Raw genomic sequence first — 56,727 nt, forward strand, 5'->3', positions numbered from 1 at the left:
CCACTTCGCTTGCGCGCAGTCCGGCACCGTAGGCGACCGACAGCGCGGTCTGGTGTTTGAGGTTGCCGGCCGCCTCGATGAGACGGCGCACTTCATCGGGGCTGAGCACGACGGGCAGTGTGCGGGGCACGCGCACCGGGTGCATCCTGACCATCAGGTCGGGCCGGTCGAGCGTAACCTCGAAGAAGAACTTCAGGCCGGTAATGGCGTGGTTCAAGGACACGGGCGAGGTGCCGTGATCGACCAGATGCAGCTGGTAGCGCCGCAGGTCCTCGACGGTGGCCGTGTCCGGTGAGCGCCCGAGAAACCGGGCAAATTCGCGCACGATGCGCAGATAGGTGTCCTGCGTCTTCGGCGAAAGCTGGCGCATGCGCATGTCGTCGGTCATGCGCTGGCGCAGTGGACTGGCGTTTGCCTGTGAGGAGGTCATGATTCGGCTCCTGCTGGAGAGCGAGGCGGATTGCCTCATTCGCCAACATACGGAACCGCGCGGCGGACCTCCCATGAACCACACACGCTGGCCGGAGCCCCCTACCGCGCGAGCGGTTTCGTTCTTCGGCCAACTGCGGACGCTCGTTAGCGAACTCTCAGGGACGTCCGAACGTCGGCTGCCCCGCCGACATCGGGCGTTCGCGAGCGCCAATGGCTGGAGGTCAGCGCGTGCGGACGTTCGTGTTGTATTCGAATCAACTTTCTGCGAATTATTGTCTTCCGCTAGTTTTGCTTTTCCATGCCGAAGTGAGCCTATTCATTTCAGCCTCATAAGTCGCGCAAAGTTTAACGATTCGCTCGAGGCAACCGCCGACGCGCAACATGCATTCGTCTCATTCGGGATGCGTGAGAACAACGTCGAAGCTTGGTGTGCGTGTCCCTCATGCTCCGTGCCGTTCCGGATCGCCCTGACCCGGATGTGCTGCCATTCCACTCCGGAATGATAGCTATTGCCTCGCGGCCTCTACTGCACATGGACGCTTGCGGCCAAGATAGCGACACCCAACACTCTTCGAGGATGACGTCATGAGCAAGCTCTTCAGTCGTACGAAAGTCGGACATTTCGATCTGCAACACCGTGTAGTTCTCGCGCCGCTTACGAGAATGCGTACCGAGCCGAGCAATGTCCCGGGTGATCTCATGGTGGAGTACTACGCACAGCGTGCGACGGACGGTGGCCTGCTCATTACCGACGCGACGGCCGTGTCCCAGCTCGGCATCGCTTACGTCGATGCGCCCGGGATCTACACCGAGGAACAAGTCAAGGGCTGGAAGCGCGTGATCGATGCCGTTCATGCCAAGGGAGCACGCATCTTTCTGCAGATGTGGCACGCGGGCCGTCAGGCGCATCCTGCCAACACTGGCGGGGTCACACCCGTCGCCCCGTCGCCGTTGCGTTCGCTCGAGCATGCTGCGATTCGCGACGAGAGCGGCCAGGTCAGCGAGGCGGAACTGATCGTGCCTCGCCCCCTCGAGACCGCGGAAATCCCCGTTATCGTCGAGCAATTCCGTCGCAGCGCTGAACTCGCAAAGCAGGCCGGCTTCGACGGCGTTGAGCTCCACGGTGCCAACGGCTACCTGTTCGAGCAGTTCCTGCTCGACGGCACGAACCATCGCAGTGACGAGTACGGCGGCTCGATCGAGAACCGCGCTCGTTTCCTATTCGATACGCTCGATGCAGTCGTTTCCGTGTGGGGTCCCGCTCGCGTGGCCGTCCGTCTTTCGCCGAGCGGCGTTTACGGCACCATGTCCGATAGCAATCCGCATGCGACGTTCGGCTATGTGGCGGGCCGGCTCAATGAGTATGACCTCGCATACGTCCACGTGATCGAACCGCGCATTCGCGGCATTGTGGAGAAGGAGACGACCGACGCGGACGTCTCTTCGAAGGACATTCGCCGAATCTACAAGGGCACGATCATTGCCGCCGGCGGTTTCACCGGTGAGAGCGCTGAGCAGATCGTTGTCGATGGCCATGCGGATCTCGTTGCCTTCGGCCGGATGTTCATTTCGAACCCCGATCTTCCGGAGCGACTGCGTACTGGCGCGCCGCTCAATCGATACGATCGCTCGACGTTCTACGGTGGCGACGCGCGGGGCTACACCGACTACAAATCGCTGCCTGAAGAAGTCGCGGCCTGAATGTGTTTGCAGGCCAAGGGCGGCGCAGTGGCCGTTGACCCCGTCGCCCTTGAGTTCGGGCGCGCTGTTCTGCGGGTAAAACGCAGTACCAACCCGATTCCGTCGATGAATCGACGCCATCCACTCGCATTTCGGCGGGTCAACCGCAAGTTGTTTCCGACCGCAATCGGCCTGGCGCATCACAAGGAAATTGGCAGCACGTTGTAGCGGGTGAGGAGTGTTTCGCTTCACGCGATGACATCGGCAACGCATCGGCATGCCGGAGCCGAGTACCGCGTTTTCATCGTCGAAGGTGGCGAGTGAGGCGCCAGCGCCGTTGAGGTGGAAGCCCGGCCCGGTAGAGCGGCATTGCCTGCTGGAATGAATCTTATGCCGCGCCCGGCACTACCTCGCTGACCTGCTCCTCGCTAGCATGTTCTGCGTCGGCTCAGGGCTGCATTCAAACGGCAGAGGCCTGGAACGGCTAGCACAATCGGAGGAACGATGAAGTTCAGGGCAATGAATATGGGCTTTGGCGCGCACGTCGATGAGGTCGATCTGACCTCGTTGACGCAAGACGATGTGGATCGGTTACATACGGCGCTTCTCGAGCACGGCTTGCTGGTCATCCGGAATCAGAAGCTTTCGCCTGCAGGGCAGGTCAGGATCTCGGAGGTCTTTGGCACGCTCGAGACGTTTCCGTCGGGCGAAGGGCAGTTGGCCGAATATCCGCAAATCTTTCGTGTGGCCAGCCACCCCGCTAAAGGCCATACGAACGTCGGTCGCTACTGGCATTCCGACGGCTCGTTCCGTGCAGAAGCCACGCCTATCTCGATCTGGTATCTGGTCGCGCAACCGGCCACTGGCGGCGAGACGCTTTTTGCCGATCTGCGGGAGGCGTACAGGGCCTTGCCCGATGAGAGGAAGCCCGCGATCGATGGTCTCATCACGCTGCATCGAAACGGGATAAGACATCCGCTCGTCATGCGGCATCCTGTGACACGCGAGCCGTCGATCTATTTCAATGTCGGCCTTACCGGCGGCGTCGTGGGCTATACGCCTGAACAGTTCATGGCATTGCGGACCGATCTGAACGATCACCTTTCCCGCGCAGGTGCCGCTTACGTCCATTACTGGCGCGAAGGCGACGTCATCATTGCCGACAACTTCCGGGTTGCCCACCGGGCTACGCCGATCTCGGTGGATCAGCATCGCATTCTCGATCGAACGACGATACGGGCTGATGGCGTGTACTGGGGCAAGGCGCAGAAGTGAAGGGCCGCAGCCCGTGGGCGTGCCGGCCCGCGCGAAATACTCCATTTGCCGACGACGCGCCGCGCGCTCTGCGCAATGCGGCGCGCCGTCGTCGTCGGGTCACACGCCCTACGCCAGGATCAGCGTGTCGTGGGAAGCAAACGCGGAGCCACGTGGAAGAGGCGCGATGCCGCGCTTCAGGATCGGCGTGCCAACGCCGTCGAGGCCGGGAGGAAACGCGGCAACGTCGTCGCTGAACCCGCAGAGCGGCGCGCCATCGCCCGAGAAGGCCAGAGACTGGCCATATCCGTTTCCGTTTGGTCCGGATGCGCTCGCCACCACTACCTTCATGTCGCCGTTCCTGTCGCCGATTGATCGCCCCGGGATCGCCTTCATCATCGCGGCAAGCGGCGGCCCACAGCATGCCGTCACGGGCATAACCGGCTTTCCTCGCTGGCATGGATTGCCGGATGCCGATCTCTTTTGCGACACGCGGCGCCTCGGGCAAAGCCTGCATCGTTGCGGCGCAGCCCGCTACGAGGACCGCTACCGGGCAGACGCGCGGCCTCGCACCTTGCGTAGCGCTCGAACGAGGTCGTTATTCATTGCGCGGGCTTTCCGGCAAACAGAAATCGGCTGAGTGCGAGCAGCGGGAACAGCATGCCGACGACCCCGACCCAAGTCCAGCCGCCGTGCCTGTACAGCGTGCTCGCGATTGCGGAGCCGGCGGCGCCGCCGACGAAGACGCTCGTCATGTAGATCGAGTTCAGACGGTTGCGGCTCTTCGGATCGAGCAGGTAAATTTCGCGCTGTCCCAGGACCAGGTTCATCTGCACCGCAAAGTCGAGCAGCACGCCGGTGCCGACGAGCCCGAACACGCCGAGGCCCGGTAGCGTCAGTGCCAGCAGCACCGTGACGAGCGTCATCACGACTGCGCCGAAGCCGAATACCGCGCGCCACCCGAACTGCGCGGCGATGAAGCTCGAGATCGGACGCGAGAGCAGAATGCCGAGCACCAGCCCGCTCATGATCGTGCCGACCACGCGGCCACGCGTCTCGGCCGCCGCGAAATCTGCGCTGCGAGCCTCGTCGGTTGCCGAGTCGATGGCTGCGAGAATCGCCTTGGCGCGCTCGTAGAAGCGTCCACCGGGTTCGGTGACAGAGAGGTGTCGCGTCGTGCGATGCAGCACGACGGTCTGCAACTGCTGCTCCAGCGCCGTGACTGCGCGCGAAACCTGCGCAGCCGTCACGTTGTTTTCTTTCACGACGGCGGTGAAGGATCCGGTTTCGACCACGCGGACGAATATCCGCATACTGCTGACGATATCTGCCATTCTGTTCCCGGACGGTGAGACCACCCATTTTTCTCCGGAGCGCTGGCTTGGAGCCAACCTTTCTCAATGTGCTACCGCGTCCTGGCGCAGTCTGACATCAGGCGTGGCGGGGGCGTTAGACGTCGTATGCCTGCCTGGAATGGATGTTATGCGTATCGAGGGTCTTCTACCAGCGTGACGCCGCGCGCATCATCTGCTCACCACGAATTTCCCGTTTGGAGAAGATCATGAGCACGTTCCCGTCATACACCATTGAGACCGCACCGGCCGCTTCGAAACCCGCCCTGGAAGACGCGAAAAAGACCTTTGGCTTTGTGCCGAATCTCCAGTCTCACATGGCCGAATCGCCTGAGCTCCTTGCCGGCTACTCCGCCCTCTGGGACCTCTTTGCCAGGAGTACGCTTACCTCGCATGAGCAGCAGGTCGTCTACCTGACCTCGAACTTCGAAAACAATTGCCATTACTGTATGGCCGGCCATTCGGCACTTGCCCGGATGATCAAGATGGATCCCGCTGTCATCGCCGCGCTGCGCGATGGAGAGCCGCTGCCTGATCCGAAGCTTGAAGCCCTGCATCGCTTCACGACGATTGTCGTACGCGAACGCGGCTTTGCTTCTGATGCGGATGTCGAGGCATTTCTCGCCGCCGGCTTCACGCGCCAGAATGTGCTTGAAGTGATACTCGGCGTTGCCACGAAGGTCATGAGCAACTATACGAACCACATCGTACATACGCAGTACGACCCGTTCATGAAGGGCAACGAGTGGACGAAGCCGGTAAAGTCCGCCGCCTGACCCGTGCGCTCGATGCGTCGATATCTTCTGGAGGTCTCGTAACATGACCAACACAACTGCAAGAAAGCCTGATGAGCGTGCTATCCCTTATCAGCTGCCTCAACCGCCTGACATGTCACCCGACATCGTGCACTTGGGCATACTCGATAAATGGCTGGAGGACGATAACCTTTGGGTGCCGATGACGCCGACTGTTTCGTTCAAGCCGCTGCTTCTCAGCGCCAGCCAGGGCTACTACGTCAATCTACTTAGAGTGCGCCAGTCCGGCGTGCTCTCGCGTCACCGTCATACCGGGCCTGTCCACGCGATCGTTCTGCGAGGCAGATGGTATTACCTCGAGCACGACTGGGTTGCGGAGCAGGGTGGCTACGCACACGAGCCGGCAGGCGAGACGCACACCCTGTACGTGCCCGAGGACGTAACTGAGATGATCACGTGGTTCCATGTTACGGGCGGGTACACCTACGTCGATCCCCAAGGCACAGCAGTGGGATACGAAGATGTGTTCACGAAAATCGAAGCGGCTCGCAGGCATTACGAAGAGATCGGCCTCGGCGCCGACTACGTAAAGCAGTTCATTCGTTAAGCGTATTCGTTATCTGCGGGCTTCGGATGCCGCGAAAGCACGAACGAAGATGTGCCCCATGCGCGGCGGAGGCCGCGCACCTCGATCGCCCGGCACAACGGGCTGCAACGGAGGATTTTCACCATGGAACGAAAAACTGTTGACGTGAATGGCGTACCGGTCAGCTACCTGAGCGCCGGTGACCCGGCAGGATCCGTCTTGTTGTTGCTGCACGGCACCTATTGGAGCCGCGTATGGCAGCCGGTACTCGGCGATCTGGCCGCTGCCGGATTACGCCCCATCGCGGTAGATTTCCCTGGTTCCGGCCGCTCGGGTGGCGAGCTGACCATTGCGGATGCCTCGATTCCCGCTTTGGCGGGTTGGCTGCCGCGCTTCCTGGATGCGCTCGGTATCGTGGGACCGGTGGGGGTCGCAGGGCACGACATTGGCGGGGGCATTGCGCAGCAGGTGCTGGTCGATGGAACGATAGAGGTCAGCAAGCTGGCGCTCGTCAATGCAGTGATGTTCGATTCGTGGCCAGTGCCCGGCGTTGCCCGGTTCCGCGATCCGGCGGTGGCCGCTGCGACGACGACGGAGGATATCCTTGCTGCCCGTCGCAAGTCAGTCCTCACGGCACTGGCCAGGCCAACAACGGAAAGCGAAGTGGCCGAGTATCTCGAACCTTGGACGGACCCGCGCGTCGCACGGTCGTGGATCGCCTTGGCCGGTGCGGCGGACAATCGTTACACGATGGAGCTGTTGCCGCGCCTTCGCGCGTCGCAGACGCCAAAGCTGCTCGTCTGGGGCGAAGACGACAGCTTCCAGCTCGTCGAGCACGCGGAGCGCTTCGCCAAAGAGATCCCGAACACGCAGCTTGTCCGGATTCCCAAGGCGGGCCACATCCCCATGGAAAATGACGCTGTCGCAGTGGCTCGCGCGTTGGCTGGGTTCTTCATCTGACGCAGAGCAGCAGGCGGGAGTGGTTGTCGCTCGCCGGTCCTTTCCCAGCTCGCGGATGGGACTCATGCAAGGTTCGGCAAGGTACTTGCCGGCCAGGCGTCCGGTCAATTGTGTGTGTGTTTCGAAAGCGAGGCGGCGAACTCTCGCGTTACTCCAGGGGGCTTGGTGAGAAGCCCTTCCACAGTATCTAGTGAAGTCGGCCCGCTGCAGACTGGCAGGGCTAATTCAGTCAGTTCGGACATAGGAGAACATCATGCAAACGAATCTGGAAAACTATTTCACTGCCTACCGCAACCTGAAGTTGATGCGGGATGAGGACGGCGTGCTGGTTGTGCAATTCCATAGCAATGGCGGCCCGCTCACTTTCACGGCAGAGGCCCACACGGAGGTTGTTGATGCGTTCTACCGGATTTCGCAGGACCGGGCGAACAAGATCGTCATCCTCACGGGTGCAGGCGGGGACTTCATGACCGGGGTTGACTGGGCATCTTTCAAGGACGTCTCCGATCCCGACGTTTGGAGCCAGATCCATGACGAAGGCGTTCAGGTCCTGGAAAACATCGCCAATATACGCGTGCCAGTCATCGCGGCCATCGAGGGGCGTGCCCATATCCACTCGGAGTATGTTCTGCTGGCCAACGTCATCGTGGCAGCAGAAGACGCATCCTTTCACGACATGGGCCACTATGCTGCGGGTGTCGTGCCTGGCGACGGTATCTTTACCACCTGGAGCTATCGCGCGGGAGCGGGACGGGCAGAAGCTTTCCTGCTCAACGCGCAGCCGATTACGGCGGCGGTCGCACGCGAGTGGGGGGTGGTTGCTGAGGTCGTGCCAGACGGCCAGGCGCTTGGCCGCGCACAGGAATTGGCGAGGCAGTATTTGAAAGCGCCGGAAGTGGCACGCCGCAACACGCGCGTACACTTTATTTGGCCCTTGAAGCAACGCATCGTGCAGGAAGTTGGCTATGGGTTGTCGCTCGAAGGCGCCTCCGCAGCCGCCCTTGTGAAAACAATGCAGGCGAAGAGCTGACCGCTACGAGCGGCACCTCTCGATTTGCGGAAATCTGGGAAGGCGAGTGCGTTGTCGGGTACCGTTGTGGCGCACTTGCTCAGGCCCGAGATCGATCCCTACCGCGGCCTCGCACCGCGATTGATCCGGAGCTCATGATCCGCATGTTGAAGAGTAGAAAAGTTTGTGCTGTTCGCCGCCCATCATGACGAATCACTCCCGTCGATCGATGTCTTCCAGGATACCGAACAATCCGTACGTCGGCAGACTTTTTCAACACAATCCGTTACTGAGCTGACGATGGGGGACTAGTCGGGGCGAACGGCAGCTTTGACTGTCGCCGAGGCCGACAGTGCGAGAGGCGCGCCTCGTTCGTATTCTACGTTCGGTAGCCGGGGTCGGCGTGGCGCACCTGGCCAATACTCGCAAGCAGTGGACGGCAGCGATCTGCCGGACTGGCAACGGACATTCGACACGAGAGCCACATGAAAGCGATTGAATTGCGTCAACTGCGCTACTTCTCGATTCTTGCGCGGGAACTCCATTTCGGCCGGGCGGCCGACCTCGCGTCGATAACGCAATCTGCGCTTAGCCAGCAGATTGCGAAACTGGAAGAACTGGTGGGCGCGCAATTACTGAACCGCGACCGGCGCGGCGTGACGCTGACCGCTTCGGGCGAGGCTCTGCGGAACAGCGCCGACGCCATCTTCGCTCAGGTTGAGCGCGCGTTGCGTGAAGCGCAAGATGCCGCAGGCAGTCGAGAATCCAGGCTCTCTATCGGTCTGGTCGAGTACGCGAATCTGCCGTTTATTCCGCCTGCGCTCATTCGTCTGCAGGCACTATATCCGGACATAACGATAGAGCGCCACGAGATGAACACGGCGCAGCAGATCACCGCGCTGACCAAGAAACATATCGACATCGGCTTCGGCGTATTGGTCGACACTGCACCAGACAACGACGACGTACTGGTTCAGCCGCTGTTCGAAGCAGACTGGGTCTTGTTGATGCGCAGCGATCACCGGCTGGCAAACGTCGACTGTCTGAACCTTTGCGATCTTGCGCAGGAGCGACTGATCGGCTCGGCACGTGCGGTCAATGCGCCGCTTTATGACTCGATGGTTGCTCAGTTCCAGCAAGCTGGCTTCACGCCAAACTTCATCTATGAAACGACGCAGGTACAAGTTGGCGTCACGCTCATCGAACAAGGGCTCGGCGCAATGATCGGCACCACATACCTATTCTCGTCGCTTCCAAAAACTTTGCGCTACCGGCAGATCAACGGCCTCGAGCCCGTAACGGTCCAGATGCTGTCGCGCACAAACGAACGCAATTCACTGATACTTGACTTTCTCGATCTGGCGGCTGAAGAAGCGCGTTGCGCGCAAACCCGCGCTACTGCGCCTCGCGCCTCCGGTCGATAGGCAGCATTTAGGTGCGCCTACTCAACCGTGATCGGCGTGGAGTAACGTTGACTCTGCCAAGCGAGCACTACGCGACAGCGTCGATGCCATCATCCGGCAGGTAGAGCAGGTGCTACGGATTATTCGGGAAGCGGCGGGCTATCAGAGTTTCAAGATCTCGGTTGACCACATTGGAGATGCCAATCTGCCGTTCATCCCGCTCGTGTTGATTCGGTTTCGGGCGCTATATCTAGCCATCACGGTTGAGCGCCACGAGATGAACACGGCGCAGCAAATCGCCGCGCTAAAAAAAGCTGCATCGATTGGGGTTATCTTTGCCAGCAGGCAGCGTGCTCAACGATGCGGAGATTCTAACGGAGCCTCTGCTCGAATCGAACTGTGCGCTGCTGATGCGCAGCCACCACCGACTCGCGAACGTCGACTGCCTCAAACTTGTCGACCTTGTGCTGAGCGTCTGATCACCTCGGCGCGCGGGCAAATGCTCCTCTCTACCAATCGACCGTAGCGCATTTCTAAAGCACCGGCCTCAGGGCAAATTTCGTCTACGAAAACTTGCAGGCGCAAGCCGGAACTACGCTGATCGAACAGAGACCTGGAGTAGTGACCGGTGCGATCAACCCGTTCACGTCATTGCCGCAGACAATCAACTATCGGCTCATCAATGACATGGAGCCGATGTCGGTTCAAATGGTTCTCGCGTTTGAAAGAGCGCGATTCGCTGATTTTCGATTTCGTTGAAGTGATTACCGAAGAAGCGTATCGCTTGCGTGCATTGAACCTCCAGCCGGGCGCACCTCGCGATAAGTACGGGGTTCGCTTCACGTGTCGGATCGATTAGCGCTAGTAATCGGCCTTGCAAGTATTTCGAATTGGCTAATACCGGTGATGTCATCCAAACTTCTCCTCAACGCACGAGCGGCTTGATGAATAGGTGGACCGCCGTCGAGATCATCCGCCGGCTTGCGTTCGTGTACCGTCTGTTCGTGCGTATCGTGAGAATTCTGAAATGGATGTGACATCACGAGAACGCATGCGAGAGATTGCAACAAACCGCGCAATCGAAGTATTTCGCGCATTCCCAATCGACTGGAGTATTGAAGATGACCCAAGCACAAGCGAAGCCCGGAAAGACTCTTTTGTCCCCTAACGATCACACACTGATAATGATCGACCATCAGTCGCAGATGGCATTCGCGACGAAGTCGATCGATGCGGTTCTTCTGCGCAACAATGTCGCATTGGTCGCGAAGGCGGCCCGCGAGTTTAGCGTGTCGACGATTCTGACTACTGTCGCAGAAAAGGTCTTCTCCGGTCCGATTTTCGAAGAAATCAGCTCGACATTTCCTGGTCAGACGGCGATCGATCGGACTAACATGAATATGTGGGAGGACCCGCGCATCACAGCTCGCGTAAATGAAATCGGAAAATCACGCATCGTGATGGCGGGTCTCTGGACCAGCGTCTGTATCGTCGGGCCGGCGCTTTCAGCGCTTGATCAGGGGTTTGAGGTGTACGTGATCACTGATGCGTGCGGCGATGTTTCGGACGAAGCGCATCAACGTGCGCTAGATCGTCTCGTCCAACAGGGCGCACGCCCGATGACGTCGCTGCAGTATTTGCTCGAGTTGCAACGCGATTGGGCTCGGACCGAAACCTACAATGAAACAGTTAAAACCTCGGTAGCGCATGGCGGCGGTTACGGACTGGGTCTGATCTATGCGAAGACAATGTTCGGCGGTTCCGAGGGACACTGAACAAGATTTGTCATACCCGCTCGGCCTTGGTCATTTATCGTCGGGGTGGAGCCGGTGGCGATAATCGAAGTGCGGGTTTGCCGGTGACAGCGATCAGCAACACGGTGATTGTTTTATAGTTAGCATAACGATATGTATCACATTATTAACGCCGCGAAATTAAATCAGTTATCCGATTTTTTCTGTGAAAAATCGTAGGTTGACGTGATCTTCAATTGGGGATGCGGCCAGTCGATCTCGCTCCTTTGCGTAATTAACTCGAGCGACGGGCGCGCTTCAATCCGATATTTCAACGTCAGGGCAGGACCAATGAAACTCTATCTGTTATCGCTGGGCGCCAGGCATCCTGGTCGGCATTATCTATAGCCTGATCAATGTACGTTCGCCAGCACCTCCGCTTATCGCACTGCTGGGTCTGCTGGGCATGCTGATCGGCGAGCAGGCGATTCCTTCCGCGAGGCAGTTGTTGGGTTATTCGACGCCACCGGCGCTATCGCATCAGGCGAGCGGAACCGATCGTCTTTCCAGCACCCGGTCGGGTCATGCCGTGTTGCAGGCAGACCGGGGGCTTGATGGCAACGAGGAGGAACACTCATGAGCATTACCATTACTCAACCGGACCTGATCCTCTACAACGGCCGGGTGACGACGCTGGATCGTTCGAACCCCACGGCAACGGCTGTTGCGATCAAGGATGGCAAGTTTGCTGCGGTGGGCAGCGACGTCGAGGTTCTGCCGCTCGCAGGGTCATCAACCCGGGTGATCGACCTGACGGGGCGCAGAGTACTGCCCGGACTGATCGACAACCACATTCACATCATTCGCGGCGGACTGAACTTCAACATGGAGCTGCGTTGGGATGGCGTGCGCTCCCTTGCCACCGCGATGGACATGCTGCGCGAGCAGGTTGCCGTCACTCCGGCGCCGCAATGGGTGCGCGTGGTGGGTGGATTCACCGAGCATCAATTCGACGAGAAACGCTTGCCCACGATCGAAGAGCTGAATGCGGTTGCGCCCGATACACCCGTGTTCATTCTGCATTTGTACGATCGCGCGCTACTGAATGCGGCGGCTCTGCGCGTGGCGGGCTACACGAAGGACACGCCGGAGCCCCCGGGAGGACAGATCGTGCGAGACAGCGCCGGCAATCCGACCGGCCTGCTGCTCGCGCAGCCGAATGCATCGATCCTGTACGCGACGCTGGCAAAGGGTCCGAAGCTGCCGTTCGACTATCAGGTGAATTCGACACGCCACTTCATGCGCGAACTTAACCGGTTGGGCGTGACCGGTGCGATCGACGCGGGCGGCGGCTCCCAGAACTATCCGGACGATTACGAGGTGATCCAGAAACTGTCCGACGAGGGCCAACTGACGATCCGTCTCGCATACAACCTGTTCACGCAGAAGCCGAAGGCGGAGAAGGAAGACTTCCTGAACTGGACGAAGACGTCGAAGTACAAGCAGGGTAACGATTACTTCCGCCACAACGGCGCAGGCGAGAATCTGGTGTTCTCGGCGGCGGACTTCGAGGACTTCCGTGTCGCACGTCCGGATATGCCCCCGCAGATGGAGGGAGAGCTGGAAGAAGTCGTGCGCGTACTGGCGGAGAACCGTTGGCCGTGGCGTATGCATGCGACCTATGACGAAACGATAAGCCGCGCGCTCGACGTGTTCGAGAAGGTCAACAGGGACGTGCCGCTTGCCGGTATCAACTGGTTCTTCGATCACGCCGAGACGATTTCCGAGAAATCGATGGACCGAGTCGCTGCGCTGGGTGGTGGCGTCGCGGTGCAGCACCGGATGGCGTACCAGGGAGAGTACTTTGTAGAGCGCTACGGTGCGAAGGCCGCCGAGGCCACGCCGCCGGTTGCGAAGATGCTGGAGAAGGGAATCCGGACTTCGTCCGGTACGGACGCAACACGGGTCGCGTCGTACAACCCTTGGGTATCGCTGTCGTGGCTGGTGACGGGCAAGACGGTGGGTGGTCTGCGGATGTATCCGCAGCGGAACTGCCTTGATCGCGAAACAGCCCTGCGCATGTGGACCGAAAATGTGACCTGGTTCTCGAACGAGGAGGGCAAGAAAGGCCGGATCGAGGCAGGTCAGTTTGCAGACCTGATCGTCCCGGACCGCGACTTCTTTGCGTGCGCTGAGGGCGAGATTGCCGATACCACGTCGCTGCTGACCGTGGTGGGTGGCAAGGTGGTATACGGCACAGGCGAATTCGCGTCGTTCGACGACAGCGCACCGCCGCCCGCGATGCCGGACTGGTCACCGGTGCGTCGCTTTGGTGGTTTCGCCGGGTGGAAGAACGCGAGCGGCAACGGCGAAGCGGCGCTGCAGCAGGTCGCAGCGGCGTCGTGTGGTTGTGCGACGGCATGCGGTGTGCACGGTCACGCGCATGCCCGCGCGTGGACGGCCAATGCGCCGACCTCGGACCTGCATGGCTTCTGGGGCGCGCTCGGCTGCTCCTGCTGGGCGGTCTGACGTGAGGACAGGCGCGCTACAGGGAAATCCGTCGTGGGTGGCCGCGTTGCTGGCACGGTCGTGGGTGCTGCCGCTGGCGCGGCTCGCCCTCGTGTCTGCGTATCTGATCGGGGGTATCGACAAGCTCGCGCATTTCCATGACGCCATTCTGGAGCAGGAGCATTTCAGCCTGCATCCAGGGGCGCTGTGGGCGACGCTGGCGATTGTCGTCGAACTGGGCGGCTCCTTCTGCGTGGTTTTCAACCGGCTTGTCTGGCTGGGCGCAGGCGGGCTGTCCGCACTGACCGCCGTTGCCATGCTGGTCGCCAACAATTTCTGGAGTCTCTCTGGCAATGCACGTTTCATCGCATTGAACGGGTTTTTTGAGCATCTCGGGCTGATTGCCGCCTTTATTGCCGTGACGTATCTGGCCAGCGGCGCACACCGGTCCCGTGGCAAGACATAGCTGAACCCAAAGAGGAACTTTCACCATCATGCATAACAGAGGAACTTTCAACATCATGCGTAAATTCCGTTCCCTCGCTGTAACCGCGCTGGTCGCGGGCACGCTCGCCGTGGCCTCGTCGCTGACACTAGCCAGCCCCCCGGTGCTAGCCAGGCCCACGGCGACGCCGTCGTTGGCCGTAGGGCCGCAGTACGACACGACACACGTCTACGTCGCGCCCGAGGACTTCGACAGGTTTACCGACAGCTTCGTCGCGACGTTTGGCGGCCATAAGTCGCAGCGGGGCGTCTTCCAGGTGACGCCGACGCCGAGCCGGACGATGTCGCAGCTCGTGTTCACGCCGGTCGGCACGTTGTCAGTATTTGGCTTCAAGACGCCGGTTCCGTACCCGTTCGGCAGTGAGCGCACCGGCTATCTCGTGACCGACATGGATGCGGCGGTGAAGTCGGCGATGGCGCATGGCGCGGATGTATATGTGGACACGTTCCCGGATCCGATCGGGCGTGATGCGCTGATCTCGTGGCCGGGTGGTGTGCACATGCAGCTGTACTGGCACAAGCAGGCGCCGTACTACGATCCGCTGGAGACGGTGCCGGAAAATCGCGTGTATGTGTCGCCGGAGCGCGCGAAAGCGCTCATCCACGATTTCGTCGTGTTCTCGCACGGCAAGGTCGTGTCCGATGACCGCAACGCACCGGGCATCGAGATTGGCCGGCCGGCCGACACGTATCGTCGGGTCCGGATCGAATCAGGCTTCGGCAAGATCACCGTCCTCGTGACAGACGGCCATCTGCCTTACCCGTTCGGGCACGAGTTGACCGGTTACGAGGTGAAGGATCTCGCCAACACGCTGAAGAAAGCGCAGGCGGCCGGCGCGACCGTACTCGTGCAGCCGTTCACCTCGGGTGGCCGCGACGCCGCGCTCGTGCAGTTCCCGGGCGGTTACATCGCCGAGATTCACGCGGTCGCGCACTGAGCCAGGTCGGATGTACCGGCGGTCCCAGCCCGGGAAGAAGGCGGGGACGGGCTGGTTTCGTTTGATTGCCGGCCACGTCGCCGCCGGGAGGTCCCCGGGTCAGATGATTCCGGTGGCTGAGGCGCCGGAAACGGATTGCAGGCGACGGGTCCGATAGCGAGGCGACCATGCCCGGATTTTCCGCACAGGGTCTGCTGAAATCCGAAGATACTGTTCAGTTGGTTGCATCGATCACCAAGGCCGACCGATGCAGGTGTCGCTGCAACGTATTTGGCCGTCGCTTTAACGCATGCCCGCGTTAACTGATATATGCACAATGGCAGCCACGATCAAGTGTCCCGCATGGACGACTTGAACGCGTACCGCCGTCGTGAGAGGGCGATACGTTCAACCTGAATCGAGGACCCCGGCATGCATGAGTCAATTCCTGCGCAGGTGGCGTTTGAAAGCCTGTCATCGACGATTCCAGACATCGACTTCACGGATTGCACCGCCACGGCGCTAGTCGTGGTCGACGTTCAGTACAGCGACGCTGCAGCCGGCCGTGGTTGGGTCAAGGCATGCGAAGCGATAGAACCCGGTTCGATGCATTACTACCTCGAAAGGCTCGAGCGCACGACCATTCCTGCAATTCGCACGTTGCTCGATGCCTTTCGTCGAATGGGAAGACCTGTCATTCACCTTGCAATTGGGTCGGCGTATCGAGATATGCGTGATTGCCCGATACGGTTTCGCGAATGGTCGGGCATGCTGGAAAGGGCCAGTGGAATCGAGAACTTATGGTGGACGGGAAATCCGGACTATGCGTTCCGCGAGGAGGTCGCCCCTCTGGATGGAGAGACTGTGATTCGCAAGACCACGCAAGGTGCGTTTAATGGTAGTGAAATTCAGAACGTCCTGGATCGTATGGGGATCAAAAATCTGGTATTCGCTGGGGTGGTGACGAGTTGCTGCGTCGAGACGACAGCACGGGATGCTGCTGACCGGGGTTTCGGCTGCGCGCTGGTTTCGGACGCGTGCGCCGATTGCGATCCGGTCATGCATGATGCTGCGCTGTCTAACTTCGGGCTTTACTTCGGCAAGATTGTGCCCACTGCGGATGACCTCGTCAGGACGTTGACCGAGAAGGGACGCATGTAGCTGATAACCGTGTCCGCAAATGCGGCGCCCAGGGCGAACAACTTGGCCACCATTTTTCTTCACCGCCGCTGTCGCAAGCAAAATTTCAGTAGACTGCGGGCATACCTGCCGGGCGGTGTTTGAAGCGCCTGTGGACCCAGTAGTACTGGTCGGGAAGGCGCAGGATTTGCCTTTCAAGAAACGCGTTCATCGTGCATGCGTCAAGCGCTTCGCTGTCCGTGGGAAAGTTTTCGAGCGAATCGAAGATCGTCAGCTTATAGCCGCGAAATGCGGGCAATACCTCGGTCACAAAGGGCACGACGCGTGCACCGCCCAACCTGGCGAGGCGTGACACGGAAGTGAGCGTGCAGGCCGGCACACCGAAGAGCGGCGCGAACACCGAACCCGTTGTTCCGTGGTCCATGTCCGCCGCCAGCATCACGGGAACGCCTGAGCGCAGCAGCCGGACAACTTGTTTCGCACTTGCGCTGCGCTCAATCATATCTGCTCCGAACCGTCCCCGTTGACGCCGTGCGAGCTCGCAGACACGCGTGTTCGACATGCGCGTGTAGAGCGCGGCGCCAAGCGCATTGCCGGCTCGTGCAACTAGCGCGTACGGCAGAACCGACAGTAGCCGCAGCAAACCGAGCAGCAGCCAATAACCGAGACTTTTCATGCTTACACCTGTTGTCAGTGGATACATTGATGACCACGCAGTTCGAGGTGCAACTGGACCAGCCACGCAAATGGGCAGTCATCGGCAATCGATGCTACAAGATCGTGCTTCCCGATCAGTTGAACCTTATGCGCGAGCCTCGCTGCGTCGAACGCTTGCCGCGCACGCCAGCGCAGCGCCAGCATGATCACGGCGCCGAGCAGAAAAATGCTGCCCTGGTAAGGCAATGTAGGCGCGCCGTCGTCGAGCAGGCCGAGCAGCGATGCGAGACTGACGCACGGGACGATCGCGATAACTGTCGAAACCGAAAAGAGCACGAGGTTGGCGCGCAGTGCGGTCGCAGTACTGGCTTTCATGGACACGCTCCCACAGTCGGATGAACTCGGCCTTCATACTGGACGCGCATGGCTTACCAGACACTTAACGGTGAGCTGCGCAGACTGTCGTCATGCGTCGGCCATGCCGCTATTGACGTGAGGGATCTGGGTAGTCCGGCAACTTGTCGGAGTCGGCGGATCTCGTCGAGAGCATGTGGCGCCTCTGCAGGTAGAGGTCGCGAGTGAACGAATAGGGATCGATCGCGGCCTGTGAAAGCAGGTCCGAGGCGCTTAGAAGATCGGCGCGTTTGCTGACAATACGAGTGCCGGTCACCGACACCTGAACGGCAACTGGTGCGGCCGCGAACGGGTTGAGCAGAACGCCTGCCGCGACGTCGCTGACATCCCGCACGCTGCTCGGGCCGAACAACGGCATCACCAGATATGGGCCAATCGGTACGCCATAGTGCGCAAGCGTCAGGCCGAAATCCTGATGGTGCTTGGGCAAGCCCGCAGGCGTCGCCCAGTCGATCAGGCCGCCAATCCCCAAGGTGGAGTTGAACGCAAAGCGCACTACATCCTCGCTCGCGTCTGTCGCTTTCAGTTGCAGCAGGTCATTGGCAAAGTTGCCGATATCGCCGAGATTGGAAAAGAAATTCCGGACTGCCGTCTGTACTGGCGTCGGCGTCACCTTCTGGTAGGCGGTTGCTACTGGTTTGACCGCGTATCTGTCGACCTTGTCGTTGAACGAGTAGATGGTTCGGTTCATCGGTTCAAGCGGGTCGCCTGCGGTGCGCCCGGGCCCCGTAGCGCATCCCGATGAAAGAAGCACCGTGGTGGCGAGCGCCAGAGTATTCAGATCGCGCCTTTTCATCGGGAGACTCCCGGTACAAAAATGACAAAAGAGGTACTAGCCATGCAGCGCTGCGGCCGTGGCGAAGGACAGTCGATGCGATGGTGCGACCGGAACACTTACCGGCCACTTACTGGCCGCCTGGCGATTACATTGCGGTCCCTTACCGCTAGCACCGCACGAATCGTTCCGATCGAAGCAGACGGCTTCCGGATCAGTGAGTCTTGAGGCCGCGCGCACGCACTGTGCACGCGACACTACTCGGTCGGTCTGTACAACAGGATTTCACATCCGGGTGTCGTGTCCTTGAAACGGATCGACATGCCGTGCATGCCCGCCACCGCCAGCACAAGGCTCAGGCCGAGCCCGCTGCCGGGCGTGTGACGGCTCGCTTCACCGCGATAAAAGCGCCGTAGCACCGCTTGCTGTTCGGCGGGCGCGATACCTGGCCCGTCGTCCGAAACGGTGATGCCTGCGCCGGTTTTGTCGCGGAACACCGTGATCCGCACATGGCCGCCGTGCGGTGCGAACTTGATGGCGTTTTCCACCAGATTCGCCAGTGCCTCGAATAGCAGGTTCGGATCGCCCTGGATCTCAAGCGGCCCCGATACCGTTCGCTGCAATTCGAAGGCGATTTGCTTGTCTTCGGCAGTCGGATCGTAGAATTCGAAGACGTCGTCGGCGACGGCAGCCAGATCGACCGTTGCGAAACCTGCACGGCGCACGCCGCTTTCGATTTCCGAAATGCGCAGCAGCGCGTTGAAGGTGCGCAGCAGCCCGCTGGTCTCGATGATGGTTTCATCGATCGCCGCGCGATACTCCGCATCGGTTTTGGCGCGCCGCTGCGCACGTTCGAGTCCGCCGAGCATCCGGGTGAGCGGTGTGCGCAGATCGTGCGCGATCGCATCGCACACACCCTTGACTTCGTTCATGAGCCGTTCGATTTCGTCGAGCATGCCGTTCACGACGCCTACCAACCGATCCACGTCGTCCCGTTTCGAAGACATCGGCAAACGCCTGCTGAGATTGCCGGCGACGATTTCTTCGATCGAGGCAGTCACCGCGTCGAGCCGCCGCATGGCCGAAATGCCGATCAGACCCGCTCCGACCAGGCCGATCACGAGTGTGATCATGGCGGTGGAAAGCAGCGCGTGCAGCAGTTCTTCGTCGAAGTGGTCGAGTTCGCGCGTGTTCTGGCATTGCAATGCGATGCGGCTATCCGGTACGCGCGCGGCAATGCATCGGCCGGGCGGGTGGCCGGGCAGCTTCGCGAGCCGCATGGAAAACGGTTGGTCGAACACGGGGATAGCCGGTTGATCGCCCGCGTAACCGCCGGCAAGATGTTTTCCTGCAGCGTCGAACAGACCGAACGGGCGCTGGTGGCGCGGATCGAACTGATTCTGATGTTCGAATCGCGCCACCAGTTCGTCCGGCTCTTCGCGTGTCAACTGTGCGTGCTCGCGCATCAGCCAGTCGTCGATGCGTTCCTGTTCGAAGCCGGTGATTTCGCGGTACAGGTAGCCGAACAACAGTATCGCGATCACGCCGAACAGCATCAGGAACAGCGTGGCGAGGCGAAAGCCGGTGGTGCGGTGCAGGTCAGTCAGGCGCATGGAGCATGTACCCCGAACCGCGCACAGTATCGATCATCGGAGCCGTCCCGTCCGGGTCGAGCTTCTTTCTCAGGCGGCTGATATGCACGTCGATCACATTGGTCCGCTCGTCGAGCCGGTAATCCCACACCGCCTCGAACAGCATGGTGCGGCTCACCACCTGGCCCTCATGCTGCATCAGGTATTCGAGCAGCCGGTATTCGCGCGGCAAGAGCGACACCGGACGGCCGGCGCAGCTCACTTCGCGCTTGAGCGGGTCGAGACGCAATGGGCCGACCTGATATTCCTGCACACCGGGTGCCGCTTCGCGCCGGCGCATCAGCGCGTCGAGCCGTGCGGTCAGCTCGATGAATTCGAACGGCTTGGTCAGATAGTCGTCGCCGCCGGCGCGCAAGCCGCGCACGCGTTCGTCGACCGCGGACAGGGCGCTCAGAATCAATACCGGCGTGACCACGCCGGCGCTGCGCAACGCCGCCAGCATGCCGAGCCCTTCGAGGCCACCCGGCAACATGCGATCGAGCACGATGGCGTCATAACTGTTGGCGACCGCGAGCATCAAACCGTCGCGGCCCGTGCTCGCGGCCTGCACCTTGCAGCCGTGATCGGTGAGCGCTTCAACGATCTCCGCGAGGGTTTGCTCGTCGTCCTCGACGACCAATACATTCGACATGCCTTTTTCCAGAAGTGAGCGCGTGTCGAGCCTGCGCGAACCGCGCCGTTTACACTACGCTCGTACCTGCGATGTCCGCAGTATGCCGCGTGAAGCCGCACAGGCGTTTCGCGCCAACATGAAAAAATTTTAATGTAAGTCCTCATTGCCGTGATTAGCGCATGCGAGTCCTTCTGATCGAAGACGATACGCGCGCCAGCCATTTTCTGGCGCGCGGGTTGAGCGAGAGCGGTCTCATTGTCGACGCGGTGGCCGACGGTGCGACCGGGCTCGCGTACGCGCGCGAGGGCATCTACGACGTGATTGTGACTGATCGGCTTTTGCCGGCGCTCGATGGCATCGCCCTCGTGCAGCAATTGCGCGCAGGCGGCGATACCACGCCGGTGCTGATGCTGTCAGCGGTCGGCGGGCTGAACGAGCGCGTGGAGGGCATCCGCGCCGGTTGCGACGACTATCTTGTGAAGCCGTATGCCTTCGTCGAAGTGCTGGCGAGAATCGAGGCGCTTGCACGGCGCGCGGATCGCAGCAGGATGAGCGAGAGGCTCGAATGCGCGGATCTGATGCTCGACACGCGGGCGCGAACCGCGACGCGCAGCGGCCGCGATCTACGCCTGCAGCACCGCGAATTCCTGTTGCTCGAATGTCTGGCGCGACGCGAAGGGCAGGTCGTCACGCGCAGCATGCTGCTCGAGGCAGCGTGGAATTACGATTTCGAACCGCGCGGCAATATCATCGATATGCACATGCATCGCTTGCGGGCGAAGGTGGATCGCGATTTTCCGGTGGCGCTGATTCATACCGTGGTGGGTGCGGGTTATGTGCTGAACCCGGCACCTTAGCAGGTGCTTTGCGGCGACATGGATACGCGCTCCGACGGCGTGTTGCGGCGCATTAAATTTTTTTCATTATTGGGCGAAAGCGCCGACAGGACACGCTGACTACTCTGGCGACATTCCCATGTTGCCGGAGTGTTCTCCAATGTCAGGGCTGTCCCGTCCGGCGCCGTTTTCGCGCGTCGTCAGTCCTCGTGCGCCTCATCGGGCCCTGCGTGCTGCCGCATGTGCCGCATGCGCACTCGGCGTCGCGGTTCTGGCCGGGTGCTCGCTCGTGCCGGCCTATCAGCGGCCGGGTGCGCCGCTCGCGCAGCGCTTCGACGGCGCGGCGAATGCTTCGCTCGCCGATACCGTTCCCGTCAGGAGCGGCTGGTGGCGCGAATATCACGACCCCGCGCTCGATGCGCTGGTCGATCGCAGTCTGCGCAACAACTTCACGCTGGCGTCCGCGATTGCGAGCGTCGAACAGGCGCGCGGCAACGCCGAGAAAGCCGGCGCGCCGCAGTATCCGTCGCTCTCGCTCGGCGCCACCTTCGACCGCGCTCACCAGGGGCGTGGCTCGACCACCAAAACCCAAAGCCTGTTCGCCGAAGCCAGTTACGAGGTCGACTTCTGGGGCTTTAACGCCGCTAACGCCAGCGCAGCGGACCTGCTCGCGCGCGCATCCGAGTTCGATCGCGATACAGTGGCGTTGACGCTGACCGCATCGGTGGCGGACACGTATTTCCAGGTGCAGAGCCTGCGCCGCCGTCTGGCGATCGCACGGTCCATTTCCGACGATGCCGCGCACATTCTGCAACTGTTGCTCGCGCAACAGGAGGCGGGCGTCGCAACCGAGCTGCAGGTCCAGCAGCAGCGCAATGCGCTCGCCACCTTCCAGGCGGCGGTCCCGGCGCTGCAACAGCAACTGGACACCAACATCCATGCGCTCGCCGTGCTGGTGGGCACCGCGCCTGAGCAGTTCACGGTCAACGACACCGCGCTCGCCGGAATCGCCATTCCCCAGCCGCGTCCGAATCTGCCGGCCAGCCTGCTGGAAACGCGCCCCGATATCCGCTCGAAGGAAGCGCAGTTGCAGTCGGCTAATGAGAGCGTCGGCGCGGCACGCGCGGCCTTTCTGCCGAACATCGTGCTGACCGCCGACGGCGGGCTCAGCAGCAAGTCCCTTTCGCATTTTCTGTCGAGTCCGTTTGCGAGCCTCGCCACGTCGCTGGCCGCGCCGCTCTTCGACGGCGGCGCGCTGCACGGTCAGTTGCACGCAAGCCAGGCCACCGAAGCCAAGGGCGTCGCCGATTACCGGCAGGCCGTGGTGACTGCGCTGCAGGACGTCGAGGATTCGCTCTCGGCGGCGCAACAGCAGCAGCTCGCGGAAACCGCCGACCAGACCGCCGCTGACGCTGCCCGCAAAGCCGCCACGCTCGCGCAAGCCCAATACAAGCTCGGCACCGTCGACTTTCTGACCGTACTCGACGCCCAACGCACGCTCTATCAAGCCGAAGACACACTGGTGCAGGCGCGGCTCGCGCGCCTCCAAGCGTCGGTGAGCCTGTTTCGCGCGTTCGGCGGTGGCTTCGGTGTCACCGATAGCGGCACCGCTTCCACTCCTACGCCTTCCCGCTCATGAACCCTGCTGATATTCCGAATCACGAGGCGCCCCGGGCGCGCCGTCGCGCGCCGCTCGTGGTGGCGTGCGTTGTCCTTGCCTTGATTCTTGTCGCGTGGTTATGGCCGAAGCATCCGGCCGTGAAGCCCGTGGCTGCGGTGCCGGTCAACGCGGGTCATCCGGTGATCAGCGATTTTCCGATTCGCGTGGCCGCAGTGGGTACGGTCCTCGCACTCAATACTGTGGACGTCAAAGTGCGTGTGGACGGCCAGTTGCAGCGCGTGGCTTTCACTGAAGGGCAGGATGTGAAGGCAGGGCAGTTGCTCGCGCAACTCGACCAGGGACCGCTCACTGCGCAATTGCATCAGGCGGAAGCGGCGCAACGCAAGGACCAGGCCTCGCTTGATAATGCGAGGCTCGATCTCGCGCGTTACTCGAAGCTCGTCGGCATTGGCGCGGCGACCACCCAGGCCGTGGACACCGCGAAGGCGCAAGTCGAAGCGCTCGCCGCCACGGTCGCAGCAGATGCAGCGCTGGTGCAGAGCGATCGCCTGCAACTGAGCTTCACCACGCTCTTCGCGCCGTTCACAGGCCGCGTCGGCGCGCGCGAAGCCGACATCGGCGCGATCGTGCATCCCACCGACACGACCGGTATCGTCACCGTCACGCAAATGGAGCCGATTACCGTGCTGTTCTCCGTGCCGCAAGACGTGCTCCCCGACCTGCTAGCGAATCAGGCGGCCGCGCCGTTGGCGGTGAACGTGACCACGCGTTCCGGCAGCACCGCGCTCGCCGACGGCACGCTCGTGTTCATCGATAGTACGGTCGACCCCACCACCGGTCAGATCAAACTCAAGGCCTCCTTCACCAACAGGGATCGCAAGCTGTGGCCGGGCGAGCTGGTGAATGCGCGCGTGCTGTTGCGTACCGATACGCAGCGGGTCGCCGTGCCGAGCCGCGCGGTGGTGAACACGCAGAACGGCACGCAGTTATACGTGATCAACGCGAATGGCACGGCGCAGATGCGTCCGGTGAAAATCGGCGTGACGGTCGACGGAATGACGGAAATTCGCAGCGGTGTCGCGCCCGCGGATCTCGTTGTATTCGATGGACAAAGCCGCTTGAACCCAGGCGTGCGTGTGGCGGCCACCACGGTGCCGACAGTAGCCCAGGCACCGGCCAACGCAAACTCCGCGGGCAGTCAGGCTAACCAGGACAATCCGTCATGAGCCTGATGGAACTGTTCATCAAACGGCGTATTGCGACCAGTTTTCTTGCCATCGCGGTGCTGCTGGCGGGTGCGGTGGCGTACTTCATGCTGCCGGTCGCGCCCTTGCCACAAGTCGATTTCCCGACCATCCAGGTCGTGGCGAAGTTGCCGGGTGCGAGCGCCGAGACCATGGCGACTTCGGTAGCGACGCCACTCGAACGACAACTCTCGCTGATCGCGGGCATCACGCAGATGACGTCGTCGAGCTCGCTGGGCACGACCAACATCGCGGTGCAATTCGACTTGTCGCGCGATATCAACGGCGCGGCGCAGGACGTGCAGACGGCGATCAACGCGGCCGGCGGCACCTTGCCGAAGAATCTGCCGAATCCGCCGACCTACGAAAAGGTCAACCCGGCCGACTTCACCTTGCTGTCACTCGCGCTGACGTCGCCTTCGCTCACGCTCACGCAACTCGACAGCTACGCCGAAGACTATCTGGCGCAGCAGATCTCGCAGTTGCCCGGCGTGGGTCTCGTCGATTTTCACGGCGAGCAGCGGCCTGCCGTGCGTATTCAGCTCGATCCCGACAAGCTCACCGCACGCGGCCTCACGCTGGAAGACGTGCGCTCGATCGTCGGCTTGCAGACCGTGAATGCGCCGAAGGGCAGCCTGAACGGCCCGGATCGCTCGGTGATTTTCAACGCCACTGACCAGATCACGACCGCCTCGGCGTATCGCGATCTGGTGGTCGCATACAAGAACGGCGCGCCGATTCGCGTATCCGATCTCGGCACCGTTCTGAACGCCGCAGAAGACAACCAACAGGCCGCGTGGCTTCAGCACGAACGCGCGATCATCCTCGATATTCACAAGCAGCCTGGCTACAACGTCGTGCAGACGATTGCCAACATCAAGGCGAAGCTGCCTGCGCTGGAAGCGACGCTGCCCGCCGCCGCGCATCTGCATGTCGTGGGCGATCGCACGCAAACCATCAATGCGTCGGTGCACGACGTGCAGTTCACGCTGATGCTGACGGTCGCGCTCGTCGTGATGGTCATCTTCTCGTTTCTGCGCAACGTGTGGGCGACGATCATTCCGAGCCTGACGATTCCTTTGTCGCTGGTCGCTACGTTCGGCGTGATGTATCTGCTCGGCTATAGCCTCGACAATCTGTCGCTGATGGGGTTGACCATCGCGGTGGGTTTCGTGGTGGACGATGCGATCGTCGTGATCGAAAACGTAATGCGGCATGTCGAGGAAGGCGTGCCGCGCATGAAAGCCGCGCTGCTCGGCGTGATGGAAGTGCGCTTCACCATTATCTCGATGACGATCTCGCTGATCGCGGTGTTCATTCCGATCCTGTTGATGGGCGGCATTGTCGGACGCCTGTTCCGCGAATTCGCGGTTACAGTGAGCGCGGCGATCCTGATGTCGGCGCTGGTCTCGCTGACCGTCACGCCGATGCTATGCGGCTGGCTGATCCGCTCGCCTGAGCCGGATGACACAGGGCGGATGCGCAAGCTTGAAGCCTGGCTCGAACGAGGCTTTGTCGCGGTGGAGCGGCGTTACGAGCGAGGTCTCGATTGGGTGTTGAATTGGCCGAAACTGATGCTTGGCGTGACGATCGCGACGATCGTCGCGACTATCGCGCTGTTCGTCGTGATCCCGAAGGGCTTCTTCCCGCAGGAAGACAGTGGTTTGATCATGGGTGTCGCGCAGGCTGCACCGGATATTTCCCCGCGCGCGATGTCTTTGAAAATGCAGCAACTGGGCAATATCATCGAAGCCGATCCAGCCGTCGATAACGTCTACTACTGGATGGGTGCGAATCCCACCGTGAGCCAGGGCCGCGTGATGATCAACCTGAAAGCGTTCGGTCAGCGCAAGGACAGCGCCGCGCAGGTGCTCAATCGCCTGAAACCGCAACTGGCGAAGGTGATGGGCATTTCCTTGTCGATGCAGGTCCGCCAGGATATTCAGGTGGGCGGCCGTATCAGCGCCGCGCAGTATCAGTACACGCTTCAGGACCCCGATATCAATGAACTTAATCATTGGGCGGGCGTACTAACCGATAAGCTGTCGAAGCTCCCGCAACTCGCCGACGTCACTTCGGATCAGCAAGCGGCAGCCACCAGCGCCACGCTCGTGATCGACCGCAGCACGGCTTCGCGTTTCGGCATTACTGCTCAAGCCATCGACGACACGCTATACGACGCGTTCGGTCAACGGCAGATCGCGACGCTGTTCACACAGTTGAACCAGTACCACGTTGTCGAAGAAGTCGATCCGGGCTTCCAGTTGACCACCGATGCGCTCGCGCACCTCTATGTTCGTTCGCCGCTGACGAACGAACTGGTGCCGCTCAACACGCTGGCGAAAATCGAAAACAACGTGTCGCCGATTTCGGTGAATCACCAGGGGCTGTTCCCGGCTGTGACGATCTCGTTCAATCTGGCGTCGGGGCAATCGCTCGGTAACGCAGTGACGGCAATTCACCAGGCCGAAGTCGCCGCAGGCAAACCCGACAGTTTGACGGGTTCGTTCCAGGGCACGGCGCAGGCGTTTCAGGCGTCGCTCGCGAGCGAACCGTATCTGATCGCCGCGGCGCTGGTGGTGGTGTATCTGATCCTCGGCATCCTGTACGAAAGCGCGATTCATCCGCTCACCATTATTTCGACGCTGCCCTCGGCGGGTGTGGGCGCGTTGCTGGCGCTGATGCTGTGCGGCCAGGATCTCTCGATCATGGGGATGATCGGCATCATTCTGCTGATCGGTATTGTGAAGAAAAACGCCATCATGATGATCGATTTCGCGCTTGTGGCCGAGCGTGAGCAAGGCTTATCGCCGCGCGAGGCGATCCGTCAGGCGTGCGTACTGCGCTTCCGGCCGATCATGATGACGACGCTCGCCGCGCTGTTTGGCGCCCTGCCGCTCGCGCTCGGCCACGGCGCGGGGGCGGAATTGCGTGTCCCGCTGGGTATCGCGATTGTCGGCGGCCTGATCGTTTCGCAGATGCTGACGCTTTTCACGACGCCGGTGGTGCATCTGTGGTTCGATCGTCTGTCCCATTGGCTGGCGAAACGGCGCGCGAAAGGCGGCATGCTCGAGCGTGAACCGGTAGGTTGAGCGCCGACTGCGCGCAACGCGGTGCATAGCGGCCGGTGCTTGACTGCCGGCGCGCTCACCCTGCTCAGCGTGTCGTCTCGGCACGCATTCCAATTCTGCGGGACCGCCGCCGATCCGGCGCGGCGGTCCTTACCCTCCGGCTGAACTTCCTGAGTGCGTTAGTGCACTTTGGCTGCGGCCTCCTTGGCGAGCAGGCGTTGCGCCTGTTGATCGCCCTTTCCTGCTTCCTGCGCGGTTTGAACCGACGTCTCGCTTGCTTCGGCCAACAAAGCACGTGCGGCGCTGCTGATGTTGACCGTATACGACGACGCTGACGAAGCGGACGACGCGGGCGTGCTGGTGCTCGACCCCGTAGCCGAAGAGGCGCTCGTGCCCGATGCCGGGGCGCTCGACGCTGAACTCGAGGTAGACGCGGCGGATGAAGCCGCTGCTTGTACGGCGCTTTGACCGATTGCCTGAATGGACATCCCAATCTCCCGATAGAGAAAATACGTGTGTACTGCGTTCTGTCTATCGGCCTCGATTCGGAGTGCTTGAGCAGTATATTTTTTCAAACTTTCCATCTTCTTAAGGATCTCTTAAGGAGAGGTAAAAATGCCAAACGGTTCTCGCCCGCATTCGGCACAGACTGGCAGCAAGAACACTAATAGCGACGAACTTTGCAGACGCCTGGAGGCATACCAGTCGGCGTAGTTTTACGCGCCGTCACCGTTCAGTCATGCGCGCATGTTTCCATATATTTCGTTTCATTACCGGGTGCCTGGCATATGCCGGTGCCTCTGCCTTTCCCGATCGCATACCTGTTTTCGGAGACGAACATGCCCAGCATTCGATCTGCTTACGCAGTAAGCCGCATTTTTAGTTGCACCGCACTAGCGTTCACCGCCTTCAGTTTCGCGGCTGGCGGCGCCAACGCGCAAACAGCGGCGAAGCCGTTAGTCACTCCCGGTTTTAGCATAACCGTGTTCGCGGCGGGTTCCGGCGGGTTGATGACCGCACCGGATTCACTGGCCGTGCTCGATGGTCACGTTTGGGTCGGCTATGCAAATAACGGCGCACCAGATGGCTCGAACGGCGCGATGAGCGTGATTGTTGAATACGCGCAAGACGACAGTGTCGTGAAGACTTATCAAGTCGCGGGACACAACGATGGCCTGAAGATCAATCCGTATACTCGCGAGATCTGGGCGATGCAGAATGAGGATGCGAATCCAAACCTCGTCATCATTAATCCCTCGACCGGCCAGGCATCCAAACCGTATTCCTTTGGCAAGACGCTGCACGGCGGCGGTTACGATGACATCGTGTTCAAGGACGGCCAGGCCTACTTCAGCGCGTCCAATCCCACCCTTAACAGTAGCGGCAAGAATATGGGGCCCGCGATTGTCCGCGTTGTGCACCTCGATGCGAGCACCTACACAATCGACGTCACTCCGGTAATGCGCGGCACATTGGACGCCAGCAACATTCCGTTTGGCACGGTGGCGAACCTGACCCTGACCGATCCGGATTCAATGACGCTGACGCCGTCGGGTGATGTACTGCTCGATGATCAGGGAGATGGTCAGCTTGTCTTGTTGCGCTCGTCGGGCGACGAACCGCGAGTGCAATATCTGCCGCTTCTCGGCAACGTGCAGGTGGACGACACGGTATTCGCCACTGCGCGACGGGGCTACCTGCTGGTGTCCGATACGAAGGCGAACGTGGTGTACAAGATTAGTGCCAATGTCTGGCAGCGCGACGCGGCGTTCTCCGCATCAACGGGCGTGGCCGCTACGAGTAGCACGCCGGCGGTGCCGGCTTATGTCGGCCAACTTGATCTGCGTAGCGGAGCACTCCTTCCTCTGGTGACCAATTTGGTAAGTCCGCACGGCATGGCCTTTGTATCGACAGACGACCAGCAGTAACGGCCGCGCGTTGATTGCAGGTTGACGTGGTCGCCGTAAGCAATTCTGCGGCGATTGCGTTGGCCGAACGCGCGATTGTCCCCTGGAGGGGACGCGGTCATGGAGGTAGCGCCATCCGCTTGCCGACCGTATCTCTTCCTCAAGCGATTCCCAGTGCCTGCAATATGGGTAGATGTATTTCAGCAAAGCGATTCGCTTTCGCAATCAGATCGTCGCGGGTGTTCAGCGGGCTAACGGAAACTCCTTCCGTGGCGTGAGCCCGCGTGGGGTTCCTGTGCAAAGCAGCTTCGGCGAATTCGGCCCACTGTGTGGGTTCCCTTAAATGACGTCGCCTTGCCAACAGGAAGAGCTGTGGCACACGGGGAATCAAAACACCCGATCCGGACACGGGACTGACCAGAAATTGTACGTCCCCATGCTGGAGCGCCTGCTCGCAAATGGCGGCGTTCAGCCTGTCCGACGACGGACGAGCCAGATTAATGTGCGCCTCGTCCTGTACATTCAGCAACACGCCGGCCCCCACTAACAATGTCACGGCCTTGACGATGAGGGGGAGTGTAATCCCACGTCCGCGGACGCTGTTTTCGATATCGGAGAGACGTGCGGGGTGATGGCTGGTAAGCGCGTCGAGAATCGGACCATATGAGCTTTCCGGTAGCGTCGCTTCTCCCAGCGCTCCGCGCACCTTCAGCAAGACCGCAGCCCTCGGCAGCGCCAGCATGACGCGATGCGCGCGCAGCGCCGTCTGCTGCACCTCCTCACCGAGCGTCCGGCTCCCTTTGACCCAGTAATCTCGCCGCATCGACCGGTTGATACAAAAGTCTCGTACGGTCTCCCGTAAAGCGGTATCTCGAATGCCCACCAACAAGGCGCGTTGAGCTGGGTTGAGATTGATCTCGTCGACGTGATCGCGATAGTCCGCAGAACAGCCATAGGTCAAACCGCTCGCGGCAAGCGATGATGTGACCTGCGAGAAAGTCATGGGCTGCCAGTCACGATTGAAATATTCATGCGCGAGGTAGTGCGTGTTCTCGTTGCACAATGCGTCGACACGTTCAGCCAGCTGCGGGTTGACCACTGCGTAGCCGGGTTGCGTCGCAACCACGGTCTTTACGAAGTCTAACGCCGCTGCAATGTGCGTCTGGACTTGCGTTTCGGCGGGCACGCCGCCGTGGGCATTCAACCTCGCGCTCGCCTGGAAATGACAGTTCATCAATTCGCGCACGGGCAACATCGTGGCCCACCCGGGCTGGGTGTTATAGCTCATATACACGACGCCGCCGTCATTGAGTTTGCGTCGTATGAAATCGGCAATGAGCGCACGGTTTTCGTCGGAAATCCAGCTCCAGATACCGTGCATGCCAATGAAATCAAATTTCGGCAATTCGTCTCGCCTACAAAATTCTGCGAAGCTTTCAGCGAACAAGCTTGCCTGCGATCCGGCGCATTGTGTCAATTGCCGTGCAAAGCTCGCATGAGACGGGTTGAAGTCAGTACCGAACCATCTTGTAGCTGACCCGGCTGCGTGGATATTCACGCTGACGCCGTGGCCGAATCCCAGTTCGCAGGCGGTACGCAGGGCCGGAGGGGCGAATCCCGACTGTAGCAACGGAAGTCTAAGGCGCAGCGGATCCAGTTCGTCGCAATAGCCGTACGTGTACGCAATACCATCAATGCTGCCTGCTTCCCACTCACTCACGTTCTAGCTCTCGTTTTCTTGAAGGATCGCCGTGCTGGAACGGCGACTTCCCAACCCACTTTCAGCGGAGGCCGGGTGATACGGTCAACGTCACCGGGCGCGGATCGCCTCGCCGTCGGGTCGACGTGATGCGAAGCCTCTCATAGCGCGGACCTCTTTGTCTATCCACAGTCCGACGCCAGACATTCCTGCGTGGTTTCCCGCTCTGATAGCAAGTCCCTCAGGTTCTCATAAGGTAACGTCCCTTACATTCATTCGCCGACGGCGATGCCGCCCAACTGCTGGTCGGCTGATCCGGGATGAGGTTCGAGTCTTTGGTCATTCGACACACCTCGTTATCCAATCGACATTCGTCCTTCGACATGAATAGCTCCGACTCCCAGCCCCAATCCGATGTGTGGTCCGATTGGCTGTTACATATCCGGCACGGAGATGATCCAGGGCACGAACGAGCCCTCCATGTCGAACTCAAACACCATGTGGACCGCGTTCTGGCCGGCGCGAGGCTTACCCCTGGCATGACGCTCGCCGACATCGGTACCGGCGATGGGCTGATCGGTTTAAGCGCGATCGACCGCATAGGCCCATCGCTGCGCGTGCTTATGACGGATATTTCGGCACCTCTGCTTCGTCACACTGAAGCACTCGCAGTTCAGCGGAACATCCAGGATCAGTGCGTCTTCATCCAATGCTCCGCCGAATCGCTCGATGGCATTGAGGCTGGCACTGTCGATGCAGTCACGACACGGGCCGTTCTCGCGTATGTCCCGGACAAGATGGCCGCCCTGCGGGAATTTCATCGGATTCTCAGGCCCGGTGGCCGGCTGTCGATCGCCGAACCGATTATGCGCGACGATGCAATCGAGGCAAGCTCGCTGCGGAAAATCGTTGAAGGTCTGCCCGAGAAAGCAGGGGACAACTTCTTCCACCTGCTGCATCGCTGGAAATCCGCTCAGTTTCCCGATACTGACGAAAAAATTTCTGCGAATCCGATTGCCAACTACGGCGAACGCGATCTGGTCCGCTTCGCTTTAGATGCGGGGTTCGCGGATATTCATATGGAGTTTCACATTGATGTACGTCCCGCCGCGGTCACCTCCTGGGACGTGCTGCTTGGCAGCTCGCCGCACCCTTGGGCTCCGCGGCTCGGCGACATTCTCGCGACGCAGTTCACAGTGGACGAACGACTATTCTTCGAACAGATCCTCCGCCCGCAAGTTGAAGGTCGCCGGTTGGTCACGGCCGAGCGCACCGCTTACCTTACCGCGCTAAAGTCTCTTCGGTGACGCACATAGCCGCTTCGATCACATGCGGTCCCCGTACCAAGTTGTATTCCGCTCGATTTCCGGAAATTCTGTAAACCCTTGAGTCGACGATGTTAAGCGGCGACGTGACCTTCGCGCGTGTCATCTCTCTGTTCCATCTCCATCACCACGATTCACAGACCATTGCTGAACTGGCCGAGGCAACTGGCCTGAGTCATGCTGCGGCCAGTCGTATGGTCGACGGACTGTATCGGGAAGGCCTGGTGGATCGTCGGGAGGCGGCCGAGGATCGCAGGCAGAAGTGTGTTGAATTGACACCTGCTGGCTTGAAAAAAATCGAGGCCATGCGCCAGGTAACAACCGAGGCCTATGCCGAGATGATGGCGCAAGTGCCAAAGGAACTACGTATCAGGCTCGACGAGATCCTGATGGAGCTCGAGCCGTACGTGATCCCTTCTGAACCAGAGCGGGGAGGCCGTCCGCGTAAACCCCGGTCGCGTCGCCAAAGCTGAGAAGGACGCGGCAACAATCGAATCGGCGGCAACGCTGGCCCGTTAGACCGCAGACACATAACGATTCACGAAGCGGCAGGGACCAGCCGCTTCAAGGCTTTTCGAATAGGCGCGCTGCCATTACCATCCAGCGTGCGGGCGAGCCACCGCGTCTCGCGCACTTTACTGCGACCGAAATTCAGGTACACAATCAGCACGGATATTGCAGTTCGCAGTCTCCAGTCCTTTTGATTATTCGTGCCCTCAAGGTGCTCACCCGGGTCACAATCCGTGCCCACTCATTTGGAATCTCTCCATGAGCGATAAATCGTCGGGCGGAGTTGGAGAATTGGTGTCAGGCGGCAGCCGCCACCACCAGATTTTTCCAACGCTGAATGAAAGACAGTTTGCACTATTGGAGAGGTACGGTGAGCGACGCAGGCTGAACACGGGCGATGTGCTGTTCTCCGAAGGCGACCGGCACATTCCCATGTTCGCCATCGTCTCAGGGACTATCGAGGCGACGAGAGGCTCAGGAGACGGTCTCCATGTGCTGGGCAGGCACGGTCCAGGCAGCTTCACAGGTGAGGTCGGAACGCTTGCCGGCCGCGCCGCGGTGGCCACGGCGCGCGCCACTAGTGATTGCGAAGTGATCGTTATCGACGAGGAATCGCTGCGCGCGCTCGTCATCGCGGAAGCTGAATTAAGCGAAACGATCATGCGCGCGTTCATCCTGCGCCGGGTCGCTTTTATTCAGGACCAGAGCGGGGGTATTCTGGTCATTGGCAGTTCGGCGTCCGCGGCCACGTTCCGTCTTCGGCATTTTCTGAGCCGCAACGGTCAGCCATCGGCCTACTTCGATATCGTCGAGCATCAGGAAGCGCAGGCGCTTCTCGAACGCAATGGCGCGACAGAAGCTGATATACCAGTGGTCATCACGCTACAAGGTCACGTTCTGAAGTGCCCGACCCACCGCGCCGTGGCCGATGCAATCGGTCTCAGTCCCGACAAGCTGAATGGCGAGCGGTTCGATGTGGTCGTGGTGGGCGCCGGACCGGCAGGTCTTGCGGCCGCGGTATACGCGGCCTCCGAAGGCTTGAAGGTCGCGGTCCTCGACACCAAGGCGCCGGGTGGCCAGGCGGGCACCAGTTCAAAGATAGAAAATTACTTCGGGTTCCCAACGGGCATCTCGGGTCAAGCGCTTGCCGGCCGCGGCCTGTCGCAATGCCGCAAGTTCGGTGCCGAGGTCGGCGTACCCATTGAAGCGCTCGGCATCGATTGCCAGGACGCACCGCCTTTTCACATTCGGCTCAATTACGACGAGCACGTATATGCCAGCGCCGTCGTCATTGCTACTGGCGCGCGTTATCGGAAACCGCCGCTGGACCGCCTGGAGAATTTCGAGGGGCGCGGCGTTTACTACAGCGCAACGTTCATGGAAGCCGCGTTTTGTGCCAACGAAGAATTGATTATCGTTGGTGGCGGAAATTCAGCCGGCCAGGCAGCGGTTTTTCTCGCGGGATTTGCGCGGCATGTTCACATCGTGATTCGCGGTGACGGACTCAATGCGAGCATGTCGAATTATCTGATCCGACGGATCGATGCGGCGTCCAACATTACCGTTCATCAGCGGACCCAAGTCGTGGAGCTGTACGGCGAGGAGCGGCTTGAATCGGTCAAATGGGACCGGCAAGGGGAGATCGAACAGAAACCGATCCGGCACGTCTTCCTGTTTCTCGGTGCGCAGCCCAGTACCGGCTGGCTCGGCGATTGTGTTGCGCTGGACAAGAACGGCTTCGTGCTCACCGGCACCGATGCACTTAAGGCGTGTCCGCCGGATCGTCCGCCTCGATTTCTGGAGACGAGCCGGCAAGGCATCTTTGCAGTTGGTGACGTTCGCAGTGGTTCGGTGAAGAGGGTCGCGGCTGCTGTCGGAGAGGGCGCCGCTGTCCTTCAGTCGCTGCATGAATATTTGGCTCTGTATGAGTGAAGTCTGACTGCGAGTGTCAACAAAATAGCGGCGTTGGGACGCATGCCGTGCTTGCCAGCGAGATCCGTGTCGTCAGGTATGACATGCTACGATTCCTCGAAGATCACGATGGAGGTAGCTATGTGGGACAAGATCGAACACAGCGGATATGAAGTCTGGGTCCTTCCGATCCTTGCATACGGTCCACCGGCCCCAACCACCTTGTGGCACTACTCGGCGTACATCTGTCGCCACGGTTCCGATGCCCACCTCGCCGGACAGAGCATTCGCTTCCAGGAACTTGTCGCCACGTTCGGCAGCGAAGAAGCGGCCCGCGAGGCTGGGTATGTAGAAGGAAAGCGGCGTGTCGACCTGATGGTCGAAGGCGGCTCGGTTGTCAGCAACGGCTGATCACTGCTCTAGTTGTTCAAAATGCAACTCTGGATTCAACCATGCGCACGATGCGCTGATCTCTACGGGCAGTCGGCTACTGCGGCTCCGCATGACGACCTGACGCCTAACGGCGTCGGCACCGTGAAGGATACGCGAGCAGAAGAGCACTACACGTGCGTGCGGTGCGGCGCCGTGTTTGCACGCATTCTCGCAGGTGCGCACACGCGACAGATCTGGCTGCTCCTGAACGCGGGGCAGCACTGATTATCTTGCGCCAGAGGATCGGCTTGCGGATAGTATCCTTCATACGAGGATTCCTCGAAGATACCGACGGAGGCCGCTATGTGGACCTGTCGAAACTGCAATGTCTCGTTCGACTTCGATCGCGTCGAGCCGGAACTGGATGAACAAGGATTCTTTTTCCTCTGTCCCGCCTGTGACTACCGCAACAAGCTGGTGGATACAGGTCCAGACGCGACCGGGCGCCCGAAGCTTGTCCAGAGCGACGACGGGGTCTCGCGTCAAGATCAGTCTGACTGAAGACAACGCTGCCGAGCACCTTCCGCGGGGAAATGCGCTCGAGGCGCGCCGCGTCGCCGTCGCAGACGATCCGGCGAGGAAATTGGCTGGTGAACCAGAAAAAGAAGCAGCGCATAATAGTGAAATTCCTTTGGCAGAATGATGGAGGCAGATATGGCCACGTTTGCTATAGACGCCATTCGCATCAATCCGACGAACGACAGGATTACCCATGTGCGTTGGGCTCCCGTCGACCCGGCGACGCGTGATTGGTTGTCCCCCACGTCGATTGTCGAGGTGGCCGAAGTCGTGGCCACGATCCGTCGGGGGAATGCTGTTTGGTCCCTTTTTACGCTCGGCGGCATACGGTTTCTGGGGCCAAAAATCGTGTCTGTCGCTCACACCGACGGCCATGACGGGATTGACACTGATGTCCCCGGCGAGCACGTCGAAAAATGTATTGACGACCTGCCGCACGTTTGACCGCGCACACTCGGTCAGGCGGACCTTGGCGTAGCGGTGCTGTCGCTGCGCACGGTCACGGTGTCCTCGAAAATCATTCGCAAAGACCGTAAATTGACGTGCAAGGCGGCGCGCCTTCCTGCTTGCCCTCGTGGCGAAACATATCGAACTGGCGGCCGCCGCGGCCCGGATAATTGCGCCGTTGCGAAGAACGTTGCCATGTTTAATGTAAATTGGTCGTTCTTGAGAGCGCCTTTCAGCGAGACACCATGAAAAACGGAAAACCAAAACTAACGCGTCGTGATGCAGACGGTCTTTTCCCCGACCTGCAGCAAAGCGGCGCCCGTCTCGTTAGCCGGCCTGATAACCCGTTTGGAGAAGAAGTATCCAGAACAACCGATCGACGTGATCGTGGCGAGGCAAAGCTTTGGAAAGATAACCTCGTTACCTTGCCTGCAGCGATCGAGTTGCCTCCGGGGTATGAGTCGGTGTCGCACGTGCGCGATGCGATGGAGCGGGCCTGGCGTATGAAATGGGTCCGGGAAAGTGGCAATGAGGTCGTCGCGGAATTTCCTGAAGGCTGGGCGGCCATTCGGCCGGCCAGCGGCGCAGTGGAGTTAAAGGACGCAACCGGCGTGGTCCGGGCCGTGTACGGCTGGGCAGGGGATGCTGAAGTGAGACTCCTGCCACGGTATCGGGTCGAAACGCAGGAGAACAGTTCGAGCGGTCTTGGCAGTTTGCTTGTCCGTGATCGCGAGAACGGACAGATTCTCGAGAGGTCGTCGACATGGTCTGCAAAGACCGGGACCAACCACCCCGATTGGACCCGACTGTCGGCGTGGCTCGACAAGCAGTATCCGCTTCACCGGGATCCGCTGCGGTTGTGGACGGACTGCGAAGACAATCGCGGTTGAATTCGGCTCAACGAAAATCCGCGTCCCGCTGTCTCCGCCGCGAGGCATGCAACTCCCGTGCCGTCGCCATTCGCAAAGAACACCATCATGCAACACCTGAAATACCTGACAGGCTACCCAGCCGGGCTACAGGAAAAAGTCAAAAAACTGATAGCCGACGAACAACTAGGCCCTTACCTCGCGAAGCGGTACCCCGACACGCACAAAGTGCAAACAGACCGGGCCCTGTATGAGTACTGCGCGGAGCTCAAACGCGAACACCTTCGCAACGGCGCGCAAATCGACAAAGTCACTTACGATAGCAAGCTCGACGTTGTGCGCCACGCACTCGGCCTGCATACGAGCATCTCGCGTGTGCAGGGCGGCAAACTGAAGGCAAAAAAAGAAATCCGCATCGCCTCACTATTCAGGGACGCCGCGCCGGAATTCCTGAAAATGATCGTCGTGCACGAACTCGCTCACTTGAAAGAAAGCGACCACAACAAGGCGTTCTACCGCCTCTGCGAGTTCATGCAACCGGGCTACCACCAGATTGAATTCGATCTGCGCTTGTATCTTACGCACCGCGATCTGAAGAAGGCTCAGACCTGAGCCTTAAGCCTCGAGCTTCGGGATTCACTGATGATCAGAATCCCGCGAAACTCGCAAACGATGGCAACGGTCAGCGGTCAAGCGGCAACCGCTTCGGCTGCTTCAACCGTCTCAACCGCCGACGCCGTCAACAACACCGGAATCGACTTCGAAGTCGGCGTCCCCGCGCCATCGGCAACCGAAGAGAGCGGCACCAGCGGATTCGTCTCCGGATAGTAAGCGCCAAGACACCCACGCGGAATGTCGTATTCCACCAGCAGGAACCCGGCCGCGTGACGCTCGATCCCATCGGCCCACACGCTCTTGATATCCACACGCTGGCCCGCAACGAAACCCAGCATCGCGAGATCGTCCTTGTTGGCGAACAGCACGCGCCGCTGCCCATATACGCCGCGATAACGGTCGTCGAGGCCGTAAATCGTCGTGTTGTACTGGTCGTGTGAACGCGTCGTCATCAGGGTCATCAGACGCTCGCCATGCTCGGCGCGCGCCTGGTGAATCGGCGTGTCGACGTCAATCGCATGCACGAGGAACTGCGCCTTGCCGCTTGGCGTCTTCCAGATCCGCTCGCGCGACGCCACACCCAGGTGAAAACCGCCCGGGTTCTTGAGGCGCTCGTTGTAGTTCTGGAAGCCGTCGATCACCTGCGCAATGCCGTCGCGAATCAACGCGTAGTCTGCTGCCTGCGCGAGCCAATCGATCTTGCTGCTGCCGAGCGTGGCGTGCGCCATGCGCGCGACGATTGCAATCTCCGACAACAGATTCTCCGAGGCCGGCTTGTTCATGCCGTACGAGATGTGCACCATGCTCATCGAATCCTCGACGCTCACGCCTTGCGCCACACCATTCTGCAGATCGATTTCGGTGCGTCCGAGCGTCGGCAGAATCAGCGCGTCGCGGCCATGTATGAGGTGGCTGCGGTTCAGTTTGGTCGTGATGTGGACGGTCAGTTCGCACGAGCGCATCGCTTCCCATGTGCGCGGCGTGTCCGGCGTCGCGATCGAGAAGTTGCCACCGAGGCCGATAAACACCTTCACCTTGCCGTCGAGCATCGCCTGGATCGTGTTGACGACGTCGAGACCATGCTCACGCGGCGGTTCGAAATCGTAGACTTCGCCGAGCCGATCGAGAAACGCCTGAGTCGGCCGTTCTTCGATGCCGACCGTGCGGTCGCCCTGCACATTCGAGTGTCCGCGCACCGGGCACAAGCCCGCGCCGCGGCGGCCGATATTGCCGCGCATCATCATCAGGTTCGAGAGGATCTGCACCGTCGGCACGGAGTTCTTGTGCTGCGTGAGGCCCATGCCCCACGTCGAAATCACCGCGCGGCCCTTCACGTAGATGTCGGCGAGCTTCAGCACGTCTTCGAACGGCACGCCGGATTCGGCGACGATCGTGTCCCAGCTTTCGGCACGCAAATCGTCGGCGAACGCATCGAAGCCGACCGTGTGTTCGGCGATGAACGCGACGTCGAGCACGCGTTCGAGACCTGAGGCCAACGCTTCGTCGTCGAGTTCGATCACGCGTTTGGCAACGCCCTTGATCAAGGCGAAATCGCCGCCCACCTTCGGCCGGATGAACACGGAGCTGATCTTCGTGCTGCCCATCGTGATCATTTCCACCGGATGCTGCGGGCTCGCAAAGCGCTCGAGGCCTCGTTCCTTCAGCGGATTGATCGACACGATGGTCGCGCCGCGCTTCGCGCATTCACGCAGTTCGCCGAGCATGCGCGGATGGTTGGTCGCCGGATTCTGGCCGAAGATCAGCAGCGTATCGGCGTGTTCGAAGTCGTCGAGCGTGACTGTGCCTTTGCCGATGCCGACCGTGTGCGGCAAGCCGCGGCTGGTGGCTTCGTGGCACATGTTCGAGCAATCGGGGAAATTGTTGGTGCCGTACATGCGCACGAACAACTGGTACAGGAAGGCGGCTTCGTTGCTGGCGCGCCCCGACGTGTAGAAGGCGGCGCTGTCCGGATCGTCGAGGCGTTTCAGGTGGTCGGCAATGAGGTCGAATGCTTCGTCCCAGCCGATCGGCACGTAACGGTCGCGCACGGCGTCATAGACGAGCGGGTCGGTCAGACGTCCGTGCTGTTCCAACTCGAAATCCGACTGCGCCATCAGTTCTTCAACCGTATGTTCCTCGAAGAACGCCGGCGTCACGCGCTTGCTGGTCGCCTCGGCCGCCACAGCCTTGACGCCGTTTTCGCAGAACTCGAAGGTCGACGCATGCTCGCGGTCCGGCCACGCGCAACCCGGGCAGTCGAAGCCGTCCGGCTGATTCTGCTTGAGCAGCATGCGGTAGTCGCCGCCCGTCACCTTTTCCTTGAGGAGGTTGATGGCGACGTATTTGAGCGCGCCCCAGCCAGCGGCGGGGTGGGTATACGGTTCGATGCGAGCTTCAGGTTTCTTCATGATCTTGCCGCCGGAGGTGGCTTGGACGAGGCTTTATGCCGATGCATGAAAGCCTACTGTGTTCCAAAAACGGCGCAGCATACAGAAAATCGGAAAGGAGAGGGGTACAGTTGCGGGAAATTTGTCATAGACTGGCGTTCCCGCCCAAGTTTTTGTTCGAGCCCGGTCCTTGAAACTGTACGAAAAACTCGCCGACGAAATGACCGAAGCCGTACGCCGCGGCGTCTTCGCGGCGGGCGAGCGGATTCCGTCGGTGCGGCAGGCGAGCCAGCAGCACGGCGTCAGCATCAAGACCGTGTTGCACGCATACGCGTTGCTGGAAAGCCGGGGGATTGTCGAAACCAGGCCGCAGTCGGGCTATTTCGTGCGCGATGCGGTGGCGACGGCGGCTGCGCTCGACGAGCCGCGTCTGAACCGTCAGCCGGCAACCCAGGCGCTGCCGGTGGCCGCTGAGGTCGACGTAAGCCGCCTCGTGCTGTCGACCCTGCGCAGCATCCGCGCGCATGATGCCGTTCCGCTCGGCTCACCGTATCCCGATCCGTCGCTGTTTCCGTGGCGGCGCATCAACCAGTACGCAAATGCGATCGCCCGGCGTCACGCGAGCTGGAATCTGATCGACGACCTGCCGCCCGGCAATCCCGAGCTGATCCGGCAGATCGCACGGCGCTACGCCGAGAATGGCGTGCCCGTCGATCCCGACGAAATCATCATCACGCTCGGCGCGACGGAGGCGATCAACCTCAGCTTGCAGGCGGTCGCCAAGCCGGGCGACACGGTCGCCGTCGAGTCGCCGACTTACTACGCGATGCTGCACGCCATCGAGCGTCTCGGCATGCGCGCCATCGAAGTGGCGACGCATCCGGTCCACGGCATCGACATCGAGGCATTGGCCCAGGTCATCGCGCGGCAGAAGATCGCCGCGTGCATGGTGATGCCGAACTTCCAGAATCCGCTCGGTTTCCAGATGCCGGACGCGCGCAAGCAGCAACTGGTCGAACTGCTCGCCGCGCACGAGATTCCTGCCATCGAGAACGATGTCTATCAGGAGTTGTACTTCGGCGAGGCGCGTCCATCGACTTTGAAGAACTACGACACCAAGGGGCTGGTGCTGCATTGCGCGTCGTTTTCGAAGAGCCTCACCGCGTCGTACCGGATCGGCTGGGCGATGCCGGGGCGCTACCGCGCGCAGGTCGAGAAGCTGAAGTTTCTCAACACGCTGACTACGCCTTCGGTGCCGCAAGTCGCCGTCGCCGATTACCTGAGGCAGGACGGCTACGACCGGCATCTGCGGCACGTACGCAAGGTCTACCGGCAGCAGGCGAGCATCATGATGGCGATGGTGCAGCGTTTTTTTCCGGCGGGCACGCGCATGTCGACGCCGCAAGGCGGGTACGTGCTGTGGGTGGAATTGCCAGAACGGGTCGATTCGATGCGGCTCTATCAGGCGGCGCTCGCGCGCAGCATCACGATCGGGCCAGGCATGATGTTTTCGATGCGCGACGATTTTCGCCACTTCATCCGGCTCAATTACAGCTATCCGTGGACGGCGCAGACCGAGGCGGCATTGAAGACGCTGGGTGAACTGGTGGCGCAGATGGCCTGATCGGCCTTGAGAAAAGCGAGGAGACATTCACGATGGAAGACGATGAACTCGATCCGGTACTGATGGCCGTGCTGGCGCAGTTGTGGCGCGCGCATCAGGAAACGCCTGGCGGCGCGTGGTCGCTCGCCAAGCTTTCAAAGCAGGCGGATGTGCCGATGAGCGGCTTGCGACGGCAACTGACGGCGCTGGTCGACGGCGGCCTCGTGGACACCACGTTTAACGAGGAAGGCACGGGAACGGCGCGCCTGAGCGAGCTCGGCCAGGGCTTATGCGCGGATTTGTTCGGTGAGGGCGATTCGCCTGACGATGAGCCGGCGGACCCGCCGCCGCGCGTTCACTGAGGTTTTTGCCACCAAAATACAGATTTCGTTATGGGCGAGATAACGAGAAATAATTTTTCCGCGGAAATTGACCTTCGAATATGACCCCCTATGCTGGAGCCTTGCCCGGGACAGTCCCGGGCACTTTGGCAGGCACCTGGAAATCATCTTCGGAGAATTCATGAAAGCAAAGCTGGCGCGAGTGCTGCATCACTCATTGCGCATCAAAACCGCCCGGACCGTTCGCACTGTTCTTGCCGCAGCGTTCGGCGCGTCCCTCGCGCTCGGTGCCGGAGCGGCAGCTGCCGCGACTGCGCAGCCGCTCGGCATCGCCTTCGTCTACCTCGGTAATCCGGGCGACGCCGGCTGGACCTACGCGCACGAGCAGGGCGTGAAAGAGGTCGAGGCGAAATTCGGCGACAAGATCAAAGTGACGCGCGTCGAGAACGTGCCGGAGTCGGCGGATTCGGAGCGCGTGTTTCGCGATCTGGCGTCCAAGGGCAACAAGATCGTGGTCGGCTCGAGCTTCGGCTTCCAGGATTTCGAACTGAAGGTCGCCAAGGACTTCCCGGACGCCGTGTTCGAACATGCGACCGGCTACAAGAAGGCCGCCAACTTCGCCACCTATGACGTGCGGACCTACCAGAGCGCCTACCTGGCCGGACTGGTCGCCGGCTATACGACGAAGTCCAACACGCTCGGCTTTGTCGGCTCGGTGCCGGTGCCGGAGGTGGTGCGCAACATCAACGCATTTACGATGGGTGCGCGCTCGGTCAATCCGAATGCACGCGTGAAGGTCGTGTGGATCAATAGCTGGTTCGACCCGGGCCTCGAAAAGCAGGCCGCCGAGACGCTGATCGGCCAGGGCGCCGACGTGCTGATCCAGAACACCGATTCGACGGCGACGATGCAGACAGCCGAGCAGAGGAAAGTGCATGCATTCGGCTGGGACTCCGATATGAAGAAGTTCGGGCCGAACGCGCAGTTGGGCGCGTGCGTGAGCAACTGGGGCGTGTACTACACGCATCTGGTGCAGCAGGTGATGGCGGGTTCGTGGAATAACTCGCCCGTGTGGTGGGGGCTGAAAGAGAAGGCGATCGATCTGGCCAACATCAACACGGATGCGGTGTCGCCGACGGCGCAAAAGGCGTTGAGCCAGAAGCGTGATGACATCATCTCCGGCAAGTTCAATCCGTTTGCCGGACCGATCGCGGATCAGTCCGGTGTGGTGAAGGTCGCCGCGGGCAAGTCGTTGAGCGATGCGGAGCTGCTGCGTTTGAACTGGTTCGTGCAAGGCGTCGACGGTTCGCTGCCGAAGTAAGGCATTGATTGGCTTGCCTAACTATTATTAAAAACTAAAGGAGATCGCCCGTGAGTCTTACCGTCCTGACCGATGCCGGCGCCGCTGGAGTGGCGCCGGCCTATCCGCCGCAGGGTTTAACGCCGACGCACGAGCAGGTCGTACGGCATCTGCGGCATTCGAGCCGGGTAGCCGAGCGGGCGACGCTGCTGGGACACCATCCGTTCGGCGCGGTGCTGGTCGGCCCGGATCAGGAGACCGTGTTGATGGAGCAGGGCAATGTCGACACGGTGAATCACGCCGAGTCGGTGCTGGCTCGCGTGGCGGCGTTGAACTTCACGCCCGAGTACTTGTGGAGTTGTACGCTGTACACGTCGGTCGAGCCTTGCTGCATGTGTGCCGGCACGATGTACTGGGCCAATATCGGTCGCGTCGTGTTTGGCATGACCGAGAAGCGCCTGCTGGAGGCGACCGGCGATCATTCCGAGAATCCGACCATGAGCGTGGATTGCCGGTATGTGTTCGATCACTGCCAGAAGCCCGTCGAGGTGATCGGTCCGGTGGCCGAGGTGGAGGCTGAGGTGATGGATGTCCAGCGGAGGTTCTGGAGCGGCAGGTAGTGCTATCGCACTTCCGCCGGCGCGAGCATCGCCAGTCCGCAGAACCAGTCGCCGCCGTGCGGCTGATATTTCCACTTACGGTTGTTCTCCCTGATTACGGTGGAACACTGGTCGTTCACGACGATCCCGGGATCCGCCGCGGTGCATCGAAGCATCGCGGCTTCGGTTTGCTGTAGCGCGGGCATCACCGCTTTACGTTGAGTGTCGGGTTCGGCCGGACCATCCTGGGTTTCCGTTCGGATACTTTCGATCAGCCGCTGCAGTTCCTCGATCCGCGTCGCATACCACGTCCCCAGACACGCCGCATCGCGGCAATTCGCTTCCCGCCACGCCCACTTGCTGTCACTGTCAGTGAGGAAGGCGCGACGGTTGATGACCCGTCGCCGCGCTTTCCAGTACAGTTGGCCAAGCGTGTCATCGAGCTTCGAGAGCGCAGGGTCGTTGCAGATCATCCGTTCGGTGAGCGAGCGTCCCCTGGTGCAGTCGAAGCTGGTGGCGTGAGCGGGCAGATGCGTGAGCATCAGTGCGGCGACAAGGATTGGTCGGAACATTTTCATGGTGCTCCCGGCGGTGCATGGGTTTTTCATGCAATGGATGATCGGCCGAGTCGCCGGAATGCAGATGCCCGAAAACAGCGTGAGTTCGGGTGGGTGATTACCAAATCTTGCTTTGCGCGGGGCGCACTGGAACGGCTTGGGCAAGTTCGTAAGCATTTGCCGGGTGGTTTCAGGCATGTGCATTGCGGGTGCGGATGAGTAGGCGCTGTGGCCGCTACACCGCTTGAAGCGACGACCAGGCCCGACGCATTCACACGTGCGTGCAGGCAGGTACACATGCAAGCCGTAGCGGCACGCACGCAAACGCGGGACGTAAAAAACGGGAGATAAAATGAAACAACACCTCGTTCGATGCATGTATGTGGCGGCCAGCTTGCTGGCGCTGCCAGCAGTGGCGTCCGCACAGTCGCAGGCCTATACGAACAGCACGGTCAACGTGCGCGCCGGGCCGGCTTCGGATTATCCCGTTGTAACGCAGTTGCCGGGCGGTGTCCCGGTTAGCGTGATGGGTTGCATCAGCAACTACCAATGGTGTGACGTCGCCGCACCGAACTTGCGCGGTTGGGTCTATGCGGCGCGACTCAGCTATCCCTATCAGGGCAGCAATGTGCCGGTGATGAGCTACGGCACGGTGATCGGCTTGGCTTGCCGATCGTGACGTTCTCGATCGGTACTTACTGGGGCAATTATTATCAGGGCCGGCCGTGGTACGGGCAGCAATCCCGCTGGGCGCATCATCCGCCTCCGCCACCGCCGAGACCCGGTGCCGGACGGCCACCCGGGAATGCGGGTGGTCGGCCGCCAAGCAGTCGGCCACCGGATAATGGAGGCGGACGTCCACCGGGCGGGCAACAGCCGGGCAATGGAGGCGGACGTCCACCAGGCGGGCAACAGTCGGGCAATGGAGGCGGTCGGCCACCGGGTGGTCAACAGCCTGGCAACGCGGGCGGTCGTCCACCGGGTGGGCAGCAACCGGACAATGCGGGTGGCCGTCCACCAGGCGGGCAGCAACCGGACAATGCGGGTGGCCGTCCACCAGGTGGGCAGCAACCGGGCAATGCGGGTGGCCGTCCACCGGGTGGGCAGCAACCGGGCAATGCGGGTGGCCGTCCACCAGGTGGGCAGCAACCGGACAATGCGGGCGGCCGTCCACCAGGCGGGCAGCAACCGGGCAATGCAGGCGGCCGTCCGCAGGGTGGCCAGCAAGGCGGTGAGAATAACCGCCCTCAAGGTGGGTCTCCACAGGGCGGCGGTAGACCGCCAGGAAGTGGAAACAACTGAGGCAGGGTGGAACGGTCGATCCGGTCCACCCATTCCCTTCAATAGGCCGCGCCGGTGGCCCCAGCTCAACCAGCTCAACCCATGCAGCGAGCGCCGCTCGATATCCGCGTGGCGCTGGCCGCGCATCTGGCAGGCCTGGCGCTGCCGATGGCCGAGCTCGTCGGATTCACCGTGTTAATGGGGCAATCGCTTCATTGGCTGACCGGCTAGCCGGTCACACGCTTTGCGCGCCATGCTTCGCGATTAAAGTGCGCCGGCCTCGCGTAAACCCCGGTGCGCCGCGTACACTAACCTGCCGATGTGGGGTTAGGGGGCGCACAAATGACACGCGAAGCGACATCAGATTGCACGATGGGAGCAACGCCTGAGGGCACCCGCTACGGGCCGGACCGGGCCGAAGGAGTGCTGGCGTCGGAGCGTACGGTGTTGCGGCTGATTACCCGCAACACCCCGCTGCCGGAATTGCTCGCTGAAGTATGCCGCCGCGCGGAAGCGCTGCTGGGCGATGGTGCGACCTGTTCGATCCTGCTACTGGACGCGGACGGCGTACGCGCACGCGTGGGCGGAGCGCCTTCGTTGCCGGCGCACTTTAGCGCCGCGATCGACGGCGTCCCGATCGGCCCGCGCGCCGGTTCCTGCGGCACCGCGATGTACGAGCGGCGCATGGTCGCCGTCGAAGATATCGAAACCGATCCGCTGTGGGCCGATTTCCGGCACCTCGCGTTGCCGCTCGGTTTGCGCGCGTGCTGGTCGGTGCCGTTTGAAAACGATGCCGGCGCGGTGCTGGGCGCGTTCGCGGTCTATCACCGCACCTCGCGCCGGCCAAGCGCCGAAGAAGCGGCGATGCTCTACGACATCGGCCACAGTGTCGGTCTCGCCGTCCATCAGGACGCCATGGCGCAGCGCCTCGCGCACAGCGAGGAGCATCACCGGCTGGTTGTGAACCATCTGAACGAAGGCATCATCGTGCAGTCGCGCGACGGCGTGGTGCTGGCCTGCAATCCGAGTGCGCAGCGCATTCTGCGCGCGAGCGCCGAGCTGGTCGGTCACGACATTCTGACGGTGATGGTGCGTGCGTATCACGAGGACGGTTCCATCGTCACCGAGGTCGATCGTCCGACCAGTCAGGTGCTGGCGACCGGCAAACCCAAGCTCGGCGTGACGATCGGTCTGGAACTCACGGACGGCGATGTCATCTGGATTACTGAGAATGTCGTGCCGATCATCAAACCGGGCGACAGCGAACCCAGCTCGGTGCTGATCTCGTTCACCGACATCGGGCCGGTGCGCGAGGCGCAACGGCAGCTCAAGTTTCTGGCCACCCGCGATCCACTCACTGGCCTTTACAACCGCGCCTACCTGGCCGAGCGAATGCGCGATCTGTTCACGCCGGGTGAGGTGGCGGGGATGGGCGAGCTGGCGCGGGTCGCCGTGCTGTTCGTCGATCTGGACGGTTTCAAGAAGGTCAACGACACCGCCGGTCACGAGGCCGGCGATGCGCTTCTGTGCAGCGTGGCGGAGCGGCTGTCGGCGTGTGTCGCGCGCGACGATACGCTCGCGCGCGTGGGCGGTGACGAATTCGTGATCGTGGTCAGCGCTTACGAAAACACGGCCCGGCTGATCGCGCTCGCCCAGCGCATTCTCGACACGATCGCGGTACCGTTCGCAGTGGCGGACAACGAGTACTACATGGGTGCGTCGATCGGCATCAGTCTGTTTCCCGAAGACGGGCAGGACGTGCCCACGTTGATGCGCAACGCCGACTCGGCGATGTACCACGCGAAACAATGCGGCCGCAACAATTTTCAGTTCTTCACCGCCGAGCTGAATCAGCATCTGCAACGCCGTTTCATGATCGAGCAGGCGTTGCGGCGCGCGCTCGCCACCGATGAACTCAGTCTCGTGTATCAGCCGATCGTCGACAGCCAGTGCGGCCGCACGATCGGCGCCGAGGCGCTGCTGCGCTGGTACAACAGCGAGCTGGGCAACGTTTCGCCGGTGGAATTCATTCCGGTGGCCGAAGACGCCGGCCTGATCGTCGAGATCGGATCCTGGGTGCTGGCGCGGGCCTGCGAGCAGGTCGCGCAGTGGCGGCGCACGCTGGCGCCGGATTTGATCGTCGCGGTGAATCTGTCGCCGCGCCAGTTCAAAGGCGGGCTGGTGGAGCGCATCGAGCGCTGTCTCGAGCAGTCCGGGCTCGAGCCGGCGGCGCTGGAGCTGGAGATTACCGAGCGGCTGTTGATGAGCGACAGCGACGCCGTCCTGCCGATGCTCACCGCGTTGAGCGCGATGGGCGTGCGAATTTCCGTCGACGATTTCGGCACCGGTTATTCGTCGCTGTCGTATCTGAAGCGGTTTCCGCTGCATAACCTGAAGATCGACCGTTCTTTCGTCGCGGGGTTGCCGGATCATCGCGATTCGATCGCGATCACGCAGGCGGTGGTGGCGATGGCCCATTCGCTCGGCATGAATGTCACGGCGGAAGGGGTGGAAACCGCCGAGCAGGCGGCGTTTTTGCGCGGGATCGCGTGCGACAAGCAGCAGGGGTATTTTTATAGCCGGCCTGTGGGGGCGAGCGCTTATGCACGTAGCTTGCATGACGCGCAGGTGGGGCTGGCCAGCGCTTCATAGCTGTCCTGACGTCTCCAGCCACGGCTGCAGGCGCGGCAATCCCACTTCGCCTGAGGGGCTAATACAGCAATTGAACCTCACTGCCGCAGGGATCCAGATTCGATTGTTCAGATTCGCAAACAAGTGCCTTCGCGTTCCCGGTATTTATCCGCGGCCCCGGTCTCTCTAAAATTCTCCCATCGAATGTAAATTCCGCGCCGAGCCGAAGCGGCCCAGCGCGACGGGAGCCGTTATGCCAGCCTTGATTCAAAACCAGCTCTATCGACCAGCGGTGATCCTGCCGATGGTCGCCCTCATGCAGGTGATGGTGTCGCAGGATTTCAACCTCGGCCAGGTCGGCTGGGTCGTGGCCGCTCGCGGCGCGCAGGCCGCGCTGCAACGTTCGCGCGAGTTGATCTGCGCTGTGCATTGCCACGCCTGAACACAACCGGGCGCAATTTCCATCAATCCGCGGCGCTGGCCCATCGGCGGCGCGAAAACAGATCGGCAGCCGGCGCGCGAACGTCACCGCGCGCAACAAAAGCAACGAGAAGGGGCGGTAACGGCAACGCGAGGCGCTAAGGGTAAGATGCTACGACCTGCACCCCAGCCTCGGGAGATCTGCCATGCCACAGCACTTCGACGCAGTCGTGATCGGTACGGGACAAGGCGGGACGCCGCTCGCTGTCCGTCTCGGTCAAAGCGGCCGTAAAACCGCGGTCATCGAACGCGGGGCCTTCGGCGGGACTTGCGTGAATGTCGGCTGCACACCCACCAAATCGTATGTAGCCAGCGCCCGTGGGGCCCACGTGGCACGCCATGGCGCGGACTTGGGCGTGCAGGTGAGCGGTGCGGTCAGCGTCGATCTGGCAGCGGTCAAGGCGCGCAAGGACAGGATCATCGGCCAATCGCGCGACGGTGTCGAGAAATGGCTGCGCGGCACGGCTAACGTCACCGTCTTCACAGGCCACGCGCGCTTCACCGGCGCGCATACGCTCGCCATCAGCGGCCCGGACGGCTCGGTGCGCGACGAACTCAGCGCCGACGAAATCTTCATCAATACCGGTACGCGCGCCGTCGTGCCGCCGCTCAATGGGCTTGAGCGCGTTCGCTACTACACCAACTCCAACCTGCTCGAACTGACGGAATTGCCGGACCATCTGGCGATTGTCGGCGGCAGCTATATCGCGCTCGAATTCGCGCAGATTTTTCGCCGCTTCGGCAGCCGGGTGACGGTGCTGGTGCGCGGCGAACGCGTGCTGACGCGTGAGGATGCCGACTTCGCCGGCTCGGTCCAGAAGGTACTGGCGCGCGAAGGGATCGAGTTTGTGTTCGGCGTGCAACCTTCGCGGGTCGAACCGCATCCGCATCACGAGAACGAGGTGTGCATCGGCTTTGAGCAGAACATTCCCGCGCTCGAAGCGTCGCACCTGCTGTTCGCCACCGGCCGTGAACCGAATACCGACGACCTCGGCCTCGATGTGGCCGGCATCGCGACGGACAAGCACGGCATGATTCCCGTCGACGGCCAGTTGCGCACCAACGTGCCGGGCGTCTGGGCGATCGGCGACATCAACGGACGCGGCGCCTTTACCCACACTTCCTACGATGATTTTCAGATCGTCGCCGCCAATCTGCTCGACGGCGGCGCGCGCTGCGTCGATACGCGGATCATGACGTATGCGGTGTTCGTCGACCCGCCGCTCGCGCGTGTCGGGCTTTCGGAGACCGACGTGCGCAAAGCCGGACGCGAGGCGCTGATCGCCACCATGCCGATGACGCGGGTGGGCCGCGCCCGTGAACGCGGCGAGACCGACGGTTTCATGAAGGTGCTGGTCGACCCGCAAAGCAAGCAGATTCTTGGCGCGGCGATCCACGGCATCGAAGGCGACGAAGCGCTGCACACGTTCATCGACATCATGACGGCCGGCGCGCCGTATCCGAGCTTGCAGTACGCCATGCACATTCATCCGACCATCAGCGAACTGGTGCCGACCTTGCTCGATGGCCTCAAGCCGATGAAATGAGCGGCGCACCCGGTGGCAAACCGGGGGCGAGCGCCCTCGACGAAAACGTGCAACGAACTCAGGTAGCGAGCATAGCCGGAGCACAAGCGATGAAACGCACGATCAGCAGCGGCAACCTCTTCGATCCCGGTGCGCCAGCGGGCCCTGACGAGCAAGTCGACGCGCTCGTGGAAGAGGCCGGTGTGAGCATCGAACGGATCGTCTCGCGGGGGCACGCAAGTCCGCCGGACTTCTGGTACGACAGCCCGCGCGCCGAGTGGGTCGTGCTGCTGAGCGGCGCGGCGACGCTCGAATTCGAAGGCGAGCCTGAGCTGCATCCGATGAAACCCGGCGACCACGTGCTGATCGACGCGCATTGCCGGCATCGGGTGGCATGGACGAGCGACACGGAGCCGAGCGTGTGGCTGGCGGTGTACTACCCTGGCGTTTGCCAGTGACCGATAGCTGAGATCACGTCGCCGTGACGGGACTGAACTCGGGGATTAAACTCGAACTGGCACGTATCCTGGAGCGAGATCATGAATGATGCTGACCCTAAAAGCACTTTTCGCGGTCTACCGTTGACCCCGGAACAGGACGCGGAAGTCAGACACTACATAAAAAAGCAGAAGCAACAGGGCGCGGAGTGGGACACGCCGGAACTGGCGTCCATGCTTCGCGACATGCTGGAACCGCCGGGCGATGACGACGGAGAATTCGATCCCGACTTCGACGAAACGAAAGCCGCCGCGGAACGTGCGGCGGCCTCGATCGACGAGGCGATGGACCCGATCGAGGCGAGCGAAGAGCGGAACGCCGCGATGGAAATCGAGGCCATGAAGGGCTTGAGACGCTGAGCCTGCATTGCAGAACCACTGACGAGCGGCGTTGATCGACCCGACGGGAGAAGGTCGCGCTTCCACCACGGATCAGGAAAAAACATGAGCATCAGCATCGTCCAGCTTGGGTCTCCGAGAGCGGCCGACGAAGGGCTGCGTATCGGTACCGTTCGGCGACCGCCGCGCGGCGTACCCCGGGCCGAATTCGCCACCCGCGACTATTACGATGTGTGGCTCCCCAATTTGTCGCCTGACGCGGAGTTGGTCAAAGAAGCCAAGGCGGTTACGAGCGATCGCGATTGGGCCGCGTTCGCGAAAAAATTTCGCGCGGAGATGAATGGCGGCGATGCCAGCAAGGTGTTGGACCTGCTGGCCGCCTTGTCGAAAACGACCAACTTTTCCGTCGGTTGCTACTGCGAGGACGAAAGCCGGTGCCATCGCAGCATTCTGCGTCAGTTGTTGGACGAGCGGGGCGCGCTGATAAGGTGAGGCGTGCATACGCCGCCGGCCGGCATTCGACAAGTCCCGTTGTCATCGCCGATAATCGGCGGCGTGCGGACCTGCCCGGGCAGTCCCGCATACTGCGGCTCCGGCGGGCAATTGCGATGTGCCATGCCCGCAAGCACAGGTCTTCACAATCGCGACTACACAATCAGGAAACCGACCGATGGGCAAGGGACGCGTCGAAGCCTTCAGCGATGGCGTGATCGCCATCATCATCACGATCATGGTGCTCGAATTGAAGGTGCCGGACGGCTTCGATCTCGCCGCGCTGCGCCCCGTGATTCCCGTGTTCTGCGCCTACGTGTTGAGTTTCATCTACGTCGGCATCTACTGGAACAATCATCACCACCTGTTCCATACCGTGCAGAAGGTCAACGGCGCGGTGCTCTGGGCCAATCTCCATCTGTTGTTCTGGCTGTCGCTGCTGCCGGCCGTCACGCATTGGGTCGGCGAAAACCATCTCGCCGCCTGGCCGACTGCGATGTACGGCGCCGTGCTGTTCATGTCGGCGATTGCGTATTTCATTCTGACCCGCGTGCTGATCCGCGAGCACGGCACCGACTCGACGATCGCGAAGGCGGTCGGCAACGACTTCAAGGGCAAGGTCTCGGTCGTCATCTATCTGGCGGGCATGGGGCTGGCATTTGTTCAGCCGTGGCTCTCGGCTGCGCTCTACACGTTGGCCGCGGCGTGGTGGTTGATACCTGACCGGCGCATCGAACACCTGATGGAAGCGTAAGCATGTTGCTTGCGCTCAAGCTCGCGCTGGTGCCCGCGTTTCTCGCCGCGCTGACCGTGGCGGGGCGTGTGTGGGGGCCGTCGGTGGCGGGATGGCTAGCAGGGCTGCCGGTGGTGTCCGGCCCGATCGTGTTGCTGCTCGCGCTGGAGCGTGGGCCGGCGTTCGCGGCGCAGGCGTCGGCGGCGTCGATTGCGGCGATCGCCGCTTCCGAGGCGTTCAATTTTGCGTATGCGTGGACGTGCCGGCGTTCAGCATGGCCGCTTGCGCTCACGGTTGGGATGCTCGGGTGGGTTGGCGTGGCGATGTTGCTCACGCATTTGCCGGGTGGACTGATGTGGGCGGTGGCCGCGGGTTGTGTGGCCGTCGTCGTTTCGCAAAGCGGCTTGCCGCGCGTCACGGGCCATGTGCCGGCGACGCGTCTCGGGCTCGGCGATCTTGCGCTGCGCATGCTCGCCGGCGCGCTGCTGACTGTTGCGGTGACGACACTGTCGGCGTCGATGGGTGCGACGTGGAGCGGGCTGCTGTCGGTGTTTCCTTTGCTCGGCATCGTCCTCGCGGTGTCGGCCCAGCGCGCGCATGGCTCGGACTTCGTCGCGTTGTTGATGCGTGGCATGGTGATCGGCCGCGGCTCGTTCGCGGCGTTCTTCGCCGTGGCCGCGACGATGTTGCCGCATTACGGCGTGTGGTTGAGCTTTGCGTGCGCGGCGGTGGTGTCGATGGTGGTGCAGGGGGCAACCAGGCGGTTGCTTCGCGCGAAGCGGCCGGCGCAGGTATTGACGCGTGAGCTTGCTGAACAGCAGTCGGCGGATTGAGGCCGTTTGGCCGATACTGACATCATGACTTCGCGCACCCAAAGCTCCCCCGTCACCCGGATCGGCCTGATCTCCGACACGCATAACCTCGTGCGTCCTGAAGCCCTGCAGTACCTCGCAGGGTGCGATGCGATCATCCATGCGGGCGATATCTGCAATCAGGCGGTGCTCGATGCGCTCGCACGGATCGCGCCGGTCACCGCCGTGCGCGGCAACAACGACATCGGCGACCCAGTCGCCTCGTTGCCGACGCATGTCAAGCTGACCGTGCAACAGGTGACGATCCTAGTCGTGCATGACATCGCCGACGTGGGCGACGATCCGCGCAGCGCGGGCATCGACGTGGTCGTGACGGGGCACTCGCACAAGCCCGCGATCAGCGAGCGCGACGGGGTGCTGTTCGTCAATCCAGGCAGCGCAGGGCCAAGGCGTTTCAAGTTGCCGATTTCCGCCGGCATGCTGATCGTTGAAGGTGCGCACGCCAGCGCAACGTTCGATTCTCTGGTGACATAAAAAACGGGCCGGCAAACATCTGCCGGCCCGTTTTCGGACATGCTCACGCTTATTGCTGTGGTTGCCTGTCGCCGCCCGTCATAGCGATTGCGGGCGATACGCGTACCACTTCAGCGATTAGCTACCGCGCAAGTCAGGATCAGGCACGCGCCGTAGCCGCGGCAGCGTAGCCTTCATCCATCTCCGCTGCCTCACGCTCGCCGCGCAGCACCGCATGCGCTTCGGCACGCGTTGCGACACACGGACCGGAGCCGAGCAACGGCTTGCGGGCCGTTTCACGCAGCGCGAACACCGACACGATACCGATCAACGACGCGCCCATCAGGTAGTACGCCGGCATCATCAGATTGCCGGTGCTGTCGACCAGCCACGCCGTCACGAGCGGCGTCGTCCCGCCGAACAGCGACACCGAAATGTTGAAGCCGATCGCGAGCGCACCGTAGCGGATCTTGGTCGGGAACAGCGCCGGCAGCGCCGACGGCATCACGCCGGTAAAGCACGACAGCAGCACGCCGAGAATCATCAGGCCGCCGAACACCGGCAGCACCGTGCCCATGCGGATCAGCAGCAGCGCGGGAATCGACAGCACGAACAGACCCACGCAACCGAACAGCATCACCGGCTTGCGGCCGATCGTGTCGGACAGGTGGCCGGCTGCCAGCGTCATCGGCATCATCAGCACCATCACTAGCAGCACGAGGAAGAGACCGTGCGTTTCGTTGAAGTGCAGCGTGGCCGACAGATAGCTCGGCAGATACGAGAGCGCCATGTAGTCGGTGACGTTGAAGATCAGGACGAGGCCGACGCACAGCAGAAGCGGCTTCCATTGCTGGATGAGCAGCTCGCGGAACGATTGCTTCGGGAGCGCCTTGTCTTCGGCTTCGCGTTGTTCGGCCTGCTTCTTGAACGCGGGCGTTTCTTCGAGCTTCATCCGGATGTAGAGACCCACCAGACCCAGCGGGCCCGCGATCAGGAACGGCACACGCCAGCCCCACGAGAGCAGCGCCTCGTTCGACAGCGTTGCCGTCAGAACCGCGACCGTACCCGCGCCGAGTACATAGCCGATCAGCGTGCCGAACTCGAGGAAGCTGCCCATGAAGCCGCGGCGCTTGTCCGTCGAGAATTCGGCGATGAAGGTAGCGGCGCCGCCGTATTCACCACCCGTCGAGAAGCCTTGCACGAGGCGCGCGACCAGCAACAACGCCGGCGCGAAAATGCCGATCGTCGCGTAGCTCGGAATCAGGCCGATCGCGAAGGTGCCGAGCGCCATCATGATCATGGTCATGGCCAGCACGCGCTGACGGCCGATGCGGTCGCCCAGCGGCCCGAACACCATGCCGCCGACAGGCCGCACGAGGAACGCCGCGGCAAACGTGCCGAAGGTGGCGATCAACTGGGCGGACGGGCTCGACGACGGGAAGAACACTTTGCCGAGCGTGACAGCGATATAGCTGTACACGCCGAAATCGAACCATTCCATCGCGTTGCCGAGCGCCATGGCGCCGACGGCCCGCTTGAGGAGAGATTTGTCGACGACGGTGATGTCGTCGAGTGAGAGGCGTTGTTCTTCTTTGTGATGTCGCCAGAAGCCGTTGCTGGAAGCGGTCAAGGTGAAAACTCCAATGACTGCGACGAAACTCATGAAAACGCGCATGAACGTTCCGCCACGGGTGCTGGGGAAGTGCAGTTTCGCGAGCAGAGCGATGGCGTCTCTCTCGCCCGAAGGCGATCGAAGGGGGCGTGAAAAAGAAAACAGAACGCCCGTGCCTCGCGATTCATTCGCGAAAAAACACTCGTCTAGATTGTGCTGACTGTTGCATCTGCGTGGCCGTGGAAGGGGGGCAGATGCATGAGGACGCTGGGGTGGCTGAAAGCTGGCCCATGCGCCGCTGGAAGGCTCGAAACGAAAAAGGCCGGTGCTGGATCGCCGCTCATAGTGCGAACTCAAGCGGGGAAACGACCGACAAGCCTTCTTGTATAAAAACTGTTCAATCCGGCCCTTGGTACGCACAGCATGCCAAGTTTGAACTGAACGTGACGCGAGGTGAAATGCTGATGAATTGCTGTTGGAACGATGCACATGATAGCACGATGACGGATGATCGTGCAAACTAGGGGCCCGGCCGGCAGCCCGGGGAGGGCACTCAATCCCTTGCGTGGCGGGGGATTCGGCGGATTGCGGCGGTATGGAAAAGAGGCTTAAAAATGGCCGGAAATGGTCCGGTTAGTGAATTTTGCCACGGCCCGAAAGCGGCGAAATGCGCGATGAAATGCGTGGCCAAACAGGCGAAAAAAATCCGCGCTCGCGGCGCGGATTTTTCGTCAGGGTGATCGCCAATCCTGGCTTGTAGCGCAAGAAGGCGCTTACTCGGCTGCCGGCGGCACGTAGCCCTGTGCCGTATCCGCGCCTTCGCCGAAGAAGAACTTTTCGGTCTGCTTCATCAGATATTGGCGTGCGCGCGGATCGGCCATGTTCAGGCGGTTTTCGTTGATCAGCATGGTTTGCTGCTTCAACCAGGCCTGCCAGGCTTCCTTCGAAATGCTTTCGTAGATCCGCTTGCCAAGGTCGCCCGGCAGCGGCGGGAAATCGAGGCCTTCGGCTTCCTTGCCGAGCTTCGCGCATTGAACCGTACGAGTCATGCTGTGCTTCTCCTATATCGATGTGGGGGCGGGCAGTCGCTTTATATGGGGACGCTCAGAGCTGTTTCATCAGCACGAGCGACTTGCGCTGCCAGTTATAGAGTCGGCGGCGGTCTTCCGGCAGGTCGTCGACCGTGACCTTGACGAAGCCGCGCTTGAGGAACCAGTGTTCGGTGCGCGTAGTGAGCACGAAAATCCGCGTGAGGCCGCGTGCCCGGGCGCGTTGTTCGATGCGTTTGAGCAGGCGCTCGCCGTCGCCCGTGCCTTGCGCTTCAGGCGCGACCGTGAGACACGCCATTTCGCCGATGCGCTCCTGCGGGTACGGATACAGCGCCGCACAGCCGAACAGCACGCCATCGTGCTCGATCACCGAGAAATGGTCGATGTCGCGTTCGATCTGGTGGCGGCCGCGGCGCACCAGCGTGCCGTCGGATTCGAGCGGCTCGATCAGCGAGAGAATGCCGCCGACGTCGTCCGGCGTGGCTTCGCGCAGGCTTTCGAGGTTCTCGTACGAGATCATCGTGCCCACGCCGTCGTGCAGGAACAGTTCGAGCAGCAGGCTGCCGTCGAGCGCGTAGGGGATGATGTGCGCCCGTGCCACGCCGCCGCGGCAGGCGCGGATCGA

55 protein-coding genes and 1 pseudogene (1 of these 56 only partly in view) are annotated in these 56,727 nt (G+C 61.4%); 42 read left to right on the forward strand and 14 right to left on the reverse strand.

Annotated elements, in window-relative coordinates:
* Positions 1–430 (reverse strand): site-specific integrase (locus tag M0D64_RS07840; protein ID WP_266257241.1); only part of this gene is annotated, 430 nt, incomplete at its 3' end.
* A 587-nt stretch (positions 431–1,017) separates the two neighbouring features.
* On the opposite strand from M0D64_RS07840, the gene M0D64_RS07845 reads away from it, so the two are divergent.
* Both M0D64_RS07845 and M0D64_RS07850 read left to right on the forward strand, forming a co-directional pair.
* Positions 1,018–2,133, forward strand: a complete 1,116-nt coding sequence (locus tag M0D64_RS07845) for an alkene reductase (RefSeq protein WP_266257242.1) — start codon at positions 1,018–1,020, stop codon at positions 2,131–2,133.
* Between the two features lie 483 nt (positions 2,134–2,616).
* Positions 2,617–3,387, forward strand: a complete 771-nt coding sequence (locus M0D64_RS07850) for a TauD/TfdA family dioxygenase (RefSeq protein WP_266257243.1) — start codon at positions 2,617–2,619, stop codon at positions 3,385–3,387.
* 108 nt (positions 3,388–3,495) lie between these two features.
* On the opposite strand, the gene M0D64_RS07855 is transcribed toward M0D64_RS07850, so the two are convergent.
* Positions 3,496–3,804 carry a hypothetical protein gene (locus M0D64_RS07855; protein ID WP_266257244.1) on the reverse strand — a complete coding sequence of 103 codons (309 nt, stop codon included), beginning with the start codon at positions 3,802–3,804 and terminating at the stop codon, positions 3,496–3,498.
* Positions 3,805–3,968: 164 nt separating this feature from the next.
* The gene (locus tag M0D64_RS07860) at positions 3,969–4,700 is read right to left on the reverse strand and encodes an MFS transporter (RefSeq protein WP_266257245.1); all 732 of its coding nucleotides are present in this window, start codon (positions 4,698–4,700) and stop codon (positions 3,969–3,971) included.
* A gap of 227 nt (positions 4,701–4,927) precedes the next feature.
* Here M0D64_RS07860 and M0D64_RS07865 point away from each other — a divergent pair, with 227 nt between their 5' ends.
* The 11 genes and pseudogenes from M0D64_RS07865 to M0D64_RS07915 all read left to right on the forward strand — a co-directional run bounded on the left by M0D64_RS07865 (position 4,928) and on the right by M0D64_RS07915 (position 16,254).
* Complete coding sequence (locus tag M0D64_RS07865) at positions 4,928–5,494, forward strand: carboxymuconolactone decarboxylase family protein (protein ID WP_154562614.1); 567 nt, start codon at positions 4,928–4,930, stop codon at positions 5,492–5,494.
* Between the two features lie 43 nt (positions 5,495–5,537).
* Entirely contained in the window at positions 5,538–6,080 is a 543-nt protein-coding gene (locus M0D64_RS07870) for a 2,4'-dihydroxyacetophenone dioxygenase family protein (RefSeq protein ID WP_171927809.1), read from the forward strand.
* Between the two features lie 123 nt (positions 6,081–6,203).
* A complete protein-coding gene (locus tag M0D64_RS07875; protein WP_266257246.1) occupies positions 6,204–7,019 on the forward strand; it encodes an alpha/beta fold hydrolase in 816 nt (271 codons plus the stop codon).
* Positions 7,020–7,272: 253 nt separating this feature from the next.
* A complete protein-coding gene (locus tag M0D64_RS07880) occupies positions 7,273–8,049 on the forward strand; it encodes an enoyl-CoA hydratase/isomerase family protein (RefSeq protein ID WP_266257247.1) in 777 nt (258 codons plus the stop codon).
* 464 nt (positions 8,050–8,513) lie between these two features.
* The gene (locus M0D64_RS07885) at positions 8,514–9,452 is read left to right on the forward strand and encodes a LysR substrate-binding domain-containing protein (RefSeq protein ID WP_266257249.1); all 939 of its coding nucleotides are present in this window, start codon (positions 8,514–8,516) and stop codon (positions 9,450–9,452) included.
* 1,100 nt (positions 9,453–10,552) lie between these two features.
* On the forward strand, positions 10,553–11,206 hold the full coding sequence (locus M0D64_RS07890) for a hydrolase (RefSeq protein ID WP_171927806.1): 654 nt from the start codon (positions 10,553–10,555) through the stop codon (positions 11,204–11,206).
* Positions 11,207–11,515: 309 nt separating this feature from the next.
* Positions 11,516–11,675 (forward strand): annotated as a pseudogene (locus tag M0D64_RS07895) (DUF1427 family protein); the annotation flags it as partial.
* A 125-nt stretch (positions 11,676–11,800) separates the two neighbouring features.
* Positions 11,801–13,693 carry an amidohydrolase gene (locus M0D64_RS07900; protein WP_171927805.1) on the forward strand — a complete coding sequence of 631 codons (1,893 nt, stop codon included), beginning with the start codon at positions 11,801–11,803 and terminating at the stop codon, positions 13,691–13,693.
* Positions 13,650–14,138 (forward strand): DoxX family protein, encoded by a 489-nt coding sequence (locus tag M0D64_RS07905; protein ID WP_171927804.1) that lies wholly within the window; start codon positions 13,650–13,652, stop codon positions 14,136–14,138. Before M0D64_RS07900 ends, M0D64_RS07905 begins: the two co-directional genes overlap by 44 nt.
* 55 nt (positions 14,139–14,193) lie before the next feature.
* The gene (locus M0D64_RS07910) at positions 14,194–15,114 is read left to right on the forward strand and encodes a glyoxalase (protein ID WP_266257250.1); all 921 of its coding nucleotides are present in this window, start codon (positions 14,194–14,196) and stop codon (positions 15,112–15,114) included.
* Between the two features lie 411 nt (positions 15,115–15,525).
* Entirely contained in the window at positions 15,526–16,254 is a 729-nt protein-coding gene (locus tag M0D64_RS07915) for a cysteine hydrolase family protein (protein WP_266257251.1), read from the forward strand.
* 85 nt (positions 16,255–16,339) lie between these two features.
* Here the strand turns inward: M0D64_RS07915 and M0D64_RS07920 are convergent, their stop codons facing one another.
* The 5 genes from M0D64_RS07920 to M0D64_RS07940 form a co-directional block, all read right to left on the reverse strand.
* Complete coding sequence (locus tag M0D64_RS07920; RefSeq protein ID WP_266257252.1) at positions 16,340–16,909, reverse strand: hypothetical protein; 570 nt, start codon at positions 16,907–16,909, stop codon at positions 16,340–16,342.
* 14 nt (positions 16,910–16,923) lie between these two features.
* The gene (locus M0D64_RS07925; RefSeq protein ID WP_266257253.1) at positions 16,924–17,265 is read right to left on the reverse strand and encodes a hypothetical protein; all 342 of its coding nucleotides are present in this window, start codon (positions 17,263–17,265) and stop codon (positions 16,924–16,926) included.
* A gap of 109 nt (positions 17,266–17,374) precedes the next feature.
* A complete protein-coding gene (locus M0D64_RS07930; protein WP_308101904.1) occupies positions 17,375–18,100 on the reverse strand; it encodes a VacJ family lipoprotein in 726 nt (241 codons plus the stop codon).
* Positions 18,101–18,336: 236 nt separating this feature from the next.
* On the reverse strand, positions 18,337–19,692 hold the full coding sequence (locus tag M0D64_RS07935; RefSeq protein ID WP_266257255.1) for a HAMP domain-containing sensor histidine kinase: 1,356 nt from the start codon (positions 19,690–19,692) through the stop codon (positions 18,337–18,339).
* Positions 19,679–20,362 carry a response regulator transcription factor gene (locus tag M0D64_RS07940; RefSeq protein ID WP_093633662.1) on the reverse strand — a complete coding sequence of 228 codons (684 nt, stop codon included), beginning with the start codon at positions 20,360–20,362 and terminating at the stop codon, positions 19,679–19,681. The genes M0D64_RS07935 and M0D64_RS07940 overlap by 14 nt, the downstream gene beginning before the upstream one ends.
* Positions 20,363–20,523: 161 nt before the next feature.
* Between M0D64_RS07940 and M0D64_RS07945 the strand changes: the two genes are divergently transcribed.
* The 6 genes from M0D64_RS07945 (at position 20,524) to M0D64_RS07970 (ending at position 29,044) form a co-directional block, all read left to right on the forward strand.
* Entirely contained in the window at positions 20,524–21,201 is a 678-nt protein-coding gene (locus tag M0D64_RS07945) for a response regulator transcription factor (protein ID WP_266257256.1), read from the forward strand.
* Between the two features lie 139 nt (positions 21,202–21,340).
* Complete coding sequence (locus tag M0D64_RS07950) at positions 21,341–22,819, forward strand: efflux transporter outer membrane subunit (RefSeq protein ID WP_266257257.1); 1,479 nt, start codon at positions 21,341–21,343, stop codon at positions 22,817–22,819.
* Positions 22,816–24,027 carry an efflux RND transporter periplasmic adaptor subunit gene (locus M0D64_RS07955; RefSeq protein ID WP_266257258.1) on the forward strand — a complete coding sequence of 404 codons (1,212 nt, stop codon included), beginning with the start codon at positions 22,816–22,818 and terminating at the stop codon, positions 24,025–24,027. Before M0D64_RS07950 ends, M0D64_RS07955 begins: the two co-directional genes overlap by 4 nt.
* Positions 24,024–27,137, forward strand: a complete 3,114-nt coding sequence (locus M0D64_RS07960; RefSeq protein ID WP_266257259.1) for an efflux RND transporter permease subunit — start codon at positions 24,024–24,026, stop codon at positions 27,135–27,137. Before M0D64_RS07955 ends, M0D64_RS07960 begins: the two co-directional genes overlap by 4 nt.
* Before the next feature lie 288 nt (positions 27,138–27,425).
* Positions 27,426–27,584 (forward strand): hypothetical protein, encoded by a 159-nt coding sequence (locus M0D64_RS07965; RefSeq protein WP_266257260.1) that lies wholly within the window; start codon positions 27,426–27,428, stop codon positions 27,582–27,584.
* Positions 27,585–27,955: 371 nt separating this feature from the next.
* Positions 27,956–29,044: a hypothetical protein gene (locus tag M0D64_RS07970; protein WP_266257261.1), complete on the forward strand. Its 1,089-nt coding sequence runs from the start codon at positions 27,956–27,958 to the stop codon at positions 29,042–29,044.
* Positions 29,045–29,183: 139 nt separating this feature from the next.
* Here the strand turns inward: M0D64_RS07970 and M0D64_RS07975 are convergent, their stop codons facing one another.
* Positions 29,184–30,743 carry a class I SAM-dependent methyltransferase gene (locus M0D64_RS07975; RefSeq protein ID WP_266257262.1) on the reverse strand — a complete coding sequence of 520 codons (1,560 nt, stop codon included), beginning with the start codon at positions 30,741–30,743 and terminating at the stop codon, positions 29,184–29,186.
* A gap of 362 nt (positions 30,744–31,105) precedes the next feature.
* Here M0D64_RS07975 and M0D64_RS07980 point away from each other — a divergent pair, with 362 nt between their 5' ends.
* The 8 genes from M0D64_RS07980 (at position 31,106) to M0D64_RS08015 (ending at position 37,347) form a co-directional block, all read left to right on the forward strand.
* Positions 31,106–32,029, forward strand: a complete 924-nt coding sequence (locus tag M0D64_RS07980; protein WP_266257263.1) for a class I SAM-dependent methyltransferase — start codon at positions 31,106–31,108, stop codon at positions 32,027–32,029.
* 89 nt (positions 32,030–32,118) lie between these two features.
* Positions 32,119–32,520, forward strand: a complete 402-nt coding sequence (locus M0D64_RS07985) for a MarR family winged helix-turn-helix transcriptional regulator (RefSeq protein ID WP_266257264.1) — start codon at positions 32,119–32,121, stop codon at positions 32,518–32,520.
* Between the two features lie 295 nt (positions 32,521–32,815).
* A complete protein-coding gene (locus tag M0D64_RS07990; protein ID WP_171925441.1) occupies positions 32,816–34,489 on the forward strand; it encodes an FAD-dependent oxidoreductase in 1,674 nt (557 codons plus the stop codon).
* 120 nt (positions 34,490–34,609) lie between these two features.
* A complete protein-coding gene (locus M0D64_RS07995) occupies positions 34,610–34,879 on the forward strand; it encodes a hypothetical protein (protein ID WP_171925442.1) in 270 nt (89 codons plus the stop codon).
* Between the two features lie 346 nt (positions 34,880–35,225).
* Positions 35,226–35,543: a hypothetical protein gene (locus tag M0D64_RS08000; RefSeq protein ID WP_266257265.1), complete on the forward strand. Its 318-nt coding sequence runs from the start codon at positions 35,226–35,228 to the stop codon at positions 35,541–35,543.
* An 11-nt stretch (positions 35,544–35,554) separates the two neighbouring features.
* The gene (locus tag M0D64_RS08005) at positions 35,555–35,863 is read left to right on the forward strand and encodes a hypothetical protein (protein WP_154562664.1); all 309 of its coding nucleotides are present in this window, start codon (positions 35,555–35,557) and stop codon (positions 35,861–35,863) included.
* A 248-nt stretch (positions 35,864–36,111) separates the two neighbouring features.
* Positions 36,112–36,756 carry a hypothetical protein gene (locus tag M0D64_RS08010; RefSeq protein ID WP_266257266.1) on the forward strand — a complete coding sequence of 215 codons (645 nt, stop codon included), beginning with the start codon at positions 36,112–36,114 and terminating at the stop codon, positions 36,754–36,756.
* Positions 36,757–36,843: 87 nt separating this feature from the next.
* Positions 36,844–37,347 carry a M48 family metallopeptidase gene (locus M0D64_RS08015; RefSeq protein WP_266257267.1) on the forward strand — a complete coding sequence of 168 codons (504 nt, stop codon included), beginning with the start codon at positions 36,844–36,846 and terminating at the stop codon, positions 37,345–37,347.
* Positions 37,348–37,424: 77 nt separating this feature from the next.
* Here the strand turns inward: M0D64_RS08015 and M0D64_RS08020 are convergent, their stop codons facing one another.
* The gene (locus M0D64_RS08020; RefSeq protein ID WP_266257268.1) at positions 37,425–39,758 is read right to left on the reverse strand and encodes an FdhF/YdeP family oxidoreductase; all 2,334 of its coding nucleotides are present in this window, start codon (positions 39,756–39,758) and stop codon (positions 37,425–37,427) included.
* 169 nt (positions 39,759–39,927) lie between these two features.
* On the opposite strand from M0D64_RS08020, the gene M0D64_RS08025 reads away from it, so the two are divergent.
* The 4 genes from M0D64_RS08025 to M0D64_RS08040 all read left to right on the forward strand — a co-directional run bounded on the left by M0D64_RS08025 (position 39,928) and on the right by M0D64_RS08040 (position 43,601).
* Complete coding sequence (locus tag M0D64_RS08025; RefSeq protein WP_266257269.1) at positions 39,928–41,361, forward strand: PLP-dependent aminotransferase family protein; 1,434 nt, start codon at positions 39,928–39,930, stop codon at positions 41,359–41,361.
* A gap of 32 nt (positions 41,362–41,393) precedes the next feature.
* Complete coding sequence (locus M0D64_RS08030; RefSeq protein ID WP_266257270.1) at positions 41,394–41,702, forward strand: helix-turn-helix domain-containing protein; 309 nt, start codon at positions 41,394–41,396, stop codon at positions 41,700–41,702.
* A gap of 160 nt (positions 41,703–41,862) precedes the next feature.
* On the forward strand, positions 41,863–43,002 hold the full coding sequence (locus M0D64_RS08035; protein ID WP_266257271.1) for a BMP family ABC transporter substrate-binding protein: 1,140 nt from the start codon (positions 41,863–41,865) through the stop codon (positions 43,000–43,002).
* 50 nt (positions 43,003–43,052) lie between these two features.
* Entirely contained in the window at positions 43,053–43,601 is a 549-nt protein-coding gene (locus M0D64_RS08040) for a nucleoside deaminase (RefSeq protein WP_266257272.1), read from the forward strand.
* A 2-nt stretch (positions 43,602–43,603) separates the two neighbouring features.
* Here M0D64_RS08040 and M0D64_RS08045 read toward each other — a convergent pair whose 3' ends face one another.
* Complete coding sequence (locus M0D64_RS08045; RefSeq protein WP_308101912.1) at positions 43,604–44,302, reverse strand: hypothetical protein; 699 nt, start codon at positions 44,300–44,302, stop codon at positions 43,604–43,606.
* Between the two features lie 187 nt (positions 44,303–44,489).
* Between M0D64_RS08045 and M0D64_RS08050 the strand changes: the two genes are divergently transcribed.
* From M0D64_RS08050 to M0D64_RS08100, 11 genes are all read left to right on the forward strand, one after another.
* Positions 44,490–44,816, forward strand: a complete 327-nt coding sequence (locus M0D64_RS08050; protein ID WP_266257274.1) for an SH3 domain-containing protein — start codon at positions 44,490–44,492, stop codon at positions 44,814–44,816.
* A gap of 704 nt (positions 44,817–45,520) precedes the next feature.
* The gene (locus M0D64_RS08055) at positions 45,521–45,649 is read left to right on the forward strand and encodes a hypothetical protein (protein ID WP_266257275.1); all 129 of its coding nucleotides are present in this window, start codon (positions 45,521–45,523) and stop codon (positions 45,647–45,649) included.
* Between the two features lie 111 nt (positions 45,650–45,760).
* Entirely contained in the window at positions 45,761–48,070 is a 2,310-nt protein-coding gene (locus tag M0D64_RS08060) for a bifunctional diguanylate cyclase/phosphodiesterase (protein ID WP_266257276.1), read from the forward strand.
* 232 nt (positions 48,071–48,302) lie between these two features.
* Positions 48,303–48,491 (forward strand): hypothetical protein, encoded by a 189-nt coding sequence (locus M0D64_RS08065; RefSeq protein WP_054043350.1) that lies wholly within the window; start codon positions 48,303–48,305, stop codon positions 48,489–48,491.
* Positions 48,492–48,675: 184 nt separating this feature from the next.
* A complete protein-coding gene (locus M0D64_RS08070; protein WP_154562682.1) occupies positions 48,676–50,076 on the forward strand; it encodes an FAD-containing oxidoreductase in 1,401 nt (466 codons plus the stop codon).
* Positions 50,077–50,165: 89 nt separating this feature from the next.
* A complete protein-coding gene (locus M0D64_RS08075) occupies positions 50,166–50,513 on the forward strand; it encodes a cupin domain-containing protein (RefSeq protein ID WP_154562684.1) in 348 nt (115 codons plus the stop codon).
* A gap of 81 nt (positions 50,514–50,594) precedes the next feature.
* Positions 50,595–50,912: a hypothetical protein gene (locus tag M0D64_RS08080; protein ID WP_154562686.1), complete on the forward strand. Its 318-nt coding sequence runs from the start codon at positions 50,595–50,597 to the stop codon at positions 50,910–50,912.
* An 84-nt stretch (positions 50,913–50,996) separates the two neighbouring features.
* Positions 50,997–51,383: a DUF488 domain-containing protein gene (locus M0D64_RS08085; RefSeq protein ID WP_154562688.1), complete on the forward strand. Its 387-nt coding sequence runs from the start codon at positions 50,997–50,999 to the stop codon at positions 51,381–51,383.
* Between the two features lie 178 nt (positions 51,384–51,561).
* Positions 51,562–52,137, forward strand: a complete 576-nt coding sequence (locus M0D64_RS08090) for a TMEM175 family protein (RefSeq protein WP_154562690.1) — start codon at positions 51,562–51,564, stop codon at positions 52,135–52,137.
* Positions 52,138–52,139: 2 nt separating this feature from the next.
* On the forward strand, positions 52,140–52,949 hold the full coding sequence (locus M0D64_RS08095) for a hypothetical protein (protein WP_266257277.1): 810 nt from the start codon (positions 52,140–52,142) through the stop codon (positions 52,947–52,949).
* A 24-nt stretch (positions 52,950–52,973) separates the two neighbouring features.
* The gene (locus M0D64_RS08100; RefSeq protein ID WP_266257278.1) at positions 52,974–53,462 is read left to right on the forward strand and encodes a metallophosphoesterase family protein; all 489 of its coding nucleotides are present in this window, start codon (positions 52,974–52,976) and stop codon (positions 53,460–53,462) included.
* 139 nt (positions 53,463–53,601) lie between these two features.
* Here M0D64_RS08100 and proP read toward each other — a convergent pair whose 3' ends face one another.
* The 3 genes from proP to argA form a co-directional block, all read right to left on the reverse strand.
* Positions 53,602–55,104, reverse strand: a complete 1,503-nt coding sequence (gene proP / locus M0D64_RS08105) for a glycine betaine/L-proline transporter ProP (protein ID WP_233464949.1) — start codon at positions 55,102–55,104, stop codon at positions 53,602–53,604.
* A 722-nt stretch (positions 55,105–55,826) separates the two neighbouring features.
* Positions 55,827–56,102, reverse strand: a complete 276-nt coding sequence (locus M0D64_RS08110; protein ID WP_154562696.1) for an oxidative damage protection protein — start codon at positions 56,100–56,102, stop codon at positions 55,827–55,829.
* 55 nt (positions 56,103–56,157) lie between these two features.
* Positions 56,158–56,727, reverse strand: partial view of an amino-acid N-acetyltransferase gene (argA, locus tag M0D64_RS08115; protein WP_054043361.1) — the final stretch only. The gene runs 819 nt beyond the window's last position; only the last 570 of its 1,389 coding nucleotides appear in the window; its start codon lies off the right edge, out of view; it ends in the stop codon at positions 56,158–56,160.

It is taken from the genome of Paraburkholderia sp. WS6 (assembly GCF_030464835.1).
GTDB classification, from domain to species: domain Bacteria; phylum Pseudomonadota; class Gammaproteobacteria; order Burkholderiales; family Burkholderiaceae; genus Paraburkholderia; species Paraburkholderia madseniana.

What these genes read in the sequence shown, in the direction of transcription:
- M0D64_RS07845 (WP_266257242.1), top strand. Translation starts at nt 1,018, where the DNA reads ATGAGCAAGCTCTTCAGTCGTACGAAAGTCGGACATTTCGATCTGCAA.
- M0D64_RS07850 (WP_266257243.1), top strand. Translation starts at nt 2,617, where the DNA reads ATGAAGTTCAGGGCAATGAATATGGGCTTTGGCGCGCACGTCGATGAG.
- M0D64_RS07855 (WP_266257244.1), bottom strand. Translation starts at nt 3,804, where the DNA reads ATGCCCGTGACGGCATGCTGTGGGCCGCCGCTTGCCGCGATGATGAAG.
- M0D64_RS07860 (WP_266257245.1), bottom strand. Translation starts at nt 4,700, where the DNA reads ATGGCAGATATCGTCAGCAGTATGCGGATATTCGTCCGCGTGGTCGAA.
- M0D64_RS07865 (WP_154562614.1), top strand. Translation starts at nt 4,928, where the DNA reads ATGAGCACGTTCCCGTCATACACCATTGAGACCGCACCGGCCGCTTCG.
- M0D64_RS07870 (WP_171927809.1), top strand. Translation starts at nt 5,538, where the DNA reads ATGACCAACACAACTGCAAGAAAGCCTGATGAGCGTGCTATCCCTTAT.
- M0D64_RS07875 (WP_266257246.1), top strand. Translation starts at nt 6,204, where the DNA reads ATGGAACGAAAAACTGTTGACGTGAATGGCGTACCGGTCAGCTACCTG.
- M0D64_RS07880 (WP_266257247.1), top strand. Translation starts at nt 7,273, where the DNA reads ATGCAAACGAATCTGGAAAACTATTTCACTGCCTACCGCAACCTGAAG.
- M0D64_RS07885 (WP_266257249.1), top strand. Translation starts at nt 8,514, where the DNA reads ATGAAAGCGATTGAATTGCGTCAACTGCGCTACTTCTCGATTCTTGCG.
- M0D64_RS07890 (WP_171927806.1), top strand. Translation starts at nt 10,553, where the DNA reads ATGACCCAAGCACAAGCGAAGCCCGGAAAGACTCTTTTGTCCCCTAAC.
- M0D64_RS07900 (WP_171927805.1), top strand. Translation starts at nt 11,801, where the DNA reads ATGAGCATTACCATTACTCAACCGGACCTGATCCTCTACAACGGCCGG.
- M0D64_RS07905 (WP_171927804.1), top strand. Translation starts at nt 13,650, where the DNA reads ATGGCTTCTGGGGCGCGCTCGGCTGCTCCTGCTGGGCGGTCTGACGTG.
- M0D64_RS07910 (WP_266257250.1), top strand. Translation starts at nt 14,194, where the DNA reads ATGCGTAAATTCCGTTCCCTCGCTGTAACCGCGCTGGTCGCGGGCACG.
- M0D64_RS07915 (WP_266257251.1), top strand. Translation starts at nt 15,526, where the DNA reads ATGCATGAGTCAATTCCTGCGCAGGTGGCGTTTGAAAGCCTGTCATCG.
- M0D64_RS07920 (WP_266257252.1), bottom strand. Translation starts at nt 16,909, where the DNA reads ATGAAAAGTCTCGGTTATTGGCTGCTGCTCGGTTTGCTGCGGCTACTG.
- M0D64_RS07925 (WP_266257253.1), bottom strand. Translation starts at nt 17,265, where the DNA reads ATGAAAGCCAGTACTGCGACCGCACTGCGCGCCAACCTCGTGCTCTTT.
- M0D64_RS07930 (WP_308101904.1), bottom strand. Translation starts at nt 18,100, where the DNA reads ATGAAAAGGCGCGATCTGAATACTCTGGCGCTCGCCACCACGGTGCTT.
- M0D64_RS07935 (WP_266257255.1), bottom strand. Translation starts at nt 19,692, where the DNA reads ATGCGCCTGACTGACCTGCACCGCACCACCGGCTTTCGCCTCGCCACG.
- M0D64_RS07940 (WP_093633662.1), bottom strand. Translation starts at nt 20,362, where the DNA reads ATGTCGAATGTATTGGTCGTCGAGGACGACGAGCAAACCCTCGCGGAG.
- M0D64_RS07945 (WP_266257256.1), top strand. Translation starts at nt 20,524, where the DNA reads ATGCGAGTCCTTCTGATCGAAGACGATACGCGCGCCAGCCATTTTCTG.
- M0D64_RS07950 (WP_266257257.1), top strand. Translation starts at nt 21,341, where the DNA reads ATGTCAGGGCTGTCCCGTCCGGCGCCGTTTTCGCGCGTCGTCAGTCCT.
- M0D64_RS07955 (WP_266257258.1), top strand. Translation starts at nt 22,816, where the DNA reads ATGAACCCTGCTGATATTCCGAATCACGAGGCGCCCCGGGCGCGCCGT.
- M0D64_RS07960 (WP_266257259.1), top strand. Translation starts at nt 24,024, where the DNA reads ATGAGCCTGATGGAACTGTTCATCAAACGGCGTATTGCGACCAGTTTT.
- M0D64_RS07965 (WP_266257260.1), top strand. Translation starts at nt 27,426, where the DNA reads ATGTTGACCGTATACGACGACGCTGACGAAGCGGACGACGCGGGCGTG.
- M0D64_RS07970 (WP_266257261.1), top strand. Translation starts at nt 27,956, where the DNA reads ATGCCCAGCATTCGATCTGCTTACGCAGTAAGCCGCATTTTTAGTTGC.
- M0D64_RS07980 (WP_266257263.1), top strand. Translation starts at nt 31,106, where the DNA reads ATGAATAGCTCCGACTCCCAGCCCCAATCCGATGTGTGGTCCGATTGG.
- M0D64_RS07985 (WP_266257264.1), top strand. Translation starts at nt 32,119, where the DNA reads ATGTTAAGCGGCGACGTGACCTTCGCGCGTGTCATCTCTCTGTTCCAT.
- M0D64_RS07990 (WP_171925441.1), top strand. Translation starts at nt 32,816, where the DNA reads ATGAGCGATAAATCGTCGGGCGGAGTTGGAGAATTGGTGTCAGGCGGC.
- M0D64_RS07995 (WP_171925442.1), top strand. Translation starts at nt 34,610, where the DNA reads ATGTGGGACAAGATCGAACACAGCGGATATGAAGTCTGGGTCCTTCCG.
- M0D64_RS08000 (WP_266257265.1), top strand. Translation starts at nt 35,226, where the DNA reads ATGTCTCGTTCGACTTCGATCGCGTCGAGCCGGAACTGGATGAACAAG.
- M0D64_RS08005 (WP_154562664.1), top strand. Translation starts at nt 35,555, where the DNA reads ATGGCCACGTTTGCTATAGACGCCATTCGCATCAATCCGACGAACGAC.
- M0D64_RS08010 (WP_266257266.1), top strand. Translation starts at nt 36,112, where the DNA reads ATGAAAAACGGAAAACCAAAACTAACGCGTCGTGATGCAGACGGTCTT.
- M0D64_RS08015 (WP_266257267.1), top strand. Translation starts at nt 36,844, where the DNA reads ATGCAACACCTGAAATACCTGACAGGCTACCCAGCCGGGCTACAGGAA.
- M0D64_RS08020 (WP_266257268.1), bottom strand. Translation starts at nt 39,758, where the DNA reads ATGAAGAAACCTGAAGCTCGCATCGAACCGTATACCCACCCCGCCGCT.
- M0D64_RS08030 (WP_266257270.1), top strand. Translation starts at nt 41,394, where the DNA reads ATGGAAGACGATGAACTCGATCCGGTACTGATGGCCGTGCTGGCGCAG.
- M0D64_RS08035 (WP_266257271.1), top strand. Translation starts at nt 41,863, where the DNA reads ATGAAAGCAAAGCTGGCGCGAGTGCTGCATCACTCATTGCGCATCAAA.
- M0D64_RS08050 (WP_266257274.1), top strand. Translation starts at nt 44,490, where the DNA reads ATGAAACAACACCTCGTTCGATGCATGTATGTGGCGGCCAGCTTGCTG.
- M0D64_RS08055 (WP_266257275.1), top strand. Translation starts at nt 45,521, where the DNA reads ATGCAGCGAGCGCCGCTCGATATCCGCGTGGCGCTGGCCGCGCATCTG.
- M0D64_RS08060 (WP_266257276.1), top strand. Translation starts at nt 45,761, where the DNA reads ATGACACGCGAAGCGACATCAGATTGCACGATGGGAGCAACGCCTGAG.
- M0D64_RS08065 (WP_054043350.1), top strand. Translation starts at nt 48,303, where the DNA reads ATGCCAGCCTTGATTCAAAACCAGCTCTATCGACCAGCGGTGATCCTG.
- M0D64_RS08070 (WP_154562682.1), top strand. Translation starts at nt 48,676, where the DNA reads ATGCCACAGCACTTCGACGCAGTCGTGATCGGTACGGGACAAGGCGGG.
- M0D64_RS08075 (WP_154562684.1), top strand. Translation starts at nt 50,166, where the DNA reads ATGAAACGCACGATCAGCAGCGGCAACCTCTTCGATCCCGGTGCGCCA.
- M0D64_RS08080 (WP_154562686.1), top strand. Translation starts at nt 50,595, where the DNA reads ATGAATGATGCTGACCCTAAAAGCACTTTTCGCGGTCTACCGTTGACC.
- M0D64_RS08085 (WP_154562688.1), top strand. Translation starts at nt 50,997, where the DNA reads ATGAGCATCAGCATCGTCCAGCTTGGGTCTCCGAGAGCGGCCGACGAA.
- M0D64_RS08090 (WP_154562690.1), top strand. Translation starts at nt 51,562, where the DNA reads ATGGGCAAGGGACGCGTCGAAGCCTTCAGCGATGGCGTGATCGCCATC.
- M0D64_RS08095 (WP_266257277.1), top strand. Translation starts at nt 52,140, where the DNA reads ATGTTGCTTGCGCTCAAGCTCGCGCTGGTGCCCGCGTTTCTCGCCGCG.
- M0D64_RS08100 (WP_266257278.1), top strand. Translation starts at nt 52,974, where the DNA reads ATGACTTCGCGCACCCAAAGCTCCCCCGTCACCCGGATCGGCCTGATC.
- proP (WP_233464949.1), bottom strand. Translation starts at nt 55,104, where the DNA reads ATGAGTTTCGTCGCAGTCATTGGAGTTTTCACCTTGACCGCTTCCAGC.
- M0D64_RS08110 (WP_154562696.1), bottom strand. Translation starts at nt 56,102, where the DNA reads ATGACTCGTACGGTTCAATGCGCGAAGCTCGGCAAGGAAGCCGAAGGC.